Annotated in this window: 46 protein-coding genes (1 of these 46 running past the window's edge); 17 read left to right on the forward strand and 29 right to left on the reverse strand. The window is 61.0% G+C overall.

Features of this window, described 5'->3' with window-relative positions; genetic code table 11:
* Window positions 1–224: 224 nt before the first annotated feature.
* Both AC19YS_RS23455 and AC19YS_RS23460 read right to left on the reverse strand, forming a co-directional pair.
* A complete protein-coding gene (locus AC19YS_RS23455) occupies window positions 225–1,010 on the reverse strand; it encodes a sulfite exporter TauE/SafE family protein (protein WP_169366558.1) in 786 nt (261 codons plus the stop codon).
* Between the two features lie 81 nt (window positions 1,011–1,091).
* A complete protein-coding gene (locus tag AC19YS_RS23460) occupies window positions 1,092–1,871 on the reverse strand; it encodes a class I SAM-dependent methyltransferase (RefSeq protein ID WP_500602737.1) in 780 nt (259 codons plus the stop codon).
* 137 nt (window positions 1,872–2,008) lie between these two features.
* On the opposite strand from AC19YS_RS23460, the gene AC19YS_RS23465 reads away from it, so the two are divergent.
* From AC19YS_RS23465 to AC19YS_RS23475, 3 genes are all read left to right on the forward strand, one after another.
* The gene (locus AC19YS_RS23465) at window positions 2,009–2,530 is read left to right on the forward strand and encodes a DUF3455 domain-containing protein (RefSeq protein WP_472526199.1); all 522 of its coding nucleotides are present in this window, start codon (window positions 2,009–2,011) and stop codon (window positions 2,528–2,530) included.
* Between the two features lie 169 nt (window positions 2,531–2,699).
* Window positions 2,700–3,227: a sigma-70 family RNA polymerase sigma factor gene (locus tag AC19YS_RS23470; RefSeq protein WP_106578152.1), complete on the forward strand. Its 528-nt coding sequence runs from the start codon at window positions 2,700–2,702 to the stop codon at window positions 3,225–3,227.
* The gene (locus AC19YS_RS23475; protein ID WP_106577864.1) at window positions 3,224–3,910 is read left to right on the forward strand and encodes an anti-sigma factor; all 687 of its coding nucleotides are present in this window, start codon (window positions 3,224–3,226) and stop codon (window positions 3,908–3,910) included. Before AC19YS_RS23470 ends, AC19YS_RS23475 begins: the two co-directional genes overlap by 4 nt.
* On the opposite strand, the gene AC19YS_RS23480 is transcribed toward AC19YS_RS23475, so the two are convergent.
* Window positions 3,911–5,212, reverse strand: a complete 1,302-nt coding sequence (locus AC19YS_RS23480) for an ATP-binding protein (RefSeq protein WP_106577863.1) — start codon at window positions 5,210–5,212, stop codon at window positions 3,911–3,913.
* A 3-nt stretch (window positions 5,213–5,215) separates the two neighbouring features.
* On the reverse strand, window positions 5,216–5,917 hold the full coding sequence (locus tag AC19YS_RS23485) for a response regulator (protein WP_106577862.1): 702 nt from the start codon (window positions 5,915–5,917) through the stop codon (window positions 5,216–5,218).
* A 288-nt stretch (window positions 5,918–6,205) separates the two neighbouring features.
* Between AC19YS_RS23485 and AC19YS_RS23490 the strand changes: the two genes are divergently transcribed.
* The 3 genes from AC19YS_RS23490 to AC19YS_RS23500 are packed head-to-tail and all read left to right on the forward strand — an operon-like array spanning window position 6,206 to window position 11,165.
* Complete coding sequence (locus AC19YS_RS23490; protein WP_448199296.1) at window positions 6,206–7,363, forward strand: efflux RND transporter periplasmic adaptor subunit; 1,158 nt, start codon at window positions 6,206–6,208, stop codon at window positions 7,361–7,363.
* An 18-nt stretch (window positions 7,364–7,381) separates the two neighbouring features.
* The gene (locus AC19YS_RS23495) at window positions 7,382–10,471 is read left to right on the forward strand and encodes a multidrug efflux RND transporter permease subunit (RefSeq protein WP_119741864.1); all 3,090 of its coding nucleotides are present in this window, start codon (window positions 7,382–7,384) and stop codon (window positions 10,469–10,471) included.
* A 52-nt stretch (window positions 10,472–10,523) separates the two neighbouring features.
* Complete coding sequence (locus AC19YS_RS23500) at window positions 10,524–11,165, forward strand: DUF1345 domain-containing protein (RefSeq protein WP_200624826.1); 642 nt, start codon at window positions 10,524–10,526, stop codon at window positions 11,163–11,165.
* 70 nt (window positions 11,166–11,235) lie between these two features.
* On the opposite strand, the gene AC19YS_RS23505 is transcribed toward AC19YS_RS23500, so the two are convergent.
* From AC19YS_RS23505 to AC19YS_RS23515, 3 genes are all read right to left on the reverse strand, one after another.
* A complete protein-coding gene (locus tag AC19YS_RS23505; protein WP_200624858.1) occupies window positions 11,236–13,002 on the reverse strand; it encodes an autotransporter outer membrane beta-barrel domain-containing protein in 1,767 nt (588 codons plus the stop codon).
* A gap of 766 nt (window positions 13,003–13,768) precedes the next feature.
* Window positions 13,769–15,844: a hypothetical protein gene (locus AC19YS_RS23510; RefSeq protein ID WP_234452659.1), complete on the reverse strand. Its 2,076-nt coding sequence runs from the start codon at window positions 15,842–15,844 to the stop codon at window positions 13,769–13,771.
* A 133-nt stretch (window positions 15,845–15,977) separates the two neighbouring features.
* A complete protein-coding gene (locus tag AC19YS_RS23515) occupies window positions 15,978–17,819 on the reverse strand; it encodes a hypothetical protein (RefSeq protein ID WP_500602738.1) in 1,842 nt (613 codons plus the stop codon).
* 391 nt (window positions 17,820–18,210) lie between these two features.
* Between AC19YS_RS23515 and AC19YS_RS23520 the strand changes: the two genes are divergently transcribed.
* From AC19YS_RS23520 to AC19YS_RS23540, 5 genes are all read left to right on the forward strand, one after another.
* Window positions 18,211–19,269, forward strand: coding sequence for a LacI family DNA-binding transcriptional regulator (locus AC19YS_RS23520; RefSeq protein WP_500602739.1), 1,059 nt, complete (start codon window positions 18,211–18,213; stop codon window positions 19,267–19,269).
* An 87-nt stretch (window positions 19,270–19,356) separates the two neighbouring features.
* Window positions 19,357–20,139 (forward strand): sugar phosphate isomerase/epimerase family protein, encoded by a 783-nt coding sequence (locus AC19YS_RS23525; protein WP_500602740.1) that lies wholly within the window; start codon window positions 19,357–19,359, stop codon window positions 20,137–20,139.
* Window positions 20,132–21,073, forward strand: a complete 942-nt coding sequence (locus AC19YS_RS23530; RefSeq protein WP_200624824.1) for a sugar kinase — start codon at window positions 20,132–20,134, stop codon at window positions 21,071–21,073. Before AC19YS_RS23525 ends, AC19YS_RS23530 begins: the two co-directional genes overlap by 8 nt.
* A 45-nt stretch (window positions 21,074–21,118) precedes the next feature.
* On the forward strand, window positions 21,119–22,417 hold the full coding sequence (locus AC19YS_RS23535; protein WP_106577856.1) for an MFS transporter: 1,299 nt from the start codon (window positions 21,119–21,121) through the stop codon (window positions 22,415–22,417).
* Window positions 22,414–23,391, forward strand: a complete 978-nt coding sequence (locus AC19YS_RS23540) for an NAD(P)-dependent oxidoreductase (RefSeq protein ID WP_500602741.1) — start codon at window positions 22,414–22,416, stop codon at window positions 23,389–23,391. The genes AC19YS_RS23535 and AC19YS_RS23540 overlap by 4 nt, the downstream gene beginning before the upstream one ends.
* A 386-nt stretch (window positions 23,392–23,777) precedes the next feature.
* Here the strand turns inward: AC19YS_RS23540 and AC19YS_RS23545 are convergent, their stop codons facing one another.
* The 11 genes from AC19YS_RS23545 to AC19YS_RS23595 form a co-directional block, all read right to left on the reverse strand.
* Window positions 23,778–25,481, reverse strand: coding sequence for an AMP-binding protein (locus AC19YS_RS23545; protein ID WP_500602742.1), 1,704 nt, complete (start codon window positions 25,479–25,481; stop codon window positions 23,778–23,780).
* Between the two features lie 30 nt (window positions 25,482–25,511).
* A complete protein-coding gene (locus tag AC19YS_RS23550; RefSeq protein ID WP_200624822.1) occupies window positions 25,512–26,810 on the reverse strand; it encodes an acetyl-CoA C-acetyltransferase in 1,299 nt (432 codons plus the stop codon).
* Window positions 26,807–27,697, reverse strand: coding sequence for a MaoC family dehydratase (locus tag AC19YS_RS23555; protein WP_500602743.1), 891 nt, complete (start codon window positions 27,695–27,697; stop codon window positions 26,807–26,809). The genes AC19YS_RS23550 and AC19YS_RS23555 overlap by 4 nt, the downstream gene beginning before the upstream one ends.
* A gap of 3 nt (window positions 27,698–27,700) precedes the next feature.
* Window positions 27,701–29,044: a 3-oxoacyl-ACP reductase gene (locus AC19YS_RS23560; RefSeq protein WP_500602744.1), complete on the reverse strand. Its 1,344-nt coding sequence runs from the start codon at window positions 29,042–29,044 to the stop codon at window positions 27,701–27,703.
* Window positions 29,045–29,193: 149 nt separating this feature from the next.
* Window positions 29,194–31,719: an acyl-CoA dehydrogenase gene (locus AC19YS_RS23565; RefSeq protein ID WP_500602745.1), complete on the reverse strand. Its 2,526-nt coding sequence runs from the start codon at window positions 31,717–31,719 to the stop codon at window positions 29,194–29,196.
* A gap of 279 nt (window positions 31,720–31,998) precedes the next feature.
* Window positions 31,999–33,453, reverse strand: coding sequence for an outer membrane protein transport protein (locus tag AC19YS_RS23570; RefSeq protein WP_500602746.1), 1,455 nt, complete (start codon window positions 33,451–33,453; stop codon window positions 31,999–32,001).
* Between the two features lie 115 nt (window positions 33,454–33,568).
* The gene (locus AC19YS_RS23575; protein ID WP_491727949.1) at window positions 33,569–34,069 is read right to left on the reverse strand and encodes a PraA/PraB family alkane oxidation protein activator; all 501 of its coding nucleotides are present in this window, start codon (window positions 34,067–34,069) and stop codon (window positions 33,569–33,571) included.
* Window positions 34,070–34,186: 117 nt separating this feature from the next.
* A complete protein-coding gene (gene praB, locus AC19YS_RS23580; RefSeq protein ID WP_106577847.1) occupies window positions 34,187–34,672 on the reverse strand; it encodes an alkane oxidation protein activator PraB in 486 nt (161 codons plus the stop codon).
* Between the two features lie 134 nt (window positions 34,673–34,806).
* Window positions 34,807–35,301: an alkane oxidation protein activator PraA gene (praA, locus tag AC19YS_RS23585; RefSeq protein ID WP_106577846.1), complete on the reverse strand. Its 495-nt coding sequence runs from the start codon at window positions 35,299–35,301 to the stop codon at window positions 34,807–34,809.
* A 135-nt stretch (window positions 35,302–35,436) separates the two neighbouring features.
* On the reverse strand, window positions 35,437–36,717 hold the full coding sequence (locus AC19YS_RS23590) for an alkane 1-monooxygenase (protein WP_200624818.1): 1,281 nt from the start codon (window positions 36,715–36,717) through the stop codon (window positions 35,437–35,439).
* A 259-nt stretch (window positions 36,718–36,976) separates the two neighbouring features.
* On the reverse strand, window positions 36,977–37,975 hold the full coding sequence (locus AC19YS_RS23595; protein ID WP_200624817.1) for an alpha/beta fold hydrolase: 999 nt from the start codon (window positions 37,973–37,975) through the stop codon (window positions 36,977–36,979).
* Window positions 37,976–38,250: 275 nt separating this feature from the next.
* On the opposite strand from AC19YS_RS23595, the gene AC19YS_RS23600 reads away from it, so the two are divergent.
* The 3 genes from AC19YS_RS23600 to AC19YS_RS23610 are packed head-to-tail and all read left to right on the forward strand — an operon-like array spanning window position 38,251 to window position 41,537.
* A complete protein-coding gene (locus AC19YS_RS23600; protein ID WP_200624816.1) occupies window positions 38,251–39,786 on the forward strand; it encodes a flavin-containing monooxygenase in 1,536 nt (511 codons plus the stop codon).
* A complete protein-coding gene (locus AC19YS_RS23605; RefSeq protein WP_200624815.1) occupies window positions 39,783–40,673 on the forward strand; it encodes an SDR family NAD(P)-dependent oxidoreductase in 891 nt (296 codons plus the stop codon). Before AC19YS_RS23600 ends, AC19YS_RS23605 begins: the two co-directional genes overlap by 4 nt.
* 15 nt (window positions 40,674–40,688) lie before the next feature.
* The gene (locus tag AC19YS_RS23610) at window positions 40,689–41,537 is read left to right on the forward strand and encodes a metal-dependent hydrolase (RefSeq protein ID WP_200624854.1); all 849 of its coding nucleotides are present in this window, start codon (window positions 40,689–40,691) and stop codon (window positions 41,535–41,537) included.
* Here the strand turns inward: AC19YS_RS23610 and AC19YS_RS23615 are convergent.
* The gene (locus AC19YS_RS23615) at window positions 41,534–43,606 is read right to left on the reverse strand and encodes an EAL domain-containing protein (protein ID WP_200624814.1); all 2,073 of its coding nucleotides are present in this window, start codon (window positions 43,604–43,606) and stop codon (window positions 41,534–41,536) included. The genes AC19YS_RS23610 and AC19YS_RS23615 overlap by 4 nt on opposite strands.
* A 247-nt stretch (window positions 43,607–43,853) precedes the next feature.
* Between AC19YS_RS23615 and AC19YS_RS23620 the strand changes: the two genes are divergently transcribed.
* From AC19YS_RS23620 to AC19YS_RS23630, 3 genes are all read left to right on the forward strand, one after another.
* Window positions 43,854–45,170 (forward strand): serine hydrolase domain-containing protein, encoded by a 1,317-nt coding sequence (locus AC19YS_RS23620; RefSeq protein WP_200624813.1) that lies wholly within the window; start codon window positions 43,854–43,856, stop codon window positions 45,168–45,170.
* 121 nt (window positions 45,171–45,291) lie between these two features.
* A complete protein-coding gene (locus AC19YS_RS23625) occupies window positions 45,292–45,531 on the forward strand; it encodes a hypothetical protein (protein WP_106577840.1) in 240 nt (79 codons plus the stop codon).
* A 51-nt stretch (window positions 45,532–45,582) separates the two neighbouring features.
* The gene (locus AC19YS_RS23630; protein WP_106577839.1) at window positions 45,583–45,912 is read left to right on the forward strand and encodes a DUF6388 family protein; all 330 of its coding nucleotides are present in this window, start codon (window positions 45,583–45,585) and stop codon (window positions 45,910–45,912) included.
* An 8-nt stretch (window positions 45,913–45,920) separates the two neighbouring features.
* Here AC19YS_RS23630 and AC19YS_RS23635 read toward each other — a convergent pair whose 3' ends face one another.
* The 10 genes from AC19YS_RS23635 to AC19YS_RS23680 all read right to left on the reverse strand — a co-directional run.
* Complete coding sequence (locus tag AC19YS_RS23635) at window positions 45,921–46,763, reverse strand: serine/threonine-protein kinase (protein ID WP_200624812.1); 843 nt, start codon at window positions 46,761–46,763, stop codon at window positions 45,921–45,923.
* On the reverse strand, window positions 46,760–47,491 hold the full coding sequence (locus AC19YS_RS23640; RefSeq protein ID WP_200624811.1) for a PP2C family protein-serine/threonine phosphatase: 732 nt from the start codon (window positions 47,489–47,491) through the stop codon (window positions 46,760–46,762). The genes AC19YS_RS23635 and AC19YS_RS23640 overlap by 4 nt, the downstream gene beginning before the upstream one ends.
* Window positions 47,488–50,856: a type VI secretion system membrane subunit TssM gene (gene tssM, locus AC19YS_RS23645; protein WP_200624810.1), complete on the reverse strand. Its 3,369-nt coding sequence runs from the start codon at window positions 50,854–50,856 to the stop codon at window positions 47,488–47,490. Before tssM ends, AC19YS_RS23640 begins: the two co-directional genes overlap by 4 nt.
* A 16-nt stretch (window positions 50,857–50,872) precedes the next feature.
* Entirely contained in the window at window positions 50,873–51,733 is an 861-nt protein-coding gene (icmH, locus tag AC19YS_RS23650) for a type IVB secretion system protein IcmH/DotU (RefSeq protein ID WP_200624809.1), read from the reverse strand.
* A gap of 5 nt (window positions 51,734–51,738) precedes the next feature.
* Entirely contained in the window at window positions 51,739–53,067 is a 1,329-nt protein-coding gene (gene tssK / locus AC19YS_RS23655; RefSeq protein WP_500602748.1) for a type VI secretion system baseplate subunit TssK, read from the reverse strand.
* 1 nt (window position 53,068) lies between these two features.
* Window positions 53,069–53,554 carry a type VI secretion system lipoprotein TssJ gene (tssJ, locus tag AC19YS_RS23660; protein ID WP_106577833.1) on the reverse strand — a complete coding sequence of 162 codons (486 nt, stop codon included), beginning with the start codon at window positions 53,552–53,554 and terminating at the stop codon, window positions 53,069–53,071.
* Between the two features lie 5 nt (window positions 53,555–53,559).
* Window positions 53,560–54,750 carry a type VI secretion system-associated FHA domain protein TagH gene (gene tagH / locus AC19YS_RS23665; RefSeq protein ID WP_200624808.1) on the reverse strand — a complete coding sequence of 397 codons (1,191 nt, stop codon included), beginning with the start codon at window positions 54,748–54,750 and terminating at the stop codon, window positions 53,560–53,562.
* Between the two features lie 17 nt (window positions 54,751–54,767).
* A complete protein-coding gene (locus AC19YS_RS23670; protein ID WP_124417219.1) occupies window positions 54,768–54,899 on the reverse strand; it encodes a type VI secretion protein in 132 nt (43 codons plus the stop codon).
* An 83-nt stretch (window positions 54,900–54,982) separates the two neighbouring features.
* Window positions 54,983–56,515 (reverse strand): sigma-54 interaction domain-containing protein, encoded by a 1,533-nt coding sequence (locus tag AC19YS_RS23675; protein WP_200624807.1) that lies wholly within the window; start codon window positions 56,513–56,515, stop codon window positions 54,983–54,985.
* A protein-coding gene (locus AC19YS_RS23680; protein ID WP_200624806.1) for an AAA family ATPase crosses the window boundary here: on the reverse strand, window positions 56,512–57,671 show its 3' portion. 1,279 nt of this gene lie beyond the right edge of the window; only the last 1,160 of its 2,439 coding nucleotides appear in the window; its start codon lies beyond the right edge, outside the window — the gene reads right to left on this strand; the stop codon is at window positions 56,512–56,514. Before AC19YS_RS23680 ends, AC19YS_RS23675 begins: the two co-directional genes overlap by 4 nt.

Consider the following 57,671-nt stretch of genomic DNA (forward strand, 5'->3'; position numbering starts at 1 on the left):
CCGGGTTAGCCGCGTTGGGCCATGGATGGCCCGTCGCGGCGGCCCACGGATTCAAGCCGGAGTGAGGGCACACCGAGCCCAGGCGAGGTGCCGAGTGGTGGGGCAAAGACCTTTTGGTTACTTTTGGGGCGTTTGCCAAAAGTGACCCGCTGTAAGAGCGGAACCCTAAGTGGCCGTGACCGCAGCAACGGATATGTACTCACCCACCCACCCCCCCGAAAACATCAGAACGCCAACTTATAGCCAATAGTCATCAACATAACCGCCAGACAAGGCCGCAACACACCATCAGGAACCTTACCGGTCATGTGACTCCCCAGGTAAATCCCCGGCAACGACCCCATCAGCAAAAAGCCCAGCAAATGCCAATCCATATTACCCATGCTCGCGTGCCCCAGCCCGGCGACCAATGTCAGCGGCACGGCATGAGCAATCTCGGTACCCACCAACCGACGCGTCGCCAGAAACGGGTACAGAATAAACAGCGCCACGGTACCAAGCGCACCCGCCCCGATGGACGTCAGAGCAACCATGGTGCCAAGGATCGCACCGGTCACCACCGTCAACACGTTCAAATTGCGCGGGCTCATGTGATAGTCGTCACCCGCATGACGCTGCGCAAAAGCCAGCAGGCTTTTCTTGAACAGAATCGCCAGCGCCGTCAGCAGCAACACCCCACCAAGCGCCTGCTTGATCACCGCGTTCATGGCGCTGGGGTCGGTATGCAAACTGGCAAGGAACCACAGGGTCAGCAGCACCGCAGGCACACTGCCCAAGGTCAGCCAACCGGTGATGGTCCAGTCGATATTCCTGTTCTTGCTGTGCACCAGCACGCCACCTGACTTGGTGATGGCCGCGTACAACAAGTCAGTGCCCACGGCGGTCGCCGGGTTGATGCCGAACCACAACAGGATCGGGGTCATCAAAGACCCTCCGCCGACACCGGTCATGCCAACGATAAAACCAACCACCAGGCCAGCGATGACAAAACCAAAATTACCCACATCCATACAGCTACCCGCGGCCTTATAAATTTCTGGCCGCAGGATAGCGATTTTTCTTATAACGACTTATATCAATATGATCTGACTTTATGCCTTTTGTGTCAGCCGATGACAGACGTAAGCTTGCGTCTGATACGGAAAAGCCACGGTGTCACGCCCTCGCAAGGCAGGATGCGTGGCGATCAGCGCCTGCAACTGCGCAGTCACGCTGGCTTTTTCGGCGGCGGGCAGCGCCGCAATAAAGCTCACCGACAGGAAGCGATCCATGATCACCTCCCCAGGGCTGCCGACATGCTGATAGGCAAAGCAGGTCATGTGGGGCGCAGAAAAATATTCGCCGGTGAAGGCTTCGCGCCAGCGGCCTGAATGAAAGCGCGGCGTATCGCCTTCATAGGGGGTGATGATGTCGGTGATGGCGGCGACCCAATCCACCGATTCATCGCGCACATTCCACACCAACCCCAGGCGCCCATCGGGTTTGAGCACGCGGTGGATTTCTGCGAGCGCGGCTTCGGTAGAAAACCAATGGAACGCCTGCGCACAGACCACCGCATCGGCGACGGCGGTTTCCAGGGGAATGGATTCGGCCGTGCCATTGACCAGGCGCACATCGGGCAACAGTTTATTGAGCTGCGCGCCCATCGCTTCGACCGGTTCGACCGCCACCAGCGTGGGCGCCAGGGTGCTGAGCAAACGGGTGAACTTGCCGGTACCGGCGCCCAGGTCGATTACCGTCGATTGCGCATCGATGTGCAGCGCATCAGTGAGCCAGCCGGTGAGTTGTCGCGGATAGTCGGGCCGGCCTTGGGCGTAAGTGACGGCCTGGGTAGAGAAACCTTGTTGAGCAGACGTGTGAACACCAGTCATTGCCAATCTCTCCTCGGGTAAAGCGGGGGCACAGTGTGCGCCCTTGCGCATTTATTTTCTAATCACTGCATCCAATCGAGCGCGGCCTGGGTAGTGCTTACAGTGACCCCGCTGTTTTACTCAATGGAGAATCACCCATGAACGCTAAAGCACTGTTCTGCCTGACCGCCCTGCTGGCCGCTGCGCCAACGGTTTTCGCCCAGACCGTCTTGCCCGACAGCATCAAGGTGCCGGATGGGCACAAGGTGGCGCTGGAGACCACAGGCGTCGGCGAAATCACCTACGAATGCCGCGACAAAGCTAACGCCGCGGGCCAGACCGAGTGGACGTTTGTCGGCCCCAAGGCGGTGTTGAATGACCGCAGCGGCAAGCCAGTGGGCACCTATTTCGGCCCACCCGCTACATGGCAAGCCCAGGACGGTTCAAAAGTCACCGGCACGCAGTTGGCCGTGGCGCCCTCCGGTGCTGGCAACCTGCCGTATCAACTGGTCAAGGCCAACCCGGCCGAAGGCAAAGGCGCAATGAGCGGTGTGAGTTATATCCAGCGCGTGGCCCTCAAGGGTGGCGTGGCGCCGAGCACCGAGTGCAGCGCTGCCAACAAAGGCACGCAGGCAGTGGTGAAGTACCAGGCCGACTACATCTTCTGGGCGGCCAACTGAGAACAAACTCAGCTACGCTGCCCTTGTAAGGGCCGGCTTGCCGGCGAGGGTCGTCAACGATGACGCAGGGCACCTGGGTTATACGCTGCGCCCGTGCCCTTTTTCGCCGGCACGCCGGCGCCCTGCAGTGCGGTGGCGATTGTTATGACAGTGGTGGACACACGTGGCCTTGCCTGACGCCGATTTTGATTACGAAGCCTGTCTGCTGGCCTGCGCCCGTGGGGATCAACGCGCCTTGCGCCAGCTCTATGAGCAGGACAGCAGCCGTTTGCTCGGCGTGGCCTTTCGCATTGCCAGGGACAAGTCCCTGGCCGAAGACATCGTGCATGACGCGTTTATCAAGATCTGGCGTGGCGCCGGCAGTTTCGACCCCAACCGTGGCGCGGCGCGCGGCTGGGTGTTCAGCGTGACCCGGCACCTGGCGCTCAATGCCGTGCGCAATCACTACCGGGAATTACCCCTGGGCGACGCACACGAGCACATCGCCACACCCGACACCTTTGAATTCGCTTCGCGCTCGGGGCAGGTCCACGCCTGCCTGGAGCAGCTCGATCCGGCCCGTCGCGCGTGCATCCTGCATGCCTATGTCGACGGCTATTCCCACAGCCAAATCGCACAGAAACTGGACACCCCGCTGGGGACCGTCAAAGCCTGGATCAAACGCAGCCTCGCTGCGCTGCGGGAGTGCATGGCATGAGCAACCCTCTGGACGAACTGGCTGGCGAATACGTGCTGGGTACCCTGCCCGCGGCGCAACGCGCCGAGGTTGAGCAGCGTTTATCCGAGGATGCCGCGTTGCGCGCGGCGGTGGACGCATGGGAGCAGCGCCTTTTGCCGCTGACCGCATTGGCCGAACCGGTGCCCCCTTCTGCCCAGCTGTGGCGGCGCATCGAGCGCACCGTCACGCCTGCCGACACCCGCACCGACCGCCAAACACCGTGGTGGAACCTGCTGGCGCTCTGGCGTGGTTTGGCCGGCGCGGGGCTGGTGGCGACGTTGGTCCTGGCGACGCTGCTGCTGACCCGCCCGCCCACTGCTGAACCCACCTTTGTGGTGGTGTTGGTGGCGCCGCAAAGCCAGGCTCCGGGGTGGGTGATCCAGGCCAGCAATACTCAGCAGATCCAGTTGATTCCATTGGGTGTGATGCAAGTACCTGCCGACAAGGCGCTGCAATTCTGGACCAAGGCGGATGGCTGGCAAGGCCCGGTGTCGCTGGGGTTGGTCAAGCCAGGGCAAACACTGTCGGTGCCGCTGGACAAACTGCCGCCACTGGCGCCCAACCAATTGTTCGAGTTGACCCTGGAAGACCCGAATGGCTCGCCGACCGGCAAACCCACCGGGCCGATCCAGGCGATCGGCCGCGCCGTCAAGGTGCTCTGATCAGCTGACGCTGGGCAACCACAGGCGAAACCGTGCCCCGCCCAAGGGTGATGCCTGGGCCGTCAACGTGCCGCCCTGGGCCTCCATCGCACGCCGGCTGATGGCCAGGCCGAGGCCGAAGCCACCCGTGGCGCGGTCGCGGCTGCGGTCCAGGCGGTAGAAGGGTTCGAAGATCCGCTCGCGCTGGTCTACCGGTATGCCGATGCCATCGTCATCCACGCAGATTTCACAGCCTTTGGCACACACCTTGACGCCCACCTGGATGCGCCTGTCGCAATAGCGCGTGGCATTGCGCAACAAGTTTTGCAGCGCGCGGGCGGTGAGACGCGGGTCGAGGCGGAAGCGCTCCACCGCGCAATCGAGCGCCACGTCGATGACAATCTCGGGGTTTTCCAATTCGTCATCGACGCTGCCCAGCACGCTGTCGACAAACTCGTCGAGCACCACGTCCACTCGCTCCGGCAGTTGCGCCGGGTTTTGCAGGCGGCTGTACGACAGCAATTCCAGCACCAGCTCGTCCAGCTCACGAATGTGCGCCACCAGGCTTTGCAGGCGCTCGCGGCTGGCGTGGGGCAAGTCTTCGGACAACGCCAGCGCCAGGCCGAAATCCAGGCGGGTCAGCGGCGTGCGCAGTTCATGGGAGACCGCATTGAGCAGGTCGCGCTGCTGATTGAGCAGGCGCTCGATATCGTCGGCCATGGTGTCGAACACCGATGCCAGGCTGCCAATGTTGGAACTGGGCGGAATATGCGTGCGCTCGCCCAGGTTGCCCTTGCCCAGTTGTGCGGCGGTGCTTTTCAGGCGCTCCAGGTCACGCCAGTGCGGGCGCAGCCAAAACAGCAGGCAAGCCAGCAGCGCGGCGCCGATCAGCACGTTCATCGACCAGTACAGCAAGTTCATGTCCATCGGGTCGGGGGGAATTGTCAGCTTGACCGCAAACTGCTGGTTGACCGGCGAACTGATTTCTTCCATCCAGCCCCATTCGCCGAGGCGGATCACCGGCTTGCCCTGCTCCAGCAGCTTTTCTTCTGCAGGCGTGTAGCTGGCGTCCTGGCGCAACAGCAGTTTGACTTTCAGCGGCGCGAAGTCGCGGCCCAATTGCTCGGTCACCTGGGACCAGCGCTCGACCGGCGCGCGCAGGTATTGTTTGACGATGAGCGTCTGCAGGCCACGGGTCTGCTCGACGTTGTAGTCCATGTAGCGGTGTTCAAACAGCTGGATCACCAACCGCGGAATCAGGAAGATTGCCGCACTGAAGGTGATGATGGTGATCAGGTAGAGGCGCAGCAGGACACGAAACATGGATCAGCATTCCCACTCGGAACGGCTGAACAGGTAGCCCTTGCCCCACACAGTCTTGATCTTGCGCGCCTCGCCCGCGTGATCGTCGAACTTGCGGCGCAGCTTGGAGATGGCCACGTCCACCGAGCGGTCGGTGCCGTTGAACTCGATACCGCGCAGGCGCTGCAGGATCTGGTCGCGGCTGAGCACTTCACCGGCGTGCCGGGCCAGCACCACCAGCAGGTTGTATTCACCGCTGGACAGTTCCACGGCCTGCTCGCGCCAGGTCACGGTGCGCTCCGACAGGTCGATGCACAGGTTGCCCATGACGATCTGGTCGTTGGCCATCTGAGGTTCGGACAGGCTGCTGCGGCGCAGCAAAGTGCGCACACGGGCGAGCAGCACGCGTGGCTCGCACGGCTTGGTGACATAGTCGTCGGCGCCCATTTCCAGGCCCAGCACCTGGTCGTGACTGTCGTCGCGCGCAGTCAGCATCAGGATCGGCAAGCCCGCCGAGTCTGCGCGCAGCAAGCGGCACACCTGCAGGCCATCGAGGCCGGGCAACATCAGGTCGAGGATCACCAGGTCCGGCGGGTTGAGGCGCGCGCGTTCGCGTACGTGGTCGCCACGGCTGAGCACACTGACATGGTAGCCATTGCGCTCCAGGTAGCTGGCAATCAGCTCGGAGAGTGCGGCGTCGTCTTCCACCAGGAGGATGTTGGGCATGGTGTTTCCAAATAATGCAGTTCATCAGGTGTACAGAAACCCAATGTGGGAGCGGGTTTGCTCGCGAAAGCGGTGGTTCAGTGGCTAGATTGATTGGCTGATCCACCGCCATCGGGGGCAAGCCCCCTCCCACATTTGATCTTTGCTGTTTGCAGGATTGTGCAAGGATATACGCCCTCAGGCGACTATGGGTCGCGCCTTACATTTCTTCACAGACGAGCTACACAGCTTCACAGCACCACGGCGCAGGTGTCTTTAGGATGCGCCAGTCAATATTGGGATATGAGCATGTCGAAGAATCTGTTTGCGCCGTTTTGCCTGCTGGCCCTGGCGCTCGCCCTGAGCGCGTGTGGCCAGTCGGCGGACGAGGCGCCGCAAATGCCGCTGGCCAAAGTCCGCATCGAGACCCTGCAAGCCAAGCCTCTCTCGATCAGCAGTGAACTGAGCGGGCGGATTGCCGCGCCGCGTATTGCGGAAGTGCGCGCACGGGTGGCCGGTGTGGTCATGCAGCGCGTGTTCAAGGAAGGTCACGACGTGAAACAGGGCGACGTGCTGTTTCGCATCGACCCCGCCCCGTTCAAAGCCGACCTGGACAGCGCCCAGGCCAACCTGAGCAAGGCGCAGGCCAACGCTTTCCAGGCGCGTCTGCAGGAGCAGCGCTACAGCCAGTTGGTCGAAGGCAACGCCATCAGCGGCCAGGATTACGACAATGCCCGCGCCGCCGTGCGCCAGACCAATGCCGAAGTCGCCGCCAACAAAGCCGCCGTCGAGCGCGCCAAACTCAACCTGGGCTACGCCACCGTGACCGCGCCGATCTCCGGGCGCATCGGCCGCGCGCTGGTCACCGAGGGCGCGCTGGTCGGGCAAAACGAAGCCACGCCGCTGGCGATCATCCAGCAACTGGACCCGATCCACGCTGACCTGACCCAGTCCACCCGCGAGTTGAACGACCTGCGCCGGGCCTTCCGTGCCGGCAGCTTGAAGCAGGTCGGCCAGGACCAGGCCAAGGCCACGCTGATCGAGGACGACGGCAGCCTGTACCCGCTGCCGGGCAAATTGCTGTTTGCCGAAATCAGCGTCGACCCCGGCACCGGGCAGATCATCCTGCGCAGCGAGTTCCCCAACCCGGACCTCGACCTGTTGCCCGGCAGCTTTGTACGCGTGCGCCTGGAACAGGCAGTGGACAAACAGGGCATCAGCGTGCCGCAGCGCGCCATTACCCGTGACAGCGCCGGCATCCCGATGGTGCTCTTGCTGGACGCCGAACAGGTCGTCAGCCAGCAACCGGTGGAGCTGGGCGCGGTGATCGAGGATCGCTGGATCGTCAGCAATGGCCTCAAACCCGGTGACCGCATCATCGTCGAGGGCCTGCAACACGCACGCCCCGGTGAAAAAGTCGAAGTGGACGACAGCCCCGCGCCGAATGCCCAGGCCTCGGTCCGCTAAGCAAAGGAATACCTGACAATGCCGCAGTTCTTCATTGACCGCCCGATCTTCGCCTGGGTGGTCGCCCTGTTTATCCTGCTGGCCGGCGCGCTCGCCATTCCGCAGTTGCCGGTGGCCCAGTACCCCAACGTCGCGCCGCCGAAGGTGGAAATCTATGCGGTGTACCCGGGCGCCTCGGCCCAGACCCTGGACGAAAGCGTGGTCAGCCTGATCGAGCAGGAGCTCAACGGTGCCGATCACCTGCTGTATTTCGAATCCCAGAGCAGCCTAGGCTCGGCGACCATCACCGCAACGTTCCAGCCGGGCACCGACCCGGAAATGGCCCAGGTCGATGTGCAAAACCGTCTGAAGGCGGTAGAGCCGCGCCTGCCGCAAGCGGTGACCCAGCAAGGGTTGCAGGTGGAGAAAGTGTCTGCCGGTTTCCTGCTGCTGGTGACATTGACCTCCAGCGACGGCAAGCTCGATGACGTCGCGCTCAGCGATTACCTGGCGCGCAACGTGATGAACGAGCTCAAGCGCATCGAGGGCGTGGGCAAGGCGCAGCTGTATGGCGCCGAGCGCGCGATGCGTATCTGGATCGACCCGCAGAAGCTGATTGGCTTCAACCTTACGCCGGCCGACGTCAACGCCGCGATCAGCGCGCAGAACGCGCAGGTCTCGGCGGGCAGCATCGGTGATTTGCCGGGCACTCACACCCAGGAAATCACCGCCGCCATTCTGGTCAAAGGCCAGCTGTCGACGCCGGCGGAGTTTGCCGACATCGTGCTCAAGGCCAACCCGGACGGCTCCACCGTGCGCATCGGCGATGTGGCGCGGGTGGAAATCGGCAGCCAGGAATATCAGTTTTCCACACGCCTGAACGGCAAGCCGTCCACCGCTGTCAGTGTGCAGCTGTCGCCGGGCGCCAACGCGCTGAACACCGCGACGCTGGTACGGGCGAAGATGGATGAGCTGTCGCGCTACTTCCCGGCCAATGTGGAGTACAAGATTCCGTACGACACCTCGCCCTTCGTCAAAGTCTCGATCACTAAAGTGATTTACACCTTGCTGGAAGCCATGGCGCTGGTGTTTGCGGTGATGTTCCTGTTTCTGCAGAACGTGCGCTACACGCTGATCCCGACGCTGGTGGTGCCGATCGCGCTGATGGGCACTTTCGCGACCATGCTGTTGCTGGGGTTTTCGATCAACGTGCTGACCATGTTCGGTATGGTGTTGGCCATCGGCATTCTGGTGGACGATGCGATTGTGGTGGTCGAAAACGTCGAGCGCATCATGGCCACCGAGGGCCTGTCGCCCAAGGAGGCCACGCGTAAAGCCATGGGCCAGATCACCGGGGCCATCGTCGGCATCACTTTGGTGCTGGTCGCGGTGTTCCTGCCGATGGCCTTTATGCCGGGCTCGGTGGGCGTGATTTACCAGCAGTTTTCGCTGTCGATGGCCACCTCGATTCTGTTCTCGGCGTTCCTGGCTTTGACCCTGACCCCCGCCCTGTGCGCCACTTTGCTCAAGCCGATTGCCAAGGGCGAGCACCACGCCAAGGGCGGTTTCTTTGGTTGGTTCAACACGCGTTTTGAACGCCTCACCGACCGTTATGAAGGCTGGGTGGCCTACGCCCTCAAACGCAGTGGTCGTTACCTGCTGATCTATCTGGTGCTGCTGGTGGGCCTGGGCTGGATGTTCAGCCGCCTGCCCTCCTCGTTCCTGCCGGTGGAAGATCAGGGTTACACCATCACCGATATCCAGCTGCCACCGGGCGCTAGCAAGAACCGCACGGTGCAGGTAGCCGAGCAGATCGAGGCGCATAACGCCCAGGAGCCAGGGGTGGGCGATACCACCATGATCATGGGCTTCAGTTTCTCTGGCTCCGGGCAGAACGCGGCGCTGGCATTTACCACGCTCAAGGACTGGTCCAAACGCAGCAGCGACGATTCGGCGGCGGCAATTGCCGACCGCGCCAACGCCGCGTTCAGCGAGCTCAAGGATGCGATTGCCTATGCGATCCTGCCGCCGCCGGTAGACGGCCTGGGCACCTCGAGCGGTTTCGAGTTCCGGTTGCAGGACCGTGGCGGTGTCGGCCATGCCGCCTTGATGGCAGCGCGTACTGAGCTGCTGGCGGCCGCCGAGAAAAACCCGATCCTGGCCAATGTGCGTGAAAGCGCCCTGGCCGAGGCGCCACAAGTGCAGTTGGAAGTAGACCGCAAGCAGGCCAATGCACTGGGGGTTTCCTTCGCTGACGTCGGTAATGTGTTGTCTTCAGCCATCGGCTCGGCCTACATCAACGACTTCCCCAACCAGGGCCGTATGCAACGGGTGGTGGTGCAGGCCGAAGGCGATCAGCGCAGCCAGGTGGCGGATTTGTTGAAGATCAATGTGCGCAACAACGCCGGCAAGATGGTGCCGTTATCGGCATTTGTCGAAGCCAAATGGACCCAGGGCCCTGCGCAGCTGACCCGCTACAACGGCTACCCCGCCATCGCCATCAGCGGCGAAGCGGCGCCAGGGCACAGCACGGGTGAGGCCATGGAAGAAATCCAGCGCTTGGTCAGCCAATTGCCCGCAGGGCTGGGCCAGGAATGGACCGGTTTGTCGCTGCAGGAGCGTCTGTCCGGTTCCCAGGCGCCGTTGCTGTTGGGCCTGTCGCTGTTGATCGTGTTCCTGTGCCTGGCGGCGCTGTATGAAAGTTGGTCAATCCCGACCTCGGTGTTGCTGGTGGTGCCGCTGGGCGTGCTCGGCGCGGTATTGGCGGTGAGTTTGCGCGGCATGCCTAACGATGTGTTTTTCAAGGTCGGCTTGATCACCATCATCGGCTTGTCGGCAAAGAACGCGATCCTGATCATTGAATTTGCCAAGGATTTGTATGAGCAAGGCGAGGACCTGATCGACGCCACCTTGAAAGCCGCGCGCCTGCGCCTGCGGCCGATCATCATGACGTCGCTGGCGTTTATCCTCGGCGTGGTGCCGCTGGCGATTGCCACCGGCGCCAGCTCCGCCAGCCAGCAAGCCATTGGCACCGGGGTGATCGGCGGAATGATCACCGCAACACTGGCAGTGGTGTTTGTGCCGGTGTTCTTTGTGGTCGTCATGAAGTGGGTGCGCAAGCGTCCATAACCCGTCCGAAAATGCGCTATGGTGCTCACAACCTCTCTTGTTGTGAGCACCTATGGCCTTCCTCGCCCGCACCCACCCTCGCCTTTCATCCGCCGCCGTACTCGGTCTTGCCGTGGGCATTCTGGCGCCTGCCGATACGCTGATCAGCAAAATCCTCATCGGCTGGAACGCCGGCGTCTGGACCTACCTGCTGCTGATGCTGTGGCTGGCGACCCGTGCTCGCGCCGACGACGTAAAACGCATCGCCGAGATCGAAGACGAACACGCCAGGCTGGTCCTGTTCATGGTGTGCATCGCGGCGATTGCCAGCCTTGCGACCATCACGGTGAACCTGGTGGGCAGCAAAGACCTCGACAGCACGGCGCGCCTGCTGCATTACGGCTTTACCGGCATGACCGTGGTCGGCTCATGGTTGCTGATCGGGGTGATTTTCAGCGTGCACTACGCACGCCTTTTCTACACCTGGGAGGGCGAGGAGCCGGCGTTGCGTTTTGCCGAAGGGTTGCGCAACCCCAACTACTGGGACTTCCTGTACTTCTCGTTCACCATCGGCGTGGCGGTGCAAACAGCCGATGTGGGCGTGGCCACGCGCGGTCTGCGCAAAGTGGTGCTGGGCCAGTCGTTGATCGGTTTTCTGTTCAATACGGCGATTCTGGGTTTTTCGATCAACATTGCCGCAGGGTTGTTCAGTTAGGCCCAGCGTGCTGATCAGACGGGCAAAAAAAGGGGAAGCCGAGGCTTCCCCTATTTCGTGCACATGTACTTTAGAAGGCGTACTGCAAACCTGCGGTTGCGCCCCAAGGCATGTCGTATGCCTTGCCTTTGCTGTGACTGACTTCGGCATGCAGGCTAAGGTTTTTCGACAACGAAACAGCCATGCCGCCCGCTACCTCGACGCTCGCGCCCGAGAGGTTGTTATTAAACCTCTGATCGTTGATGTACACCCGGTTGTCCGGGCTGAAATCACGCGCCGCCGCCGTCCGCAGGTACGGCTGCAGAATGCTGCCGCTGTCCAGCTGGACATTTTTGCCCAGGGTGACACCCACCTTGCCGATGGCTGACGTGGCACGATCGCTCTTTGCCTTCAGGCCGTTGTCCATGGTGTAGTTGGCGCCACCAATGGCGGCGACGGACAACTGGGCAAACGGTTCAACATACAGGCCCTCATCGTCGAGCTTGATGTTTTTGCCCACCTCGGCAGATGCGCTCACCGCGTCTTGCGTGTATTTGCCTTTGGCACGTTGGCCGTCGCTCATGTTGACCTGGCTTTGGCCTTTGAGTTTGTTGACCTTGCCCACCAGATCCACGTACACGCCGCTTTCTTCATCCAGCCAGGTTGCATAGGTACCCAGGTAGTAGCTGTTGACCATACCGCTGCTGCCACGGCTCAGGCCCAGGGTTGAGTTGCTGTAACCGCCCATGACACCGAGCGTCCACTGGCCGTCACCCGCATCCAGCGCCGTGTCGGCACCGATGGTCAGGCCGGTCTGGTTCTGTGAGTAGCCCACGCCGTTGCTGTTGGCCGCCACGTCAATCTTGTTGCCGTAGCCGCGCATCCACAGGCCCTGGCTCTTGCCTTGGCCAAAGCGGACTTCGCCCATGCGGGTGCGCAATATGCTCGACTCACCCACCAGTACCGCAGGTGCAGCGTTGGCCAATGCCAGCACCGCCTTGGCGCTGGTACTGGTGCCCTTTTTCTCGGTATCCAGGTACCAATCGGTCCCTTCCTGCTTGAGCCCATATTCGAAAGCGCCGACATCGACGGTATCGCCCACCAGCCCGAACCTCGCGCCGCCGCTTTCGGTGTGTACCACTTTGATGGCCTCACCGGTGGCCAACTCCGAGCCACTGGCGCCAATCAACAGTTGGTGATTACCTTCGGCGTTGCCATTGACATTCAACAGGTCGGTCTCGCCGGTGTTGAAGTTGGTGTGCATTTTGAACGTGCCGTTACCGGTCAGGTTATGGGTGTTCAGTTGAAAGAATTGGCCCGGGGCGCCAAAGACTACGTTGCCGCCGCCCATTTTCAGGGTATTGACCTGGCTGTCACCCACCAGCACCCATTGGGCGTTGCTGTTGACGTCGAGTTGCTCGACATTGCGCAACTGGCCGGTCAGCGAGGCATTGTTGTTGAGTTGCACCATGCCCGCGCTACCCGCGCCAATGACCACGTCGCCGATCAACTGGCTGTTGTCGACGAACAGGTTGGCGCTGGAGTTATTGTCCACTTGAAGCAGCACGCCATTACCGCTGAGCAGGTTCGAACCATTAAGAACCTGGATATCAGCCTTGGTGCTGTTGGTGAGCGGCGGATTGACCAGGATGGCTGAACCGCTTTTGCCCTGGACCACGGAATTATCCAGGATCAAGGAGTTGGTCCGCGTCAGGTCCCCCTCCATGCGCATATTGACGCCGTTCACCCCGCCAGTAATACGGCTGTTATTGCGCGCTACAGCGTCGGCATTAAGCAGCACCAAACCGACACCTGTCGCAGCCGTAGCGTCTACGCGGGCATTGTCCAGGTTCACCATGCCGTAGCCGGCGGCCGAAATACCGCGGGTAGCACCGATAACACTGCTGTCTTTGACCGTTAGGGATGAACCATCCGTGCCGCCTGTCGTGCGCGTGACACTCACCCCCCAACCCGTGGCGTTGGTGACCGTACTGTTATTGGTGATTAAGGCACTGCTGTTACCCGCGACCGAAATGGCCTGGGTGATCGTGGGGCGCGCCGTCACCTGAGAGTTATCAACGACCACTTTCGATTGCAGTCGGGCTTCAATATCTAACGTTTTGCTGCCCGGCTCCAGCGTCAAACCTGCGTTAACCATTTGAATCTGCCGGGTCGTCGCACCGTGCGCAATCAGGCTTGATCCGCCAGACAGTACATAGTTATCAAGCGGCGTAGCGGCCGATATCGACGTATTGGGCAAAATGACTTGTGTTTGCGCTTGCGCAGTGGGAGTAACCAGGAACATTAACGTGACGGCCGGGGCTGACAACGCAAGGCTCAAGGGTGTTGGTTTGAAGTTAAATACTGCCGACATATAATGAACCTCTAGTTCCTGCACGAAACAATAGGGCGGGTTCTAAATCTCGTGGGACCCAGCCCATTAAGCGGCGCCATGATTGACGAGCACTCGCTTAAAATCTGTAGGATTTCTCCCAATCAATCCGATAAAAATCAACAACTGCTGTGGGGTGGTGGCGCCCTCTACGCCTTTAAAAAATTCAATATAAGCCAGGAATACCAAAGAGGGTTCTGCCCCTCTCTGGTAACTACCCCAATGTTTTAAACTAAGCGGGCACAACGCCGCCGGCGCAATAGTTGGAACTTCCCGTGCCCGGACGGAAACCCCGCACCCGATAATTGGCGGGAAGCGAAGGCACTGTTTGCCCAAGATATTGAGTATCAAAGGTTACCGTTGCCGAGCCTTGGGTCAACAATGACCGGTTGGCGTTGATCGGGTTAAACAAGACCGTGGAACTTACGTCGAATGTAAGGTCCCACCCAATGTTGGCAGCCGTGGCATCGGGCACTGTAAACGTTCTAGATTCCGTGACCACGGACGGGGGTGTCTGGGTATTATTCTGGAACCCGACGAACGTCACGTTTATAAGTTGACCCGCGCTCAAATAATCCGAGCCTGGAATATGGATGATGAGTCTGCCGCTGTTAATCGGCCTCAGCGTATCGCAGTTCAGCGTACCGGTATTATTAAGGACTCTCGGTGCTTCCATTCGCAAGATGACAGAGTCGACGATCACCGTTGTATTGACCGACACACTTGGGTTTGCACTGGCCGCCGACGTGATGGTGTAAGACGCCAACTGCGTAGGGCCGCCCAACGCTCTGATATCACTGAAGGGAATGGTGAAATCCACGAACCCACTGGCAGGCAGGGTCACGATATTCTGCGCTTGCAGACGGCCACCATAATTCAAGGTCACCGTGAACGGCAGTGATGCGGCCGGCAATGCAGGCGTCGTCCACAATGGAATTCGAGCCCTTGCCGCCAGATTTACGTCATCAACCTCCAAATGGTTGTCAGGCCCGAATGTGCCCCCGGCGCGCATCGCTTGGACCACCACGGGCAACAGGTTCGGATTCAAGTTGCCAGGCCCGACGATCACCGGCCCCACAGGCCCCACGATAGACAGGTCCAGATCGAACGGTGTTTCCAACGGCGGCGTCGGATGGGTGATGGCGCCGCGACGCACGACGTACGAAGCCGTCACCGGCACCCGGTTCTTGCCGGGTGTTTGAGGCCCGTACAGCGTATCCATATTGGCCGCAGTGAACAGAGCCGGCACCGGGAATGCAGTGGTGCCCAGCGGCACCGTGACCTGGATTGAGGCGAACGTTGAGCTCAGCGCGACGACGATTTCATCTGTGGGGCGCAGCGCATTCGTGTAGCTGGGAACCAGCACTCGTACGCCGCCTCCGGACAATACATCAGCCCGATCAATCAAGCCGTCACCGGGCACTGCCAGTACAACAGTTGGCGCAGAAAATTCGGTGGGCAATGGCGCCTGTGCCAGGTCCGCCAAATCCAGGCTGTACGAGAGCTCGGACGGGTTGCCGGCCACGTCGAACAGGCGATAGCGCAGACTGAAGTTGCCCCGGCGTTCAGCCGCGACAACACTTGCCGGCAACGGAAGAGTCAGGGGCACGGCCGGATCAACCCGGAACTTTGTTTCCGGGTTAGGCGGCGCAAATGCGTAAGGCTTATCCGAAGAGCCGAAAAACATTTCGATGTAATCGCCATCGGACAGGCCGTTTTGCGCGTCGTAGGGAATCGGTAACAGCGCCGTCTGGTTTGGCTGACTCTGAATATAGGCAAGGTCCAGAGGCCCGACCAGGCCCACCGGTAACGAGGGTTCCGGCGGGTTGATGCGGGGACGGTCATAGGGCGACGTCTCATCGACGACCAGCAGCTGCGGGACTGAAAAGTTATCGACGCCCGAGTCGGCAATGAGCACCCGATACCTGACCAAATACACACCCGGGGGACGATAGGCTTGCGGTATTGCCACCGGCACTGGATCGGGTTGACTGGTCAGTCGGCGTTGAAACCGGGTGCTGCTGGAGCCGAAATAGGCATCTTCGGCATCGACATCCAAACCACTCAGATCCAGGTACGGAGCAATCTCGACCGTTAATACATCCATCGCCGCGGGGTCGGTACTGGCGCCGTCCCACAGGGGAATATTCAAATTGGTGGACTGTCCTTTTGAAGCCGCACGCGTCAGCAACCCCGTGTATCCGATCACTTGGTCAGCAAACGCGCCCAGTTGAAATCTTTCGGGTGTGTAATCGGAGGGCGCCCTGGGTACAAAAGCATCTATGATTTGTCTATTCGTAAGTTCCATTATCTTGCTCCGGACAGTTAAACGGCTAAGACTAGCAATGCTCTTCGCCAATTGAATAAATCTTGTTTTTCAACCACGAAGCTTTACTGCAAACAACCAAATACCTTGTGCACACCTGACACACACCGATGATTCAACCCGACACAATTCCATTTGCAGAACAATAACGACCTGTACCGTAAGTCAAATCAACTCTGACTCGTCCCGGGAGTGAGTCGCCAACTTTCACACCGTCACGCCAGACTTCATAACTGCCGGTTGCCGATCCGTACTTGCGCACCGGCAATAGCGTCGCGTCAAACGAATTCAGAACAATGATTGCGCCGGCCACTGTATGTGCGGGCTCCCATAACAGTGACCGACTGACTACAACGCTTGGATTTAAAGTGCTCCAGTTATTCTCATTGAAGCCTTGCCACACGAACTTGAGCATGTCGCCCACCCGTAGCGCGGGGTTGGGTGTTATTAACCAACGCACGCCATCTTTCAACATTGACCACGGCACCCCGTTAACCGGGTTGGTTTGCGAACTGCAGGTCAAGTAACCATTGGTCAGCGTGTGTTGTATAAGCGGTGCAGGCAGTGGGACAAGCTGGGTATTCACATTGGTAACGGGGGCGCGTTGCTCGTTAAAGCCGTTGGTGGTGGTGTAATGCACCGCGTACACCGCGGCAGTGGCGCCGCTGATCACGGACCACGGCACATCGCTGAAAAACACCCAGCTACCGGCACTATCAGCGGCGCCCACAGCATAGGTGGCCACCGGGCCTGCACCGTTCCAGTAAAGGCTCAGCGAGTCGCCCACACGGGGCGTATCAAACAGCCGCACTCGCACGCGAACCGGGTAACCTCGGTCTGCATCAACCAGCGTGTTGGTGCCGGTGCGGCCCACAATTTCCACCGGCGCCAACGTCGGGTTCAGCAATGCCGGTGCATTGGGGTGATCCTGGCCGGCGATCGTCAGGTTCACATTGACGGAAAGAGACTTGGACGACGTCGGCACAGGGTTGAGGCCAAAGATTTCGTAGCGTACCGGTACGGTCTGCGCCGCCAGCACCGGACTCGGCCCCCGCAGAACTGTCCAGGGGATGTCCACGTCGAACGGCAGTTGCGACACCAACCGGCGCGTGGTGGGTCGGTCATCCCAATACACAATCACTTCATGCCGGGCAGCTGCGGACCATCCCGGGTAGCTGTCTATGCGCACAAACACGCCGCCGCCTTCATCGACGCGAGCGTCATTGCGCTTGATCAACTCGTCGTTGTAGATCGGCGGACGAATGCTCGGGGCTGGCAGCCCCAGGGACAGCACAAAGGGCAGCCCGCTGCTCAACGTGCTGAAATTACCGGCCTCGTCATAGATCCGATAGAACAGGTACCCGGGGCCATTGTTCAGGTCGCGAAACGCATCCGAGTTCAAGGTTGCCGTGGGTGGCGTGGTGCTGAAATTTACCAGCGAGCCGCCGTCCGCCAGCTTCAACGGAGGCGCGGGCGAATTGGATAAAAAGAATTCAATACGGTCATTGGGCGCCGCGACGTTGTAGACCGGAATGTAAAACGCCGTGGGCTGATGGTCTGTCAGATACTGCGCGTTGATCGCCGGCTCTGGCGGTACGACAAAGCGTGCCATGTCCGTCGGCGCGATCAATTTTGGCGGTTCCAGGTCGATTGTGATCGTCACTGGCAAACTGGTGCTCTGCCCGCCGACATTGCGAACGGTGTAGTAAAGGCGCGCGACTCGACTGCGGCTGCGCAGGTTGAGCATGCTGATTTCACGCTCGAAAAAAGCCGGAATGTCCGGCGGTGGCGGCCCGATCAGAAACCGGTCGAGAAGCCTGATGCCATCATCGCTCTCCCACCAAAGTTCACACGTATGCACCGGGTCAGCCGGGTCACCCGGGATGGCGGGCGTTGGCATCGGCTCCCACGCGGGAATACGCACCTTCAGCGGGCTGAGCAACAGTTGCAGTGGCACGACCCCTCTGCCATCGGCGGTCATAACACCTGGAACCGTAGCGGGATCCAAGCCGTCGCCTATGACGGCCTGCCTGGTTAAAAGCCGGGAACGCGTGTAGGGCTTTCGGATAGTCGACATGTTCCGGCCTCAGGAAAAGTTTCAGCATGGCGAGTCACGAGAGCAATGCCTTCGTGCCTGCCATGGAAAAATTAAACGCCTAAAGCCTGCACACGGATACTGTCAGAACTAACAGGTAGGCCCATCCACTCGTCGTTTTTTTCAGCGCTGTGCACGCGCCTATTTCTAAATATTCCTTGACGAAAGGCGCCACCTGGCATTTTATGAAACCGGTTTCAGAGCTTCTCTCAGGCACTGAAACGGCTAATTCCAATAAGAAAGGCCCGTTATCGTGACTCCATTTTCCGCCGCCCAGCGCAGCCGCGTGACCATGCTTGATGTTGCCGAGCGCGCCGGCGTGTCCAAAGCCAGTGTGTCGCGCTTTATCGGTGATGACCGCGCCCTGCTCTCCGACGCCATTGCGCTGCGTATCGAACAGGCCATCCGCGAACTTGGCTACCGCCCCAACCAGATGGCCCGTGGCTTGAAACGTGGGCGCACACGCTTGATCGGCATGCTGGTGGCCGATATCCGCAACCCCTATTCCATTGCCGTGATGCATGGCGTCGAAACCGCTTGCCGCAAGCACGGCTACAGCCTGGTGGTGTGCAACACCGACCGCGATGACGAGCAGGAGCGTCAGCACCTGGCCGCACTGCGCTCGTACAACATCGAAGGGCTGATCGTGAACACCCTCGGCCATCACCTTGACCAACTGCTGGAACTGCAGCAGGAAATGCCGCTGGTGCTGGTGGACCGCAAGGTCGAGCCATTGCACAGCGACCTGGTGGGGCTAAACAACGCCGCAGCGGTACGCATCGCCGTCGAACACTTGCAACAGCAGGGTTATCGCGACGTGTTGCTGGTCAGCGAAGCCGCCGATGGCACCAGCTCACGCCTGGAGCGCCAGGCCAGTTTCAAGGCCGAGATCGCCAGCCGCCCAGGGCTGACCGGCGCGGTGCTGGAGCTGGACGACGCGCTGCAAAGCCGCCTGCAGGCCTTCCTTGCCACGCCCGGCCCGAAAGCGCTGTTCTGCGCCAACGGCATCGCCGCGCTGGCCTGTACCCGCGCGCTCAAGGCTTCAGGCTGCCGGCTGTTTGAGGATGTCGGCTTGATCGCCCTGGATGATCTGGACTGGTACCCGCTGGTGGGCAATGGCATTACCGCCCTCGCCCAGCCTACTGAAGCGATTGGCGCCAGTGCCTTTGACTGCTTGCTCAAGCGCCTGCGCGGCGATGATGCGCCGACGCGCACCCTGGATTTTTTGCCGGAATTAATCATCCGTGGTTCCACACAATCCCTTGTGGGCGCTGGCTTGCCTGCGATGACGGTTTACCCGGCGAAGCCGTAGTCGCCTGACACACCGCCATCGCAGGCAAGCCTGCTCCCACATTTGTTTTGCGTATAAAAATGAAACCGGTTTCAGAGGTAAACAACAATGCACAAATACCCCGTCTCCATCAGCCTTTCCAGCTACGGCGCCGAGCGTGTTCGCCAACAGGGCCAACTGAGTTTTGTCGACGTACTGAGCGCTGCCGGCGCCCAACGCATCGAATGGCGTGAAGAACTACTGACCACCGAGCACCCGGCCACACTCGCCCAGGCTGCCGCCGCGCATGGCCTGGAATCGGTGTACTCCTCGCCGCTGGAACTGTGGGTCGCCGGCCGCGCCCAGCCCAACGCCGAGCTGAATGACACCCTGGACCGCGCCCAGGCATTCGGCGCGCGCTGGCTGAAAGTCTCCCTCGGCTACTTCACCGACACCAACGACCTGCAAAGCCTGCACGCCCTGCTCAACCGACACCCGGTCAAACTGCTGGTGGAAAACGACCAGACCCTGCACGGCGGACGGATCGAGCCGATGCAGCGGTTCTTCACCGAGGTCGAGCGCCTGGGCCTGCCCGTCAAGATGACGTTCGACATCGGCAACTGGCAATGGCAAGACCAGTCCGCCCTCACCGCGGCGCGCTTGCTCGGTCGTCACGTGGATTACCTGCACTGCAAGGCCGTGGCCCGGCGCCAGGACGGCAAGCTGGTGGCCCTGCCGCCCGGCGCCACCGACCTGCATCTGTGGGAACGACTGCTCAAGCATATGACTCAAGGTATTACCCGGGCCGTGGAATTCCCGTTGCAAGGCGATGACCTGACCGAGGTCACCGCGCAACAGGTCGCCGCCCTCGCCATCCTTGGCCAACCCCGTGCGGAGAATGCCCATGTCTAAGATCGATATCCTGTCGTTTGGTGAAACCATGGCGATGTTTGTCGCCGAGCAGACCGGCGATCTGGCCCAGGTAGCGCAGTTCCACAAACGCATTGCCGGCGCCGACAGCAATGTCGCCATTGGCCTGTCGCGCCTGGGGTTCAATGTGGCGTGGCTAAGCCGGGTGGGGAATGATTCCCTCGGGCGTTTTGTGGTCGACACCCTGAAAAAGGAAGGCCTGGATTGCCAGCATGTGGCGGTCGATCCCTTGCACCCCACCGGTTTTCAGTTCAAGTCCCGCGAAGAAGCCGGCGCAGACCCTCAAGTCGAGTACTTTCGCAAAGGCTCGGCGGCCAGCCACCTGTCCATCGCCGCCATCAGCCCCACGCTGCTGCAAGCGCGTCACCTGCACGCCACCGGTATTCCGCCGGCGTTGTCCGAGGCCACCCGTGAGCTGTCCCGCGAGCTGATGACGCAGATGCGCAAAGCCGGGCACAGCGTGTCGTTCGACCCGAACCTGCGCCCATCGTTATGGGCCAGCCAGGCGCAGATGATCGCCGAAATCAACGCCCTTGCCGCCATGGCCGATTGGGTCTTGCCGGGTTTGAGCGAAGGTCGCTTGCTCACAGGCTTCGAAGACCCGGCCGACATCGCCGCGTTCTACCTCGACCAGGGCGCCGAGGCCGTGGCCATCAAGCTTGGGCCGGACGGCGCCTATTACCGCACCCAGATGGACCAGGGCTTCGTTGCCGCCGTGCCGGTGGAAAAAGTCGTCGACACCGTCGGCGCCGGCGATGGTTTTGCCGTCGGCATGATCAGCGCACTGCTGGAAAACCTCAGCTTCCCCGAAGCGGTACAGCGCGGTAACTGGATCGGCAGCCGCGCCGTGCAGAGCCGCGGCGACATGGAAGGCTTGCCCACTCGTTCGGAGTTACCCACTCGATCCGTTGCATGACGTACACCCTGTTGCCACAACTACAACAAGCTCAGGAGCAACTCCATGGATACCTTGAAACTCGCCACCCGCCGCTGGTGGTACATCATGCCTATCGTGTTTATCACCTACAGCCTGGCGTACCTGGACCGCGCCAACTACGGCTTCGCCGCCGCCTCCGGGATGGCCGAAGACCTGATGATCACCCCCGGCATGTCCTCGCTGCTGGGCGCGCTGTTCTTCCTCGGCTACTTTTTCTTCCAGGTGCCGGGGGCGATCTACGCGCAAAAGCGCAGCGTTAAAAAGCTGATTTTTGTCAGCCTGATCCTCTGGGGCGGCCTTGCCACCCTGACCGGCGTGGTGTCCAACGCCTACATGCTGATCGCCATTCGCTTCATGCTCGGGGTGGTCGAAGCCGCCGTGATGCCCGCGATGCTGGTGTACCTGTGCCACTGGTTCACGCGTGCCGAACGCTCGCGCGCCAACACCTTCCTGATCCTCGGCAACCCGGTGACCATGCTGTGGATGTCAGTGGTGTCGGGCTACCTGGTGCAGCATTTCAGCTGGCGTTGGATGTTTATCATCGAAGGCATACCGGCGGTGATCTGGGCGTTTATCTGGTGGAAGCTGGCGGATGAAAAACCCGCCGACGCCAAGTGGCTGAGTGAGCAGCACAAAAAAGACCTCGAAAGTGCGCTGGCCGCCGAACAAGTCGGGATCAAGGCGGTGAAGAACTACGCCGAGGCCTTCCGCTCGCCCAAAGTGATCATCCTGGCGCTGCAGTTTTTCTGCTGGAGCATCGGCGTTTACGGCTTTGTGCTGTGGCTGCCGTCGATCCTCAAGGCCGGCCTGCAAATGGACATGGTCGAAGCCGGCTGGCTGTCGGCGTTGCCTTACCTGGCGGCGGTGATCGGCATGCTCGCGGTGTCCTGGGGCTCGGACAAACTGCAAAAACGTAAACGTTTTGTGTGGCCACCCCTGCTGATTGCCTCCATTGCGTTCTACGCCTCCTACGCACTGGGCGCCGAACACTTCTGGTGGTCCTACAGCCTGCTGGTCATCGCCGGCGCGTGCATGTATGCGCCTTACGGGCCGTTTTTTGCCATCGTGCCGGAGATCCTGCCGGCCAACGTCGCCGGCGGCGCCATGGCGCTGATCAACAGCATGGGCGCGCTGGGCTCGTTCGGCGGTTCGTACCTGGTGGGTTACCTCAACAGCACCACCGGTTCGCCCGGCGCTTCGTACCTGCTGATGAGCGGTGCGCTGATGCTGTCGGTGGTGCTGACGATTTTCCTCAAGCCCGGCGCCAGCGACCGTGAACGCGCGCCGATGCCGACCCTTGGATTGAAGGTGAAAACCCGATGAAAAAGTCTGTCGTTTTATACAAGAAACTCTCTGCGCCCTTGATGGCCCGCCTGCAGGAGCAGGCCGACGTCACGCTGATCGAAGCGCTCGACGAACCTGGCCTGGCCAAGCTGCGCGAGGCCTTGCCCCGCACCCAAGGCCTGCTGGGTGCGAGCCTGCGCCTGGACGCCAAGCTGCTCGACCTGGCGCCACACCTTGAAGCGGTGGCCAGCGTCTCGGTGGGGGTCGACAACTACGACATCGACTACCTGACCCAGCGCGGCGTCCTGCTCAGCAACACGCCGGACGTGCTCACCGAAACCACCGCCGATACCGGTTTTGCGCTGATCCTGGCCACCGCGCGCCGGGTGGTGGAGCTGGCCGACATGGTGCGTGCCGGCCAATGGAGCAAGAACATCGGCCCGTCCCATTTCGGCACTGACGTGCATGGCAAAACCCTCGGCATCATCGGCATGGGCCGCATCGGCGAAGCCCTGGCCCAACGCGGGCATTTTGGGTTTGGCATGCCGGTGATCTACCACAGCCACTCGCCCAAGCCGTTGGTGGAAGAACGCTTCGGCGCGCAGTACCGCAGCCTGGTGGATTTGCTCAAGGAAGCTGACTTTGTCTGCCTGACCTTGCCGCTGACCGCCGAAACCGAAAAGCTGATCGGCGCTCAAGAGTTCGCGCTGATGGGCCCGGAGACGATCTTTATCAACATCTCGCGCGGCAAAGTAGTGGACGAGGCGGCGCTGGTTCAGGCGCTGCAGCAACGCACCATTCGGGCAGCGGGCCTGGACGTGTTCGAGCGTGAGCCGTTGAACCACGATTCGCCCCTGTTGCGTTTGAACAACGTGGTGGCCACACCGCACATCGGCTCGGCGACCCATGAAACCCGCGAAGCGATGGCCAAGTGTGCGGTGGACAACCTACTGGCGGCGCTGTCGGGCGAACGCCCGAAAAACCTGGTCAATCCAGCGGCCTGGAAACACTGATCCCCTGTGGGAGCGGGCTTGCCCGCGATGGCGGTGTATCAGTCGACATCAATGCTGAGTGTCAGACTGCATTCGCGAGCAAGCCCGCTCCCACATTGGCCGTGTTTATCCAAGGTAGCTTGCTGTGTAAACCCAATCCCTGTGGGAGCGGGCTTGCTCGCGAAAGCGGTGGGTCAGTGCCAAAGGTGCAATCTGACAGACAGCATTCGCGGGCAAGCCCGCTCCCACATTGACCGTGTTCATCCAACGCGGCTTGCTGTGTAAACCCAATCTCTGTGGGAGCGGGCTTGCCCGCGATGGCGGTGGGTCAGTGCCAAAGGTGCAAACTGACACACTGCATTCGCGAGCAAGCCCGCTCCCACATTTGGACTGTCGTTACCTTCGAATCAGCGCAAGGCGCGGCGCAGCACTTTGCCCACGGTGGTCTTGGGCAACTCGCTGGTGCGGAACTCCACATACCGCGGCACTTTGTAACCCGTCAGGTATTCGCGGCAATGGGCGAGGATCTGCTCCCGCGTGAGGTTCGGGTCCTTGCGCACCACGATGATCTTCACCCTTTCCCCGGTGACGCCATCTTCCACGCCGACCGCCGCCACCTCACCCACGCCCGGGTGCATGGCCACCACGTCTTCGATTTCATTCGGGTACACATTGAAGCCCGAGACCAGAATCATGTCTTTCTTGCGGTCCACCAGGCGGATATAGCCGCGCTCGTCCATCACACCGATATCACCGGTCGACAGCCAGCCCTCGGCATCCAGCACCTCGGCGGTTTCCTTGGGCCGCTTCCAGTAACCCTGCATCACCTGCGGCCCGCGCACTTGCAGTTCGCCTTGCTCACCGGTGTCGGCCAGCTCACCGTCCTCGCGGATAAAACGCACCCAGGTTGAAGGCAGCGGCACGCCAATGCTGCCGGTGAATTCCATCTCGCGCATGCGGGCGATATTGATCGGGCTGATGCTCACCACCGGCGAGCACTCGGTGAGGCCATAACCCTCGATGATCGGCAGCCCGGTGACTTCCTTCCAGCGCTTGGCCACCGCCGTGTGCGTGGCCATGCCGCCGGCGATCACCATGCGCAGGGCGGAAAAGTCGCGCGCGCAGAACGCCTTGTTTTCGAGCAAGCCATTAAACAGCGTGTTGACCCCGGCAATGCCGTTGAAGCGCTCCTTGCGCAGGATCATCTGCACGCGTTTCACATCACGCGGGTTGGCGATCAGGATGTTGCGCCCGCCCAGGCACATGAACATCAGGCAGTTCACCGTCAGCGAAAAGATGTGGTACAGCGGCAGCAAGGTGACGTTGGTTTCCTGCTGGTCCTGGTCCAGTTGGTCGCCGACCCAGGCCTTGGCCTGCAACAGGTTGGCGATGATATTGCGGTGGCTGAGCATCACACCCTTGGCGTCCCCGGTGGTGCCGCCGGTGTATTGCAAAAAGGCCAGGTCGTCGAGGTTCATGGCCACCGGAAAGTGATTCAACACCCGCCCCTGTTTCAGCACCCGATTGAAGCGCACCGCGCCTGGCAGGTTAAAAGCGGGCACCTGCTTTTGCACACTGCGCAGAATGAAATTCATCGCCGCGCCCTTGAAGGCGCCCAGCAAGTCGCCAATGGCCGCCACCACCACGCGCTTGACGCTGCTGCCGGCCACGACCTTTTCCAGGGTGTGGGCGAAGTTTTCGAAGATCACCACGGTCTCGGCGCCGCTGTCCTTGAGCAGATGCTTGAGCTCATGGGAGGTGTACAGCGGGTTGACGTTGACCACCACTGCGCCGGCCAGGATGGTACCCAACAGGCAGATCGGGTACTGCAAGCAGTTGGGCATCATCAAGGCCACGCGGTCGCCCTTCTTCACGCCCTGGCCCTGCAGCCACGCGGCAAACGCGATGCCTTGCACCTGCCAGTCGGCATAGGTCATTTCGGTGCCGATGCTGACGTAGGCGACGCGCTCGCGAAATTTCTCCAGGTGCTCAAGGAATACCTCGCGCAGCGACGGGTAGTCCTCGATACCGGCCTCGATGTCCGCCGGCACGCCGGGCAGGTAAGCGTTCAACCAGATCCGTTCGGTACGTTCCAGGCTTACAGCGTTCATGGCAGTCTCCTTGTTGTTGTTTTTATAGCGCTACTTTTCGACGATGGCCGTAACACCCAGCCCGCCCGCCGCGCAGATCGAAATCAAGCCGCGCCCGCCACCGTTGTCATGGATGGTTTTGGCCAACGCCGCCAACTGCCGGCCACCGGTGGCGGCGAACGGGTGGCCGCAGCCAAGCGAACCACCGTTGACGTTGATTTTGCTGCGGTCGATGGCGCCCAGCGGTGCGTCCAGGCCCAGGCGCTCACGGCAGTAATCGGCGTCTTCCCAGGCCTTGAGCGTGCACAGCACCTGGGCGGCAAACGCTTCGTGGATCTCGAAGAAGTCAAAGTCGGCAAAGCTCAGGCCTTCACGCTTGAGCATGCGTGGAACGGCATAGGCCGGGGCCATCAACAGGCCTTCGGTGCCGTCGACAAAATTCACCGCCGCAGTTTCGCCGGTACGCAGGTAAGCCAGCACCGGCAAGCCGTGTTCGGCAGCCCAGGCCTCACTGGCCAACAGCACCACCGAAGCGCCATCGGTCAGCGGCGTGGAGTTGCCCGCCGTGAGCGTGCCGTTGTGGCGGTCGTAGGCTGGGGATAGCCCGGCGAGTTTCGCAAGGCTGGCGTCAGCCCGCAGGTTGTTATCGCGCGCAAGGCCGCGATAAGGGCTGATCAGATCGTCGAAAAAACCACGGGTGTAAGCGGCATCCAGGCGCTGGTGGCTGGTCAGGGTCAACTCATCCTGGGCCAGCCGCTTGATCTGCCAGCGCTTGGCCATTGCTTCACAGTGCTCACCCATCGACAGGCCAGTGCGTGGCTCGCCATTGCGCGGCAGCAACGGCTTGAACAACATCGAGGGGCGCACCTTCAGCAACGCCTTGAGCTTATCGCCCATGCCCTTGGCGCGGTTGGCGGCGAGCAAGGTGTGGCGCAGGGATTCGTTGATGCCGATGGGCGCGTCCGATGTGGTGTCGCAGCCGCCGGCAATGCCGACGTCGATCTGGCCCAGGGCGATTTTATTCGCCACCAGCAACGCCGCTTCAAGGCCCGTGCCGCAGGCTTGTTGCACATCATACGCGGGGGTCTGGGGCGACAATGTGGTCGACAGCAGCGACTCGCGCGCCAGGTTGAAATCGCGCGAATGCTTGATCACCGCTCCCGCGGCAAACTCGCCCAGACGCTGGCCGTGCAGGTTGTAGCGGTCAATCAGGCCTTGCAGGGCGGCAACCAGCAAGTCCTGATTGCTGTCGTGGGCGTACACGCTGTTGGAGCGGGCGAACGGGATACGGTTGCCGCCGATAATCGCCACGCGTCGTGTCGGGGCCGGGTTGAAGCTGTAGTCACTCATTGACGGTTCTCATTCCAGACAAAAAGCCCACGCATATGCGGTTTATCGCCAGCCGCATTGCGCACTTCGAACTCACGGCGCGGGCCGGTCACGGGGCGATTCCACAGGGTGACCTGGCCGGGCAGGAAGATCGGCAGTTTGAAGTCGCAATGCGCCTGGGCGTGTTCCAGGCCGCCCGGCGGTTGCTGAGCGGCGAGTGCGCGGCCCAGGGTCCACATGCCATGGGCGATGGCGCAGCGAAAGCCAAAGATTCTGGCGCCGATCACCGAGGTGTGAATCGGGTTGAAGTCCCCTGACACCTTGGCAAAACGTCGGCCCAGGTCGGCCGGCACTGCCCAGCGTTGGCTGCGCAACAGCCCGTCTTCCTGCAACGTCAGCGCGTCTTCCCACGGCTCGCCGACCGGGGCTTTCACGTCACGGCGCAGGTACAGGCTGTCGCTCTGCCACACCAGCGCGTCGGCGCTGTAGGCCCGCGTGGCGATACTCAGCGCCTGGCCTTTGGGGTGCGCCACCCACCGCTCGCACCACACTTGCAGGCGCAGCGCTTGGCCTTCGTGCAAGCGCTGGTGCTGATGAATGCGATTGGCCAGGTGCACCATGCCGCTGGCCGGATACGGAAAGCTCGGCCGTGTGAGCAGCATCAGGTGCAACGGGAACGCCAGCACGTGCGGATAGGACAGCGGCACGCCCTGCTCGCGCCGGAAACCACAGGCGTGGCCATACGCGGCGATGGCGCCGGCCGACAGCGCCACCGCCGAACGCACCAGGCATTCCCTGGGCAGCAACGGCGCACCCTCAAGCTTGGGTTTGCGCAGCGCGCGCACGCCATCGAGCAACAGCTGGGTGCGCGACGGTGGCGGGTCGATGATCTGCGTCACGTAGTCCATGGTTCAGGCTCCCAGCAGGCTTTGGCCGCACACGCGTACGACTTGGCCGTTGACCCCGCCGGACGCCGGGTGCGCCAGCCAGGCAATGGTCTCGGCCACATCAATCGGCTGCCCGCCTTGGGACATCGAGTTCATGCGCCGCCCCGCCTCGCGGATCATCAGTGGAATCCTGGCCGTCATCTGCGTCTCGATAAAACCGGGCGCCACGGCATTGACCGTGACCTGTTGCGCTGCCGCCAACGGCGCCAGGCCGTGCACCAAGCCAATCACACCCGCCTTGGAGGTGGCGTAATTGCTTTGCCCCAGGTTGCCGGCAATGCCGGAGATCGACGACACGCACACAATGCGCCCGCCCGGGTTCAACCCTTGGTGGTGCAGCAACGCACTGCTCAACTGCAACGGCGCTTCCAGGTTGACCGCCAGCACACTGCGCCAGGCCGTCTCGGTCATTTTGGCAATGGTCTTGTCGCGGGTGATGCCGGCGTTGTGCACCACCACATCGAAAGCGCCGTACTGTTCGACGTGCGCCTGCAACAGCGCGGCCGAGTCGGGGGCGGTGATGTCCAGCGGCAAGGCTGAGCCGTTGACACCGGCGGCGGCCTGCTGCAGCGCTGCATGGGCTTGGGGCACGTCCACGCACACCACGTGGGCGCCGTCGCGGGCCAGCACCTGGGCGATGGCCAAACCGATCCCACGCGAGGCGCCAGTGACCAATGCGCGGCGCCCGGCAAAGGGCTTATCCCAGTTGACGGTAACCTCGCCATCCACCGGTTTTTCGAGGCGCACGACCTGCCCGGACACATAGGCCGAACGGCGCGACAGAAGAAACCGCAGGCTGCTGTCCAGGGCGTCTTCGGCGCCCGGCGCCACGTAGACCAATTGCACGGTGATCGCCCGGCGCAGTTCTTTTGCCAGCGAGCGCACCAGGCCTTCGAGGGCGCGTTGGGCGATGGCCTGGGGCAAGTCCCGGCAATGTTCGGGCGCAGTGCCCAGCACCACCACGCGGCCATGCTGACTGAGGCGCTTGGCATTGGCGTGGAAGAATACATAGAGCTCGTCGAGCTGCTGCAAATCGAGCACCGCCGTGGCATCGAACACCGCGCCCTGCACCTTGACCGTGGACGGCGCCCGGAGCGTCGCTGGCGTGGCCGCGACGGTGTCGGTGGCGGCAAAAATCTGCTGCACCTTTGTGGATAACCGCCCTGCCCCGGCGACGATGACCGGGTTGACCAAGCCCTGCTGGCCGCTGCGATGGCGCTGCAACGGCAACGGCTGCGGCAGGCCGATGGCCCGGGCGAGGCGCCCGCCCCACGGGGAGTTGACGAAGGAAAGGTAGCTGTCACTCATAGTAAGCATTCACTCACAACACACACTGGCTTTATAAACCCGATGCCGGTGGGCGCTGGCGTGCCTGCGCTGCAGACGACTCGGTCGTTCACAGGCACCGAGGTGATGCCATCGCAGGCACGCCAGCTCCCACCTTGATCGTGTTTCTCCTAGTTGACCGAGGCGTTTTCGCTTTGGGGTGTGCGACGTTTGGCGCTCGGCTCCAACGCTTGTTTGCGCTGCTGTAACGCCTCAAGCAAACCAAAGTCCTGCGGGAAGTCATCGACCTGGATGCCGTGGTCGGCGTATTCCACATAGCGGCCGAGCAAGGTGTCTTCCTCGTCGCTGATCAGGTCCAGCGCCCGCGCCTTGACGCGCCAGGCGCTGAACGCGGTGGCGGAAATCGGCATCGGTTCGATCAGGCCTTGCTTGACCGCCGACTTGAGGCGAGCGTCGATCAGCTCCACCTGCGGCAACAGGCGCAAGGCCAATTCGCCGTAGGCCAGCTTGTCGATTTCCGGGCGCGGGATGTAGGAATTGGCCAACAGGCGGTCGCGGGTTTCGCCTGGCGTCTGCACCACCTCAGCCACTTGGGCCAGCAAGCGATCCGACGGTTTGCGCAGGGGAATACCGAACGGAAAACTCAAGCCCCGCACCACTGCCGCAGCGGCGTTCGAGGGGTAGTTATCGAGCACTTCGGCCAGCGCTTCATGCGCACGTAACAGCGCATCCTGGGCGGCCCAGTGCACCAGCGGCAGGTCTGCCTGGGGCCGACCGTCGTCCTCAAAGCGTTTGAGCACGCAGGACAGGATGTACAACTGCGACAGAATATCGCCCAGACGCCCGGTGATACTTTCCTTGCGTTTGAGCGCACCACCGAGCACGCCCATGGACACATCCGAGATCAACGCCAGCACCACCGACAGCCGATTGGCCTGGCGGTAGTAGGACGCCAGCGCCGGCTCGGTCTTGGCCGGTGCAGAAAGCAGCCGCCCGCCGGTCAGCGAATGCACCCCGGCGCGTACGGCATTGGCGACGACAAAGCTCACATGGCCGAATATCGCGCGGTCGAAGGCTTCCAGTGCCTGGCGCTGGTCCGGGTTACGCGCGGCTTCCATTTCGCGGAACACATACGGATGGCAGCGAATCAGCCCCTGACCAAAGATGATCAGGCAGCGGGTCATGATGTTCGCACCCTCCACGGTGATCGCAATCGGGCTTTGCTGGTAGGCACGGGCCAGGAAGTTGTTGGGGCCCATGCAGATGCCTTTGCCGGCGACGATGTCCATGCCGTCGTTGACGATGATCCGCGCGCGCTCGGTGACGTGGTACTTGGCAATGGCCGAGATCACCGAGGGTTTTTCGCCGGCATCCAGCGACGCCACCGAGACCTTGCGCACCGCGTCGCAGGCATACAAATGCCCGGCCATGCGCGCCAGCGGCGCCTGCACGCCTTCGAACTTGCCGATGGGCAGGCCGAACTGCTTGCGCATGGCCGCGTAGGCGCTGGTGCCGCGTACCGCGACTTTGCCCAGGCCGACGTTGGCCGACGGCAGGGAAATCGCCCGCCCGGCTGCCAGGCATTCCATCAGCATGCGCCAGCCGTTGCCGACCTGTGCGCGGCCGCCGATCACCCATTCCAGGGGAATGAAGACATCCTTGCCGGTAGTCGGACCGTTCTGGAATACCGCATTCAGAGGCCAGTGACGACGACCGCTGTTGACGCCTGGGTGAGACGTTGGGATCAACGCGCAGGTGATCCCCAGTGAGCCCGCCTTGCCCAGCAAACCCTCCGGGTCTTCGGCGCGAAACGCCAGGCCCAGCACCGTCGCGACGGGGCCAAGGGTGATGTATCGCTTGTCCCAGGTCACTTTGAAACCCAGCACTTGCTCGCCCTCGTGCAGGCCTTTGCAGACGATGCCCAGGTCTGGAATTGCGCCGGCATCAGAGCCCGCATACGGGCTGGTCAGGGCAAAGCACGGGATGTCTTCGCCTCGCGCCAGGCGCGGCAAGTAGTAATTGCGTTGGGCGTCGGTGCCGTAATGCAGCAGCAGTTCAGCCGGGCCCAGGGAATTGGGGACCATCACCGAAATCGCCGCCGCCGAGCAGCGTGTCGACAGCTTCATCACCACCTGGGAGTGCGCATAGTGGGAGAAACCTTTGCCGCCGTATTGCTTGGGAATGATCATGCCCAGAAAACCGGCGTCCTTGGTGTACTGCCAGCCTTCGGGGGACATGTCCTGCCAGATCTGGGTGGTTTCCCAGTCGTTGGCGATGTCGCAGAGGGTTTCGACTTCGTTGTCGAGGAAGGCTTGTTCTTCGGTGCTGAGGCTGGCCGGCGCAGCCTTGAGCAGGCGATCCCAGTTGGGTTTGCCGCTGAACAGCTCGGCGTCCCACCACACCGTGCCGGATTCGATGGCGGCGCGTTCGGTGTCGGACATGGCGGGCATGATCGTACGAAACAGGCCCAAGGCCTTGCTGGTCAACAGCGCGCGCCGCAAGGGCTTGAGCGTCAGCAGCAGCGCGGGCACCACCACCAGCAGCGCCGCAACGCTGGTGCCCAGACCGGCCACCACGTTGAACAGGTAACCAAGCGCCAGCCAGATCAGGCCAACGCCCAGCCACAGCGCGGCGGCGGCTTGTCGATACGCCAGGGCAATCGCTGCTGCGACACCCACTAATAACCAGATAACCATGGGGAGACCTCTACCTAATCAGGGCATGGGCGATGCGCAGGTCGCTCGAAATGAGTGACGGCGTAAAGCCACACTACAAACTTGAAAAGACAAATTCAAATTTTGTTTTGAAATTTTTATTTAATGCCAAGGCTAAAAAAAACCAGGCTGAGCCCGTCAGCCTGTTGAATCAAAAAATGCGCTGCTGCACACGTCGCGAGCGCGAACCCCGCTTCGAGCCTCTGAACAAGGGCGCCAAGATGCGCTTGCCGCCCCTGTCCTCAACGCTGCGTGACGGCCTTAAAAGGCATAGGTTGCCGAAACAGCCACTACGTCACCGGATGATTCTGCCTTACCGTCCAGGCTCGCGGCGCCCAAGCGGTCCACGTTCTTGGTCTTGAGATTGACCTCCTGCACGAACTGATGGGAATACGCCAGATCCAGCGTCAAGCCCGGAATCGCCTTGACGTCGTAACCCGCACCCAGCGACAGGAAGTACCGGTCACCGTCCGGAATCCGCGGGTCGCGTGTAGAGTTGCGGGTCGGCGTCTGGTCGGACGCCACACCGGCACGCAATGTCAGCTCATCGGTCGCTTTGAAATCGCCACCAATGGAGTACATCCAGGAGTCGCGGTAGTTGTAGGGGATGGAAACGATCGTGTTGCCGTCGGACTTGAGGGTCAGGTCCTTGAAGGATGACCATTGGGTCCACACCGCACTCACACCCATGGTCAGGCGATCATTGAACTGGTGCACCCAGTCCAGGCCCGCAGTTGCCGGGATGTCCAGTTGAGTGCTGGCATTGGCGCCGTCGGGCATCAATTTCAGCCCCGGATAGGCCACTTCCGGGATAGTCCCGGTACCGCCGAATGGGCTCGGGCCCGTCATCAGCTGATACGAGAAGGCGTCGGCGCGAATATTGTACTTGCCCTCCATCTTGTTCTTGATTTTGGCGTGGTAATTGAGGCCGAGGCTGTCTTGCTCGGTGGGTTTCCAGACCACCCCCGTGAACCAACCCACCGACGTATTATCGACTTTGACTCGAATCAGCGACGTGCCCAGGCCTGCCGGGAACGGAATACCGCCCAATTCAGACTTGGAGTTGGCAGCGGCGGCGAGCAAATCGATATTCTGGCTGACGAAGCCTTTACTGTGCTGAACGATCATCCCGGCACCGATGGATAGGTCATCGCGCACCTTGAATGACAAGGACCCGGTCAACCCTACCGTTTCAATCTTGGTGTCCACTGCAAAGTCACGAAACTTTGAGTCTTCGTTCCAGGTGGTGCGCATGCCCTGCGGTACGACTTGGGCCAGACCGAACGAAAACCGATCACCCAGCGGCATCACCATGAACCCGGTTGGGAGCCATGCAGTGAACCCACCCTGGCCGCCGTCGTTGTTGTTCACCGTGGTCAGCGCGGGGTCGAAAGTACCGTCGGGGTTAAACGGTGTATTGGATACCGGGTTGCCCTGGTAATCATTGGCCTGGCCTTTGTACTTGATCTTGATCCGCGCGTAATCGACGGTCATTTGTGCAACGTTATGGTCAACAAAAGCCATTGCCGCCGGGTTGTTGAACGCCGAACTCGGGTCGTTCTTGAACAACGAACCACCACCGAACGCCCGCCCCCAGCCCGGTGCGCCATACGTCGGCGTGGAAAAACCGCCGGCTTGCACAGGCACGGCTACCATCAGCCCGCCCATCAACGCCAACCCCAGTAACGCCTGTACCTGTTGTTTTTTATTATTCATGAGGCACTCCTTATTGTTATCACACTGAGCCGGCCCAGCCGTCTCGTCTTTCTGTTCGTTCATTCAGGGACGCGTTTCACGTTGTGCGCGCCCACGCGCTAACGCGTTGATGTCTTCAAGGGTTAATCGTGAGGGCAGGTGAAGGCTTGAAGTTGAAAGCCGTGACCCTGCAGGTGGCGTTCACCGTGTGTGGGCTGGCAATGCTGAACGTGCCATCGGCGGCACTCCATTGTGTGGTCAGCACACTTGGCGTCAGGCAGCTGTCATACGGAAATTTTTCGGTAAAGCCAGAAAGCGTTGCGGTGGTGGCATTTGTCGGCACCAGTGTCCACGGCAAGTTCAACGGGCCGGAAATACCACACAGCGCATTACCGGTGAACGTGGCACCGGTGATCGTTGCGCTTGAGCCGTCCGCCGCGACTTGGCCACTGAGTGTCATCGTGCATGGCACCGGGGTAAACACCAGCAGCTTTACCGCGGTGGCGATTGAGCCCGAGGCGGTAAATGCAGCGCCCGCCGGGGCAAAGGTGGCTGCGCCTGCAATGGACGAGACAGCGCCCAGGGTGAATAACATCGAACCCAGGAGGGCTGTTTTTTTAAGGCTTTGCATTGTCATGTTCCCCAGACAATAAGTACCGTACCCAACCGGCTCCGCCGGTGGTTTTCCCGCAGCCGGCGCCTCATGCGAGGCACCGGCCTTTCAACGGGTGATCAGCCCTTTGGAGTCACGCGCTTACGGGTTAACCGTCAGCGTTGGCGCCACAACACTTAGGGACACCACGGTGCAGTTGCCACTCAGCGATTGATTGCTGGCCGACAGGGTTTTGCTGGCCGCAGTCCACGCCACAGCGATAGGGGTAGGACCGCAGTTGGTGGAAGGCAGCGAGGTGATCTTGTAGCCGACGTTGGTCACGGTGCCGGTGGTGCTGGTTGCAGCGGTCAGCACCCAAGGCAGGTTGGTCAGCGTCGGCAAGGCGCAGAGACCGCCGCCGGTCAGCGAAGCACCGTTGATGGAGGCCACGCCACCGCTGACGTTGCCGCTAAAAGTGATGCCGCAGGTGACGGCTGCACCGAACGACGAGGGCGACTTCACAACGATGGTGCCGGGGTTGGTCGTGAACGGACCGTCCGGGGTGATAGACGCCGCACTGGCCATCGAGGCGGCGCCAAAGCACAGAGCAAAAGAAGTTGCACAAACGAGGGTCTTCAAGCTTTTCATTGTTTTTCCTCACATGTTATGGCGAGTCATTTCGCCAGGGGTAATGGCCATGATCGAGAGGTCACGGTGAAACTGCAGAACTTCCCTTTCCAGCCAAATCTCAATTCAATTACCGCTGCATCTTTTTAATCTGTTTATTCGACCACTTTGAAGGTCGGCGGCATCGTGATCGACACCGTTTTTATCGTGCAGTCTTCGCCGATCGGCACATTGGTGGCCTCCAACTTTCGGGTGGCGTTGTCCCACGTTCCATCGGCCGTAGAAGGCCCGCACTTGCCGCCCAGGCCGAAGGCGTGAACATCGACGCTGATCTTCGACATGGAGCCGCTTTTGGTGTCTTTGGCAACTAACACCCAGGGTAAGTTGGTGGCCTCGACGCGGCTGCATTTAAGGCCGCCGTCGAATTCAACTTTATCGACATTCACCGATGAACCATCGGCCGCGACCTTGCCGGCCACCTTGATGGTGCAATCGGCGCTGATCAGCGCACCCTTGGAAAAGCTGATCGGGCCCTGGGCCGTAAAGGCGCTGCCGGCCGGCTCGATGCGTGCGGCTTGGGCCTGGTGGTAAACGATCAGGCCCAGTGCGGCCAGTATGATATGCGCGGTGAACGTGGCAGGGCTGTGCATCATGAACGTCCTTCCCTTGAAGTTATTGTTGTAGGGTCAAACAACTTTCTTGGCATAAAACCGATAAACCCTGGGCGATAAAAACCGGCGCGATGCACAGATCCCGAGTTAACCCACGGCTGTTTTTAATTCACCTCAAAACGGCTTGGCGCTGTTGCTGTACTTCTCCAGGTACTTCAAACGTTGTGACGGTTGAAGATTGGTCAAGGTGATATCGCCGGCGTAATGATTCAACACGCGATGGTCCATGCGACGTCGCCACAAGTACGGCACATAGGCCCAGACAATCATGCTCGCGTAACCATAAGGAAGTTGCGGCGATTCATCAAAGTGGCGCAATGACTGATAACTGCGGGTGGGGTTGGCGTGGTGATCGGAATGCCGTTGCAGTTGAAACAGAAAGATATTGGTGACAATACGGTTACTGTTCCACGAGTGCCGCGGCGAGCAACGTTCATAACGACCGTTGGGCAACTTCTGGCGTTTAAGCCCGTAATGCTCGACGTAGTTAACTACTTCCAGCAACGAGAACCCGTAGATGCCCTGAATGATCAGGAAAGGAATCACAGCCGCGCCGAGCCAGGCAATCATCGCGCCCCACAACACCACGCTGTACATCCACGCGCCGAGTACGGCGTTTTTCCAGTGCAGTGCCGGCAGGCCGAGTTTGCGCAGGCGTTCGCGTTCCAGGTTCCAGGCCGACACCGCGCTGAACCACACCGAGCGCGGCAGGAACGCCCAGAAACTCTCACCCAGACGTGAGCTGGCCGGGTCTTCCGGTGTGGCCACGCGTACGTGATGGCCACGGTTGTGTTCGGTGTAGAAGTGCCCGTAGAAGGTCGGCGCCAGGGTGACCTTGGCCAGGAACACCTCCAGTGGCTTGGGCTTGTGCCCCAGCTCATGCGCGGTGTTGATTGCAATGCCGGTGGCGGCGCCGGTGGACAGCGCCATGCCCAGGTAGGTGAACCAGGTGATCTCACCGTGCAACTGGGTGCGCGCGGTAATAAACGCAGCGGTCTTCGCCAGCCAGCTCGACGGATCAAGGCTAGCCGTGGCGTTGAGCAGGCCGCCGCTGATGATCCAGTCGATGCCACCGGCGGCCAGCCAGCCGGTCACCACCACCGAGGTGAGCACGAACACCACGCCGGTGTAGACGATCCAGCGGTAGTAGCTTTGCGATTCAAGGTGGCTGACGGCGGATTCTGGCGGGTTGCTGACGTCTTCACCGAGCAGGCCGTCGATCAATGGGATCAAGCCGAAGATCACCAGCACGCCGACCCACCACAATTGCTGCACGCCCGTGGTAATGGCCAGGGCGCCGGAGAGCAATGGAGTCGCCAGAGGCATGATGCCCAGCCACCACAAATGACGTTTGCCGTCGGTCCAGACGGTAGAAGTGACCAGAGTCTGATTCATGGCAGCCTCCGGACGCGACGGCTTGGAGATGCGATAAAAGGCGTTTTTTTCATTATTTTATTCGCTCTTAGGCACTTCAAAAATTGTTTCAAATTACACATTGAAATAATTTTTTTAAATAAATAGCGCGGAATCGTTAGGTCGTCAACTAGTTTCTCGAAGGCTTTTTGACGTGACTGACCAGTCTGTTTTTCAGCCGTTTGGTCAGGTGTCTAAAGCAGGCATCGACGCCGTTGTACCGCGAGTCGGGTTAACACCATTATTTGCTCGCCAAGGCAAATGGCGGGTGCAGCACGGTGGCGCTTTGCGGTGGGCGAACGCGCTTGGCCACCTGCTCCACCAGCGCGGCCACGCGCTCTGTGGCGGTAATTGGCAGCATATGGCCGCGCCCCTCCACCACCTGCATCTTCAGCCCGGGCACTTTGCTGGCCAGGGCCTGTCCGTGCTTCTGGAAGTCCAGCACGTTGTCGCGCGCGCCATAGATCAGGCCGATTGGCAGGGTCAGTTGCGGGTAGCGCTTGACCATGTCCGGCAGGTGGTCGTTAACCGTATTGATCTCGGTGGAGGCCGCGTAGAAGTTGTCTGGACGCATCCCCAGCAGCCCGCCTCCTCGCGTGGCGAAGTCTGACGGCGCAGCGTCGGGGGCGAACACGCCCTTCACCACCGCGCCTCTGGTCAGCAGGCCGACGGGCACGGTCAGGGTGTGGGACATCCACCGTCGCAACCAGGCCGGGCGCACCGCCAGGGACAGGAACACCGGCGGCAACATACGTTGGGGATGCGTCAGCGGCGCCACCAGGATCAGCCCGGACACCGCGTGGGGATGGTCAAGCGCCAGCGCCAGCGAAATCGCCCCGCCGAGGGAATGCCCCAGCACCAGCGGTTTATCCAGGTCCAGCGTTTTGATGAAGGCCGCGATTTGCCGAGCCTGAGCCGGCAGGTCTGCAGCGGTACCGGTTTGCCGGGTCGAATAGCCCGAACCCGGGCGGTCCAGCGTGATCACGCGAAAACGCTCACGCAACTGGGCGGACAAGGCATAGGTCAGGTTGCGACTGCTGCCCATCAGCCCGTGAATCATCACCAGCGGCGGGCCTGCACCCTCCTCGACATAATGAAAGCGCTCGCCATCGACCTCGACGAAGCGCCCATTGATCGGAACAGCGGCTTCTATACGCCGCGTCATCCAGGCACTGAAGCCCCACAACAGCGCGCTCGCCACCCCTAACACACCCGCAGCGACAACCCATTCAACAGCCATAGCTCGGTCCTCTGCTTCCCTGCCGCTGGCGACCTGACCGGTATTGATCAAGGCCTCAGCCATCGTCCACACCCTGGACCTAAACTTCATGCATACCGTGCTCGTCCGTCGGACAAGTCGCACATGCGGAACAAGGTCCTAGCGTAGGCGAAATTTTCAGGTAGATTATTTAAAATCTTTTTTAAAATAATTAATTCATTTTTTCTTTGCAATGGTGTTCTATCTAAAAGACACAACAAAAACAGGAGCACATCGATGCCCACGAGGGACACGCCATGAATGCCCACAGCGATTCAATCGACATCGCCATCATCGGTTCCGGTTTTGCCGGCCTGTGCATGGCGATCAAACTCAAGGAAGCCGGGATCACCGACTTCTTTATCGCCGAGCAGGCCGAGACCCTCGGCGGCACCTGGCGGGACAACCATTACCCAGGCTGCGCCTGCGATGTGCAGTCCCATGTGTACTCGTTTTCGTTTGCGCCCAACCCAAACTGGACGCGGCAGTTCGCACCGCAGGCGGAGATCCGCGCCTACCTTGAACACTGCGCGCAGCGTTTCAAGCTGGCGCCCTACCTTCGCTTCGGCATGGGCCTTGAACGTGCGGTGTTCGATGAACAGCAGCAACGCTGGCAACTGAGCTTCAGCGACGGCCGCAAGGTCAGCGCGCGGGTGCTGGTGTCGGGCATGGGCGGGCTGTCACGCCCGGCGTTGCCGGATATTGCGGGGCTGGACAGCTTCAAGGGCAAGCGCTTCCACTCCCAGCAGTGGGACCACGCGTATTCATTGAAGGGCAAACGCGTGGCGGTGATCGGCACCGGCGCCAGTGCCATTCAGTTCGTCCCACAGATCGCGCCGCAGGTGGCGCATCTGGACCTGTTCCAGCGCACGCCGCCGTGGATCATGCCCAAGCCGGACCGCGAAATCTCCCGCGTCGAGCGCTGGGCCTTCAAGCACCTGCCCTTCACTCAACGCCTGGTGCGCGGCGCTTTCTACTGGGCGCTGGAAGGTCGTGTGGTGGGGTTTGCCCTGCACCCGAGGTTGATGAAAATGGTGCAGAAAATCGCCCTGCGCCACCTGCGCAAACAAGTGGCGCGCCCTTCCCTGCGCAAGACCCTCACCCCGGACTACACCATCGGCTGTAAGCGCGTGCTGATCTCCAATGACTATTACCCGGCGCTGTCGCGCAGCAATGTCGAGGTGGTCAGCGACAAGGTGCTGCGCATCGAAGCGGACGGCGTGGTCACGGCGGACGGCATCAAGCACCCGGCCGATTGCCTGATCTTCGGCACCGGTTTCCAGGCCACCGACCCGCTGCCCCGCGATTGCATCATCGGGCGCGACGGCATCGACCTGATGGATGCCTGGCGCGACGGCGCCCACGCGTACAAGGGCACCACCGTGCCGGGCTACCCCAACCTGTTTTTGATCGTCGGACCGAACACCGGCCTTGGGCATAACTCGATGATTCTGATGATCGAGGCCCAGGTCACTTACATCCTGGATGCCATTACGCAAATGCAGCGCCAGCGCATTGCCACGGTCGAGGTCAAACCCACGGTGGAGCTGGCCTATAACCAGCAGCTGCAAGCCCGGCTCAAGCGCACCATCTGGAACACCGGCGGCTGCCAGAGCTGGTACCTCGACCCGCGCACCGGCAAAAACACCACGTTGTGGCCCGGTTCAACCTGGCGTTTCAAACGTGATATCCGGCACTTCGCGCTCAAGGACTATGTCACCGAGCTGTTGCCCACCTCGACACCCCGCCCGGTTTCGGCGCCCCACTCCACCGCAGAAGGCAGCCTGTCATGAAGTCATTCAACGGCCGCGTGGCGGCAATCACTGGCGCGGCGTCCGGCATGGGTCGCGCATTGGCCCTGGCGCTGGCACGCGAAGGCTGCCACCTGGCGCTCGCGGACAAGAACAGCCAGGGTTTGGAACAGACCTTGGCGCTGATCAAGACCTCGACGCTGTCACCGGTGACGATCACCACCCACGTGCTGGATGTGTCCGATCGCCAGGCCATGCACGACTGGGCCGCACGCTGCGTGACCGACCACGGCCAGGTCAACCTGATTTTCAACAATGCCGGCGTGGCGCTGTCGAGCACCGTCGAAGGTGTGGACTACGCAGACCTGGAGTGGATCATTGGCATCAACTTCTGGGGCGTGGTGCACGGCACCAAGGCGTTTTTGCCGCACCTCAAAGCCAGCGGCGACGGACACGTGGTCAACACCTCCAGCGTGTTCGGCCTGTTTGCCCAGCCCGGCATGAGTGGCTACAACGCGAGCAAGTTTGCGGTGCGCGGCTTTACCGAATCGCTGCGCCAGGAACTCGATCTGCAACGCTGCGGGGTGTCCGCCACCTGTGTACACCCCGGCGGAATCCGTACGGATATCTGCCGCAGCAGCCGCATCGACGCGAACATGACCGGTTTTCTGATCCACAACGAGCAACAGGCCCGCGCCGACTTCGAAAAGCTCTTCATTACCGACGCCGACCAGGCCGCCAAGGTCATCCTGCAGGGCGTGCGCCACAACAAACGCCGCGTGCTGATCGGCCGCGACGCGTATTTCCTCGACCTGCTCGCCCGTTGCCTGCCCGCCGCTTATCAAGCCCTGGTGGTGTTTGCCAGCAAGCGCATGGCGCCCAAACAGCGCACGCCGGTGTTTGAAACCAACGACGAACCTCGTCTCTGAACAGGAGCACCCATGATGCTGCCCATCCGTCGCGATATCCGTTTTGCCTTGCCCGCCGAGCGCATCAAAAACTGGCATGAACAAGGCCCGTTCGTCACGCACTTCTTCAACGCACTGTCGCTGTTGTTTCCCCAGGGCGAACTGTTTTTCATGGACAGCGTGCGCCACTACCGCCAACGCATCGACGATCCGGAGTTGAAAAAGGAAATCCAGGGGTTCATCGGCCAGGAAGCCATGCACAGCCGCGAGCACGTGGCCTATAACGACCTGATGCAAGCTGCCGGCCTACCGGCGCACACACTGGACCGGCGCCTCAAATTCATGCTCGACCTGCAAAAGAAACACCTGCCACCATCGTTCAACCTGGCGGTGACCATCGCCCTCGAACACTACACGGCAATGCTCGCGGAAATTCTGCTCAGCGACCCCACGCGCTTTGGCGAGTCACTCAAGGGCTACCAACAAATGTGGTACTGGCACGCCCTCGAAGAAACCGAACACAAAGCCGTGGCGTTCGATGTGTGGAACACCGTGATCCAACCCGGGCCTGGGCGCTACCTGCTGCGCACCGGCACCATGCTGACCACCACGGTGTTCTTCTGGCTGGTAGTGCTGGATTTCCACCTGCGCCTGCTGATTGCCGACCGCAAGGCCGGAGGGCACGTGAAGGGCTTCTGGCGCATGCTCAAGTTTCTCTACGGGCCCAAGGGCGTGTTCCCGCGCATGCTGCGGCCATGGCTGCACTACTTCAAACCGGGCTTTCACCCCTGGGACCACGACAACCGCGCGCGGCTGGCGCAAATCGACAAGCTGGTCGAAGAAATCGAGCAGACGCAGCGTGAGTTCACCGCCACGCCAGCTTAAATCCGAGTGGCCGCACGCTCGCGCACAAAGCGCTCCAGCTGATCGGCGGGCAGCGCCTTGCTGAAATACCAGCCCTGAACAAACAGCTCGGTGCCGGTATTGAGGAAGGCCAGTTGCTCGGCGGTCTCCACGCCTTCGACCACCACCCCCAGGTTCAGCGCCTCGCAAAAACGCAGCATGCCGGTCAGCACACGGGCACCTTGGGGGTCGTGCTGGGCCACCACAAAGCTGCGGTCGATCTTGATGAAGTCCACCGGAAACTGGTGCAGATAGCTCAACGCGGAAAAGCCGGTGCCGAAGTCATCGATATAGACCTTGGCGCCCATCGCCTGCAATTTCTGGATCGTCTGGCGCGTGGCCGGAACATCGCGCACCAACGCATCTTCGGTGATCTCTACCGACACTTGCCCATGGGCCTGGGCAAGAATTTCCACCAGACGCTCGCCATAGGCAGCATTCGTCAGGGTGGCACTGGAAATATTGATGGTCATCGGCAGAGCAAAGCCGACTTTCTTCCAATGCTGGTACTGGCGCACGGCCTGGGAGGCTACCCAGACATCCACGTCAGGCATCAACCGCGCCTGCGCCAGCCACTGCAGAAACTCCCACGGCGAGTGCACCGTGCCCTGGCTGTCGCGGGCGCGCATCAGTGCTTCGCAGCCGGTGCATAACCCGGTGCGGGTGGAGACCTGAGGCTGGAATTCGAGGTAGAACTCATAATCGCTGATCTGCTGGATACGGCTCAGTTCGACGGCCTGGCGTGCCAGCGCCTTCTGGGACGCCAGCACCGGGTCCAGTTCCAGCAGCCGGCCCTTCTCCTCCAGGCCGCGAAAGGTCATGTCCAGCGACTTGAGGTACACCGTGCTGGCGTCGCTGGACTGACGATGAATTGCGCGCACATAAGGCGCATACACCAGCGTGCCGATGCCCAGCAGCGCCACCTGCAGCACCACGGCCGCCATGTCGCCGTGGGTACTGAGGTAGGCGTTGAGCAACACCGGTGCTGTAAACGGTACGCTGGCCACAGCCGGTGATACCCAGCCCAGGTGTACCGCCGTCAGCGCCAGCATGGCGTTGAATGCCGGCACCAGTAAAAACGGAACGAACAAGCGCGGATTGAGAATGATCGGCAAGCCGAACAGCAGCACTTCGCTGACATTAAATAGCGATAAAGGCAGACTGGCCATCGCCAGCAGGCGCATGGACTGGCTCCTGGAAAACAGCAGGATCGCCAGTAACAAGCTCAGTGCACCGCCCGACCCACCAATAAACGCGAAACACCCCAGCAGGCCACTGTTGAGCGCGTATTTGATCGGCTCACCTGCCCCCAGCGCAGCGCCATTGAGCAGCACAGCCTGGTCCAGCACATCGAACAGCGGCTGCAGGGCATACACGCCGTGGATGCCAAAAAACCACAGCAGGGAATTCATCAGGGTCACAAACAAGCCGCTGCCATACGGCGATTGCAGCGCATCGAGCACCTGCGGCCCTTGCAGCTGCGCCACGGAAGGTATCTGCAACAGCAACGACAACACCACCACCAACGACAGCGCAGTGATAGCCCCCGGCACCACCATGTTGATGGCGCCCCGCAGGTTATGGCCCACCAGGTCTTCGTTGACCAGACGCGTCCAGCGAAAGCGATGCAGCCAGGCCACTGCCGGTACATTCAGCAACGGCGAGGCGATGGCGATAAACAGTACAAACGTCGCCGACGCCCGCGGGTAATCGCGCAAGACGAACGTGGCGACCACCACATGCGCCAGGCACTGGAACGCCACCGGCAATTGCGGCAGGCGATACTGGATCGCCAGCATGTAACCAATGGAGGCGGCCACCAATAGCGGGATCACCGAGCTGATCTGGTTATGCAGCCCCGACAACAAGGCCACCACCTGCGGATCAAACCCCAGCACCCTGGCGCATTCAGAAAGAATCAGGAAACCGGCCGACACCAGCAAACACGGCAAAATCCACAACAGGCCTTCACGGATGGCGCGTAACGACTCCGTGCTGGCCAAGGCCGCAAGGCGCTGAGTGAGGAAAAGTTTGAACAGCGTTTTCGCCATGACCCGTCCCTCTGCCCATCGCCCTCTGCCGTGGTCGGCAGCCTCGATATCCCTTGCAACGCTACACGGCCAGAGACCGGGAGCGAAAGGCTTTTGCCGTGACACCAGCAATTATTCAGAATTAATTTAACCTCCCTGATCCTTGTCGGTCAGGGTGATTAAGCTCATCCTTTGCAGCTTAATTCTCGAACGGACTCGAGCCCAGGCCTTGCTCCGTCCGCTTTATACGACATCTAGGTGCCTGCCGATGCGACCCACCCTGCCGCTGACTTTTGTATTGCTGGTTTTTTCAAGCGTCGCCGTCTACGCCAGCGTTACAGATTTTCCTGACGCCCAGGCCAGTGATCCTGCTCGCCTCAAATGGATGGTCGGCGCCCCACCGCCACCGGACCGCACCGTGCGTTTTGACGATGGCAGCTATTTTCGCTTCCCGGCGATGCGCTGGAGCGTGGCGAACTTTCGCCAACTGATGCCCACGCTCAATGTTCCCCGTGGGCTCGGCGCGCCCTTGCCTCTGCCCCGGCAGCTCGACCCACGAATCGATGCGCTGCCCGTCGTGCCTACCGGCGCCAGCCAACCGCTGACGTGGCGCCAGGCACTGGATGCCACCTACACCGATGGCATCGTGGTATTGCACCGTGGGAACGTCGTGTACGAGCGCTACTTCGGCGTGTTGACGGACGATGGGCAACACGCGGCCATGTCCGTCACCAAATCGGTGATAGGCACACTGGGCGCGATGCTGGTGGCTGACGGCACCCTCGATGCGCGTAGGAAAATCGCCGACTATGTGCCCGAACTGGGCCAGTCCGCGTTTGGCAGCGCCACACTGCGCCAGGTCCTGGACATGACCACGGCCCTGGATTACAGCGAAGACTATGCCGACCCCAACGCGCACGTCTGGGCCCATGCACAGGCCGGCAATCCGCTGCCCAAACCCAAGGACTACACCGGGCCGCGGAGTTATTTCGAGTTTCTGCAGACGGTGCGGCAACGCGGTGAACACGGGCAGGCATTTGGCTACAAGACGGTGAATACCGACGTGCTTGGTTGGGTGATCGCACGCGTCACCGGGCGCAACGTCGCGCAACTGCTCAGCGAGCGCATCTGGAGCCGGCTGGGCAGTGAACAGGACGCCTATTTCACCGTGGACTCCATCGGCACACCGTTCGCCGGTGGCGGCTTGAACGCCGGGCTGCGGGACATGGCCCGTTTCGGTGAAATGCTGCGCAATGGCGGCCGCTTCAATGGCCAGCAGATCGTGCCTGAAAGCGTGGTCAAGGATATTCGCCAGGGCGGCGATAAAGAGGCTTTTGCCAAGGCAGGCTATAGTCAACTCAAAGGATGGAGTTATCGTGCCATGTGGTGGGTCAGTCATAACCCCGATGGCGCCTACATGGCCCGCGGCGTCCACGGCCAGAGTATCTACATCGACCCTGCGGCCGAGATGGTGATTGTGCGCTTTGCTTCCCATCCGGTTGCGGCCAATGCCGCGAACGACGGTGTCACCTTGCCGGCCTATGCGGCCCTGGCACGCTACCTGCTCGAAAACCCGGGCACCTGAGCAACATCCATCATCGGGCACCATGATCTGCGCCACGTCATGAGCCTCCCTCAAAATGTACTATCGGCGTGTTTTGGCTCCCGTAGGAAAAGGAGCCCGACATCAAGGAGAACTGTTCAAGATGCAATACAAGCTGTCCCACAACCTGCGTCCACTGATGTTCAACGCCCTGCTGTGGGTAGTGGGCGTCACCTTGCTGTTCATGGCCAGAAATGTGATCGAGCGCCTCACCGGGCCCGTCGAAGAAACCTGGCTGGACTTGGATCTGGCGGTGATGCTGGGTGCCTACGTGTTATTTTTCCTGCTTGAGCCGATACGAAATCGCCTAAGCCGCCGCTTACGCAAATACCTGCGCCGCTGAACCCCTCACCACAGGCCCGCTACCGGCGCCCGAGCCCCCAGGAGTTTTACCTTGTCCCAACCCGGCGATAACCACCAGCGCGCCCTAGACAGATTCTTGACCGAACATCCAGAGGTGGCCACGCAGCTGGACACCCTGAACCCGCTGGCTGCTCAGGCCAAGCGCGAAACCCTGGAGCAGTATCGCGCCGAACGCCTGCATGAAGCCTTCGAAGCCGAAGCTGAACGACAGAACCTGTTTGCCTGGGAGCTGACACTCAAGTTGACGGCCGATTCACCCGAGGCCTTCGAAGCCCAGCGCCTTGAAGTGCACAAGGAAGTTGCACAAATGGCCGGGTTGAGCTGGGCCGACTACTGCCAACTGCATGGCCTGGCCCATTGAGTATTGGGTTACAGCCACCCGCGTCGAGGCTGGTTGGCTATCGCTTCGCGTAACTCGGCGACGCTCAGCTGTCGGCGTTCAGGGTCAACCGCCAGGGCCGAGCGCAAGGCTGGCCAGCAGCGCTTGGGCAGTTGCCGAGGCCGAACCAAGGTGTGCATGGGCTGACGCCCATCCAGGCGTTGGCCATGGGCCAGCTCGTACACTACGCAGGCCACGCCATACAGGTCGGCGGCGGTGCTCAGCGCCCCGCCGGCGAGTAATTCCGGGGCAACGTACGCGGGTGTCCACGCGTTAAAACGGTCGCGATTCAAACTCGGCAACCCCGCCGCCCCCGGCACCTGCCCATGGCCCAGGCCGAAATCGAACAACCGCACACCTTCTTCGCTGACCATGACATTGGCAGGCTTGATATCGCCGTGCAGTACGTTTTGCTGATGGATGTAAACCAATGCATCCAAAAGCTGTAAGACCATCGGTTGCAGTTCTCGCCAGGGCAACCCAGTGGGGCACTCGGGCAGCAGCCGGTCCAGCGTGATGCCATGCATCAGTTCCATCGTGAAAAACGCGGCCTGGCTGGTTGTATCAACCTCGAACGAAAATGCCCGCACCACACCGTCGTGGCGCAGGCTGCGGGTCAGGGAAAACTCGCTGTACAGCAGCACATGCGCGTCCGGGCACTCAGACACAGTCTCGCCCAGCAGCTTGATTGCCACGCTGGAGCAGGACGCGCCAAATTGCTCGTGCAACAAGTCACGAGCGCGATAAACCACGCCCATCCCGCCCCTGCCCAACTCGCGTTCGAGGTGATAACGCCCGGCGAGTAGGCAGGGCGCCATTGATGTGTCATTCATGGCTGTACCACCACGGCGGTCAAATCATCCCGCGCGGGCCTGCGCAATACCGTCGCAAATAAACACTCCAGCACCTGCTGCGGCGTTCCCACGCTCAACGCAAGTCCCAGGTCTGCGTGACTGAGCGCCTGATACAACCCATCGCTGGCCAGCAGAAATACGTCCCCTGGCCGGGTGCTGAGTTCCAGCACCTCAAGCTGCAGCGGCGTTCGTGCACCGATGGCCCGGGTCAATGCCCTGGCCTCCGGGTGGGCTCGAGCTTGCGCCACACTCAATTGGCGCTCATCCATGAGGCGCTGCTGCAGTGAATGATCACGCGATAATTGGTAAAGCCTTTGTTCGCGCCACAGATAACATCGACTGTCCCCTGCCCACACACAGGCGGCGCGCCCCTGCTCGAGCAGCAATGCCACCACCGTACTGCCCATCGTGACATCGCCGCGCGCGTCAGACCGGTTACCCGCCTTCGCCAACTGTTGGCTGACCTGTTGCAAACGTTGCCGAGCCGCGTTGACGCGCTGATTAAGGTCACCTGTGGCAGACAATGAAGCGAGACTGCGGATCACCCATTGGCTAGCCACATCACCGCCCTGGTGACCGCCCATGCCATCCGCCACGGCCCAACAGCCATGTCGCGAACCGTCCAGGAACGCATCTTCGTTACGCGGCCGGGCCTGCCCCTGCTGTGTGCGCCCGGCACTGCGCCACTCAATAGGCTGGTTGCTCACAGTTGCTCAGGCAGGCGGAAAGTGCGCCACGCCTCCATGTCAAACGGGCTGGGCGTACGCTGACTGGTCAGCAAGTAATTGGCCCGCAGCCCGGCAAGGTCGGCCTTGAATATCAGCGCATGCCTGCCGGTCGCCGGCTCTCGCTGCATCAAGTCAAAAAACCTGAACAACGACCAGGCGCCGGTATCTTTCTCGATACCCAGGGGGCGTTGCTCCGTGCCCCGTTCCAATACCAGGCTGCTGCGACCGTTGTCGGCCTCCATCGGCCAGTCAAACACCATGGGCACGATGGGACCATGGCGGTATTCCAGCTGCTTATCGCCAAAGCGCAGGGTCGCCCGACTGACCGACTGATCCAGGCTGTAGGGCGCCACGGTAAATCGAACCGACACCTCACCCTGTGGCTCAGTGAAAAACACCTGGCGGATAACCTCGGCTTTCGTCAGTTGATCCAGCACCGAACGCGAAACCGGCAAGCCATTGCCATCCAGACCACGCAACCTGTAACGGTTGCCGTCAACGCTGACGAAAGGCCGCAGGTAGTTTTCATAAAAGCGCGCCATGACGCCCTGGGGTTTGAAGAACTCTTGAAAATCATTAAGGGCAACATCGCTGCTCGCATGAGCATCGAACGGGTAACGCTGGCGGATCGCCTTGGCATACAGTCCATACACTTCACTGTGATAGCGCTGATTGACGTGCGCATAGGCCCCGTCCAACAGGTGCCGCCAGCTGTTGTCAGCCATCCCTTCAAACCAGCCTGCGAGCGGCAGCGGTAACCGTGCAGCGGCGTCACGCAGAGTGCCGAGCACATCCTGCTGCCCTTCCATTCGCCGCTTTACCCGTTGAAAAGCTGCCTGCTCGGGCGAGCTCTCGCGGTTGAGCGCAGCCAGTTGCAGGTGCAGCTCGTCGAGCAGGCGCAATGCCTGCGTCAACTCGACGCCCGGGTTGTGCTGCTCGTCGAGCAACTGGTGCAGTGGCTCAAAGCGTCGTTGCAACGCTCGCCGGGCAGAGTCTGGAAGGACCGCTTTCGCCCCTTCAGCCACGGCCGTCTGAGCGATTACCCCCAACGCTCCCGTCTGAACGGGTACGTTGGCCAAAGCGTCATGACCGGGCAGCAAACGCGTGTTTTCTCGCAACAGCAGCAACAATTGCATCAGCGGCGACTGCGCAGACGTCAAGCCCGCGAGCTGTTCGGCATCCTGCCTCAAACTGTCACTGTGTTGCAGGCTGACGCGGCCAAGGGCGGCACTCCAGGTATCGGCATATTCGCTGAAATAGCGCTGCTGCAGCTCAATCATCAGCCGCCGCAAGTCCATGGCACTGAGGTCGGCGCCCTCCCCCAATACCCAGTTGTCCTGCGCGATGGCATTCACCAGCCGCGGCCCCTGTGCCTCGAAGTACTGCCAATACCTTTTGGTGTAAAACCCGGGAATAGGCGGATCAATACCCGCGAATACCCTGCCCTCGGCAAGCCGCAAAGGCTCGAGGTTGCGTGATTGCTCGCGCAACACCCGGTAAACCACATCTGCCAGGGACTCACCCCGCAACTCTTCGCGAGCCTTCGCCACGAGGGCTTCATCGAGCGACGCAGTGAACGGTTGCTCAAGCAGCCGCGCCAAGTGTTCATTCAGGCGTTTGTGCAGCGACGCATCACCTGGATAACGCGCAGACCAATGGTCTGCCATGTGCTGCGCCAACCACCCGGTATCCCGGCGCTCGCGCAGATTGAGCATCAGGTAGGCGCGCAGGTTTTCCAGCAGTCGCTCACGATTGCCAAGGCTGGTGCGTACTTGCTCCTCAAGCACTATCGTTAGCCGGTCCAGCAACAGCTGCTGCACGGCCAGCTGATACGCGTGGGTCAAGGGTGGACGGCTCAATTCACCCTGATAAAGGCCGGCGCGCTCAACAAACCGCGCGTCTTCTGTTGCAGGGAAAACCTGCGTTGCCGCCCAGCGGGCATCCAACAGCGCCAGCAGTGTGAGGGTGTCGTCAGCACTCTGCGCAGCGGGTGCGGGTTGCATCGCCAGTGCAGCCACTTGCGCCAGGCGCTGCTGATTGACGGTGTAGCTGTGCGTCCACAGCCAGCCTGCGCTCCCGAGAACCAGCACAACGGCCATGGCCAGTAATCCCTGGCGCAAATGGATGCGCCGTTGCTCCGGGGTCTGCAGACCGGCGAGGTCTGCCTCGGCAAAGATCACCCGACTGAACAGGCCCTGCACGAAATGACTGTGCCTGTCGCCGACGCAGGTCAGATAGAAACCCCGCAACCCGCTGATGCGCTGATAACGATGCGCGGAAAAAGCCGACTCCACGAACAGGCACAACCGCTCGCCGAGTTGGGCCGCCTGCTGGGGGAAGTCGAGCATAGGGCCACGGCGCTCGACATTGCGCTCCTGATGCAATCGTGTGATCAGTTCACCGCTTAAACGCTGTAGCAGCTCGTCGAACGCACGGCGCACCTGTGCGATGTCAACGCCGCCCTTGCCAACATCGAGTGGCTGGCCAAGCACGCTTTCTGCCTCTTCTCCCTGAGGCGCATCAAAGAACTCGGCAAACCCCGGCACGCGGTCAGACTGGGTCAACACCAGATAGATGGGAACGTCCACGTGCAACGTTTGCTGAACCTCCTGCAGGCGTGAGTGCACTTGGCGAGCCTGCAGGTCCAAATCATGCTCATTACGGCCCAACAATGTTTCAACCGACAAGGCCACCACCACGCCATTAAGCGGGCGCACTCGGCGCCGCTGCCTGAGCAGACGCAACAGCATTGACCAGCCGGCGGCGTCTAGCGTGCTGTCAGGTTGCGTCAGGTAACGACCGGGGGTATCGATAAGTACGCCTTCGCCAGCGAAATGCCATTCAGCATGAGCCGTGCCTGCCACCGCCATCGCGTCTACGCGATCAAATGGCAGCTGTAAGCCCGCCGCCGCCAACAGCCGCGTCTTGCCACTGCCCGGCTCGCCGATCAACAGGTACCAGGGCAAGTTATTACGCCATCGCTGATTGTGCCCTGCGTACCGCGGCGAGGTTTTCAAGCGGTGGACGGCCTCTTTGAAGCGACCGCGTACCTGTCGCTGTTCGTCCTCAATCCATCCCAGTTGCTCATGGCGTGCCAGGCGTTCAGATCTCTTGAGCTCAGCTGCCCGGCGTATGCCGGCAAGGACCATCGCCAGCCCCCACAGCAGAAACAACACGCTGATAGTGACCAGGCGAGCACTCGCGCCTTGCCAGAAGCGGTGATCATCCACGGCCAGCAGCGGACCGAAACACCACACCAACACCGCGCAGGAAAGTACCAGCAACAAGCTCCAGACCCAAATCGTGCCCAGCACGGTGCGCGCGCTCTTGAAGAATGCGTTCATTCATTGCTCCCAGCGTTTACAAGGGCGTCTGAGTCAGTTCCGACGCCGAAAATTGAAAGGGTGGCAGCGCCCGCGTGGCTTCTTCACCCAGCCGCCAGGCAAATCCTGTGTACATCGCCAACAAACAGGCCAGGGTAAAGACTGCGACCCAAGTCACCGGGATGACGGGTAATCGTTTACGTCGCGCACGCCCTGCTCGCGTGGGCTGCAAAGGCGCCGACAGTGGCTCGCCTCGCACGTGCCTGATCTGTCGGTACAAGGCATCGCGCACGGCTTCAAGTTGGCTGACACCTCGCTCCATGATTCGGTATTTGCCTTCGAACCCGATGGAGAGGCACAGGTACATCAGCTCCAGCATCGCCAGGTGCTTGACCGGGTCGCGGGACAGCCGCTCCAACAGTTGGAAGACCTTCTCCCCACCGAAGGTTTCGTTGTGAAAGCGGCTCAGCAGGCTCATCTTCGACCAGTCACTGCGGCTGCCCCACGCCGTGGTCACCACGGCTTCATCGACGACGCTGCACAACACATAACGTGCCGACATCACCTGGCTGCTCTCGACACCACTGTGCAAGGCGCGGGCTTCAAACTGAGTGATCGCCAATACCATCCTGTCGTTGACCGTGCCCAAGCTTTCGCGGCCAGAGGCGCTCTTGAGCTGAACCACTTGCGACAACAACGCCCATGCGGCCTCAACGAGAGGGTTGAACCCCATCTTGAAGCGCGGGGTTCCTCGCTCATGGGCGGCGTAGATCATTCGATCTTCCAACTGCTCAAAGCGCGGCGGCGCAGGGAAATCCGTTATCGGGCCGTTTCCCGGCCCACGGCCCTGATGGTCGAGCAAAACAGTCTTTTCATCCTGCAGGTATTCACTGTCCATTGTGTTCAGTTCCTGATGGCCCAGAAGTTGAGTTCGAGCGCTGTAAATTCACCGCCTACATGGAAGGCGAAACCACCCGACTGCTCCAGCTGCGTGATGTCGCGGGCACTCAGATCCAGCATGAAATAGGTTTTGCCGGCATGAAACGGAATCTGCCGTGGCGCCACAGGCAATGGCTTGACCTTGATTCCCGCCAAGTGCAAGTTGACCAGCTCGCGTATGCGCTCCACCGGCCCGACCTTCAAATGCGAAGGCAGGCGATGGCGCAATTCCTCCGAATCACACTGAGCAGTGGCCGCCAGAATAAACGTCGCAGTGCCGAGCAATTTCAGGTCGCTCACCGGGCATACCAACACCCCGTATTGGCGTTGCTGCAGCGTCAACTCGATGGCGTGTTGCTCAAGCACCATTGACAGCACGCCACGCACGCCCTCCATCAACCCGCGAAAACTTTCTCCCTGGTCGTCATGTCGATAACGCACATCCAGGTGCGCACGTTTGCTGTCGTTGGCGAACGTAGATAACTCACCGAACAGCGACAGTAATGCCAGGAACAAAGCTTGCGGGCGCACGTGGGTCTGGCTCAGCCAGTGACGCAATTCCAACTCGGTGCGATTGATCAATTGCAGCATCAGAAAGTCGCCGATTTCCGTGCCTGCGGCGGTGCCTTCACCCCGAATACGTGCTGCAATGGCATCCCCGCGACTGGAGAGCAGGCTGATCACTTCCTTGAGGCACGACGGCAAGTACCCGTGGCCCTGCAGAAAAATGAAGGAGGGAATGAAGTCGGTATCCAGGCTCACGCCGCCTTCATCGGTCGACTCCAGCACCTGGGCAATCTTGAGTTCGACGAAACTCTGCTCGCTCGGAGGGTCGCCCAGCAACAGACGCAGGTCAGGACGCGCGCAACTGATGTGACACCGGGAGTCGACACCGGCATTCGAATCCCCCACCTCGATGTCACACGCCAGATAGCGAGCCAGGACGTCGGTCTGCTGCTGGCGGCGAACCTCGGTCTGATTGCCGGTATCCAGCGGCAGCGCGAGATAAATCGCCTGTTTGCCGGCGTTGGCGGGCACCTGCAAGACCAGCGGTTCCATCGTCCCGCCCAACTCGAACAGACTACCGTCCGGCAATACGCCACTGGCCTGGTTGACCACCACCTTGCCGAAATTGAGGTATTGCAAATCGACTTCCAGCGTCAGAAACCCCCACGCATCAGCCCCCAGCAAGCGCGTCCGATTGAGCTGCTGGTGGTAATAGCGATCGTTGTGCTGCAGATGCTGCGGCCGTAACAGCATGCCTTCCTGCCAGATGACTTTATGAACCTGCATATCACTCGGACTCCTGGCCATGCATGGACGAAGAAACGCGGATACCCGTCTGGTCCAGCACAAGATCGGCACGCGTTAACTGCTGCGGAGTAATGGGCACGACCCACCGCCATTGAACATGGGGCAGATCTCGATACGCCGCCAGCACGCCCAAGAAGCGCGTGCCTGGTTCGAGCCCGAGCTTGAGCGCCAGCCGCTCACCCGGGCGCAGTTCAAGTTCCTCACTGCGCAGCCAGTCCTTGGGCAGCGATTGCTCGGCATTGCTGTACAGACTGAAGAAGTCGGCATTCTCAAATGCCACGGCGTGCCGCAACTCGATCAAGTGCACTACTACCGGAGATGGCCTGCCGTGAAGGTCGGGGTTGACTTGCTCACTGGCGGCCAGCGCCATGTCCAGCTTGGTCAAGGTAGAAAACGGCGACACGCTGCTGCAGCCGGCCAACAGGCCGAGCAAAAGCAGCGTGGTTGCAAGCGCGGCTCGAGACATAATGTTCATCCTGGATAATCGACGTGCAAGGTTGAGATCAAGCGAACCTGCTCTTCGTAAGCCTTGGCGAAGTCACTGCCTGGCAGACGATCGGTGAACTGCTCATCCTCGAGCAAACGCTGGTAGTGACGCTGATAAGCCCGCCAATACCCTCCGTCGGTGAAAAGTCGGCGCCGTTGCCCCTGGTATTCGAAGCATGTCAGCAGATGACCCGGGGCAAAGGCGCTGCGCGTAGTGCGCAGTGCATTGCGGCAGGCCGCCAGCAACGCAACCTGATGAACTTGCATATCCCGGTGGGCCTGGGTGATGGCGTGTTCGGCCGGCAACTGGCCAAGATCCTCCGTGCCTAGCAGCATCGCCATTACAGCGTCGGTTTCGACGCTGTCTCTAAGAGGGCTCCGGCGCCTTTGCAGCGTCTCGAAAAGCGGCAGACTCATCTCGTTTTTGAGCTCTTCACAAGTCCGCAGACTTTGTTGCAGCCCCTCTACCTCCATACGCAGCAGGCGCGCTGCTCTGATCGCCAACGCCTCGCGACCCGTCGCATCAAGGGTTTCCAGGCTAATACCCAGTGCTGTCGCAAACTGCTCCCAAAAAACGTCGCTGCCTGCTGCAGGCATCGCATCGGAGCGAATCGAGACGGCTTCCTGAGCGGGTACAGCTCGCCGGGGTAACGCCAGATGATCCCTGTTGGTTACCCGATCGTCGGCCCACGGACCCGAGGTGTCGCCCCCATCTGCCAATGCCTCCAGGTCCTGCGACGTGGTCTGACGCTGCTGCTCGACATCGAGCGCTTGAATAGGGTCCAACGCCAGGTATGCATCATCGGGAATCAGTCCTGTGTTGGCGTCCCATTGCTCACCGCAAGGCTGCATCGACGCCACAAGTTTCGCCTGAATCAACAAGGTTCCCAGTTGAAAAACGTCGCCGTCACTGATCAATCGCGCCTGCCCCTTGCGCAGACGTTCGGCGCTGCCGGCTACGCCGATACCGTTGCTGCTGATATCCGTCAACAGGTATTGGCCCTCACGATAGGCGACCAAACCATGGTGACTGGAGAGCAGACGGCTGGCGTCCGGAATCACCCAGTCACACCCGGCACCACGACCGATCACGCCGCCTGCAGCGGAAAAAAGCCTGCGCGCCGTGGGTGCACGGCTTCCGTCCTCGGTACCCAAAAGCTCAAGCATAAGTTGCATGATCAGCCTCTCCCCTTTCACTGGCCACGAGTGATCGCCCTGGGCTCACCCAGCGGGCGGTAATCAGCGTCGTCAAACACGTAATTGGCGCTGCAGCCACTCAGCAGACACAACACAAGCACAACGGCTTGCCACGGACGATCAGGCATCAGGTTTCTCCTACTGAGATAAGGTTGCCCAGCTCGATTCGGCACAGGCGTCGGTCAGGCAGGGCAATGCAGAAAAGCAACATTCAGCCCTCGCCTCTGGCATCGTCGAAAGGAATGTTCAGGCGCGCGAGACGATAGAGCAGCGTGCGCCGAGCAACTCCCAGTTCACGGGCAGTGCGGGTTCGATTGCCCCGGTTCTTGTGCAGGCAATCAATCAGAAATACGCGTTCCACCCGCTCCATGCGCTGGCGTAGCGTCACATCAACGGCGTCGGTTGCATCCGAGGCCAGTGGTAACGACAAATGCGCCGACAGAATCACACCGTCGTCACACAGCAGCACTGCGCGCTCCACCAGACACTTGAGCTCGCGGACATTGCCGGGAAAGCCGTGGCTCGACAGTTGATCGAGGGCCGTATTGGACCAGTCGACAGGCGCCCGACCCAGCGCGGCACACGCCTTGTCGGCAAAGTGCCGCGCCAGCTGCAACACATCGCCATCGCGTTCACGCAAGGCAGGCAATTGAATGGGGAACTGTGCAATCCGGTAATAGAGGTCTTCACGAAAACTGCCTTGCGCCACCATCGCAGCGAGGTCGCGGTGGGTCGCGGCGATGATGCGCACGTCAACCTTGTGCGCGACGCTGGCGCCCAACGGGCGGATCTCGCCCTCCTGCAATACCCGCAGCAACTTGGCCTGCAATGACAGCGGCATGTCGCCGATTTCATCCAGCAGCAAGGTACCGCCATGCGCGGCGTCGAACAGCCCCGCATAGTTGCGCTCGGCACCGGTGAATGCACCTTTGCGGTAGCCAAACAGTTCGCTTTCGAGCAAACCTTCTGGAAACGCAGCGCAATTTTGCACCACGAAAGGCTGCGCACTGCGTGGCCCGGCCGTGTGAATCGCCCGCGCCACGACCTCTTTACCGGTGCCGGTCTCGCCACGCAACAGCACCGTATAAGAGGTCTGCAGGACTTTGCCGATCAGGTGGCAAGTTTCTTCCATCGCGGTGCTGTTGCCGATCAAGCCATAGGCCCCCGCGGTCGACCCACCGCGCGATGAACGGCTAATGACTGACGCAGGTTGCATGCGACGCAACATAAGCAGTTGGTTCACGGCGAAACCGCCAAGTTGCCCCAGCGAGGGCGCGTAACCCATCAGTGGCGTCGCCCGCCAGCTCGCGCACAGGAGTACACCTGTGACCGCATTGGTGCGGTTGAACAGCGGAACACACAACAGCGCCCGCCAAGGTGCCTGCGTCGCTGGTAAAAAGCCGCTGTCATAGAGGCTGCTTCCCACGTCATCGAGGCCCAGGCAACAACGCTTTCTCAGGACGTAGTGCAACAGCTGCTGGTTTTGCACCACCGGACGTGAAGTCGGTTCGCCGCCCGGCAGCGCCTCAGACAAATGTTGAGCAATAAGCTCGAATTGGTCGGTCACTTCATCAACCAGATACAGCTGAGCGAGCTCACAGTGGCTCAGGTGCGCAGCGCTCACAGCACATAGGCCTGGCAACGTCGTCGGATCATTTTCCTGGCTCACGCGGATGAAGCCGTCCAGCAAGGCTGCGGCATACACCAGCGGTTCGGCCACTTGGGTGAACAGATCGTTCGTCATTGGCCGAACTCACAGCTTGGCAGGCCATTGGCATTCAACCCTGCATGCACCCACGACAATGCTTCATCCGTGGCCATGGCACTCAGAACGCGATCAACCATTTGCGGCAGCAAGTAGCGCTCGATCCATTGATCGATGTACCGCGCACCACTGTCACGGTTGGCGCAGCGCTCGGCCATGTGCGCGATCAACTCAGGTGAACACGTCAGGGCCAACTTGCGCCGATGCAATCGCTCACCGAGGCGCGCCAGTTTGAGCCTTACCACCTCATGCAGGACTGGACCGGCAATCGGGTAATACGGCACGACACGCATCCGGGCCAACAGCGCCGGTTTGAAGTGGCTACGTAACACGGGCTGTATAGCATCCTGCAACACCTGGGCCTCAGGCCGCCGACCGGTTTCACAGAGCGCGTTGATGCAGTCGCTGCCAAGGTTGGAAGTCATCAGGATCAGCGTGTTGCGAAAATCTATTTCTCTGCCTTCGCCATCGTTGGCGCGGCCCTTGTCAAAGACCTGGTAAAACAGGTTCAACACCTCGGGGTCGGCTTTCTCGACCTCGTCGAGCAGTACCACTGAATAAGGCCGTTGGCGCACAGCCTCGGTCAGAACTCCACCTTCGCCATAACCGACGTACCCCGGCGGCGCACCGATCAAACGGGACAGTGCGTGCTTCTCCTGGTATTCCGACATATTGATGGTGGTTACGAATCGCTCACCGCCATACAAAAGCTGCGCCAATGCCAATGCTGTTTCGGTTTTGCCGACGCCACTGGGGCCCACCAGCAGAAACACACCCACCGGCGCATCCGCGTTGTTCAGGCCCGCAGCAACCGCTCGCAAGGCACGATCAAGCACCTGCACGGCATGCTCCTGCCCCAGGATGCGCGTGCGCAGGGCAGCGGCAAGACTCAATACCTTTGCGTTGGGCTCAAGCGCCAACTGCTCAACCGGAATTCCGGTCCAGGCACTGACGACCTCGGCGATCAAACGCGGGCACACCTCAAGTTTGTCCGATGACTGGCCAGCCTGTTGAATCCGCTGCTGCTCCAATACCTGACATTCCTGCTCGATGGCGTCCAAGCGTCGGCTCAGCGCTTGCAGTGCTTGAGCGTCCACCGGCAGCCCCGCCTCGGCGTCCCGGCTTAACGCCTCAT

It is taken from the genome of Pseudomonas sp. MF08831, assembly GCF_059862645.1.

What these genes read in the sequence shown, in the direction of transcription:
- AC19YS_RS23625 (WP_106577840.1), top strand. Translation starts at nt 45,292, where the DNA reads ATGCAATACAAGCTGTCCCACAACCTGCGTCCACTGATGTTCAACGCC.
- AC19YS_RS23675 (WP_200624807.1), bottom strand. Translation starts at nt 56,515, where the DNA reads ATGACGAACGATCTGTTCACCCAAGTGGCCGAACCGCTGGTGTATGCC.
- AC19YS_RS23570 (WP_500602746.1), bottom strand. Translation starts at nt 33,453, where the DNA reads ATGAATAATAAAAAACAACAGGTACAGGCGTTACTGGGGTTGGCGTTG.
- AC19YS_RS23620 (WP_200624813.1), top strand. Translation starts at nt 43,854, where the DNA reads ATGCGACCCACCCTGCCGCTGACTTTTGTATTGCTGGTTTTTTCAAGC.
- AC19YS_RS23610 (WP_200624854.1), top strand. Translation starts at nt 40,689, where the DNA reads ATGCTGCCCATCCGTCGCGATATCCGTTTTGCCTTGCCCGCCGAGCGC.
- AC19YS_RS23605 (WP_200624815.1), top strand. Translation starts at nt 39,783, where the DNA reads ATGAAGTCATTCAACGGCCGCGTGGCGGCAATCACTGGCGCGGCGTCC.
- AC19YS_RS23560 (WP_500602744.1), bottom strand. Translation starts at nt 29,044, where the DNA reads ATGAGTGACAGCTACCTTTCCTTCGTCAACTCCCCGTGGGGCGGGCGC.
- AC19YS_RS23615 (WP_200624814.1), bottom strand. Translation starts at nt 43,606, where the DNA reads ATGGCGAAAACGCTGTTCAAACTTTTCCTCACTCAGCGCCTTGCGGCC.
- AC19YS_RS23635 (WP_200624812.1), bottom strand. Translation starts at nt 46,763, where the DNA reads ATGAATGACACATCAATGGCGCCCTGCCTACTCGCCGGGCGTTATCAC.
- AC19YS_RS23480 (WP_106577863.1), bottom strand. Translation starts at nt 5,212, where the DNA reads ATGTTTCGTGTCCTGCTGCGCCTCTACCTGATCACCATCATCACCTTC.
- AC19YS_RS23465 (WP_472526199.1), top strand. Translation starts at nt 2,009, where the DNA reads ATGAACGCTAAAGCACTGTTCTGCCTGACCGCCCTGCTGGCCGCTGCG.
- AC19YS_RS23525 (WP_500602740.1), top strand. Translation starts at nt 19,357, where the DNA reads ATGCACAAATACCCCGTCTCCATCAGCCTTTCCAGCTACGGCGCCGAG.
- AC19YS_RS23475 (WP_106577864.1), top strand. Translation starts at nt 3,224, where the DNA reads ATGAGCAACCCTCTGGACGAACTGGCTGGCGAATACGTGCTGGGTACC.
- tssM (WP_200624810.1), bottom strand. Translation starts at nt 50,856, where the DNA reads ATGAACGCATTCTTCAAGAGCGCGCGCACCGTGCTGGGCACGATTTGG.
- AC19YS_RS23565 (WP_500602745.1), bottom strand. Translation starts at nt 31,719, where the DNA reads ATGGTTATCTGGTTATTAGTGGGTGTCGCAGCAGCGATTGCCCTGGCG.
- AC19YS_RS23455 (WP_169366558.1), bottom strand. Translation starts at nt 1,010, where the DNA reads ATGGATGTGGGTAATTTTGGTTTTGTCATCGCTGGCCTGGTGGTTGGT.
- AC19YS_RS23600 (WP_200624816.1), top strand. Translation starts at nt 38,251, where the DNA reads ATGAATGCCCACAGCGATTCAATCGACATCGCCATCATCGGTTCCGGT.
- AC19YS_RS23545 (WP_500602742.1), bottom strand. Translation starts at nt 25,481, where the DNA reads ATGAACGCTGTAAGCCTGGAACGTACCGAACGGATCTGGTTGAACGCT.
- AC19YS_RS23510 (WP_234452659.1), bottom strand. Translation starts at nt 15,844, where the DNA reads ATGGAACTTACGAATAGACAAATCATAGATGCTTTTGTACCCAGGGCG.
- tssJ (WP_106577833.1), bottom strand. Translation starts at nt 53,554, where the DNA reads ATGTCTCGAGCCGCGCTTGCAACCACGCTGCTTTTGCTCGGCCTGTTG.
- AC19YS_RS23575 (WP_491727949.1), bottom strand. Translation starts at nt 34,069, where the DNA reads ATGACAATGCAAAGCCTTAAAAAAACAGCCCTCCTGGGTTCGATGTTA.
- tssK (WP_500602748.1), bottom strand. Translation starts at nt 53,067, where the DNA reads ATGCAGGTTCATAAAGTCATCTGGCAGGAAGGCATGCTGTTACGGCCG.
- AC19YS_RS23540 (WP_500602741.1), top strand. Translation starts at nt 22,414, where the DNA reads ATGAAAAAGTCTGTCGTTTTATACAAGAAACTCTCTGCGCCCTTGATG.
- AC19YS_RS23495 (WP_119741864.1), top strand. Translation starts at nt 7,382, where the DNA reads ATGCCGCAGTTCTTCATTGACCGCCCGATCTTCGCCTGGGTGGTCGCC.
- AC19YS_RS23595 (WP_200624817.1), bottom strand. Translation starts at nt 37,975, where the DNA reads ATGGCTGTTGAATGGGTTGTCGCTGCGGGTGTGTTAGGGGTGGCGAGC.
- AC19YS_RS23535 (WP_106577856.1), top strand. Translation starts at nt 21,119, where the DNA reads ATGGATACCTTGAAACTCGCCACCCGCCGCTGGTGGTACATCATGCCT.
- AC19YS_RS23550 (WP_200624822.1), bottom strand. Translation starts at nt 26,810, where the DNA reads ATGAGTGACTACAGCTTCAACCCGGCCCCGACACGACGCGTGGCGATT.
- AC19YS_RS23670 (WP_124417219.1), bottom strand. Translation starts at nt 54,899, where the DNA reads ATGCCTGATCGTCCGTGGCAAGCCGTTGTGCTTGTGTTGTGTCTGCTG.
- AC19YS_RS23485 (WP_106577862.1), bottom strand. Translation starts at nt 5,917, where the DNA reads ATGCCCAACATCCTCCTGGTGGAAGACGACGCCGCACTCTCCGAGCTG.
- AC19YS_RS23460 (WP_500602737.1), bottom strand. Translation starts at nt 1,871, where the DNA reads ATGACTGGTGTTCACACGTCTGCTCAACAAGGTTTCTCTACCCAGGCC.
- icmH (WP_200624809.1), bottom strand. Translation starts at nt 51,733, where the DNA reads ATGGACAGTGAATACCTGCAGGATGAAAAGACTGTTTTGCTCGACCAT.
- AC19YS_RS23555 (WP_500602743.1), bottom strand. Translation starts at nt 27,697, where the DNA reads ATGGACTACGTGACGCAGATCATCGACCCGCCACCGTCGCGCACCCAG.
- AC19YS_RS23530 (WP_200624824.1), top strand. Translation starts at nt 20,132, where the DNA reads ATGTCTAAGATCGATATCCTGTCGTTTGGTGAAACCATGGCGATGTTT.
- AC19YS_RS23590 (WP_200624818.1), bottom strand. Translation starts at nt 36,717, where the DNA reads ATGAATCAGACTCTGGTCACTTCTACCGTCTGGACCGACGGCAAACGT.
- praA (WP_106577846.1), bottom strand. Translation starts at nt 35,301, where the DNA reads ATGCACAGCCCTGCCACGTTCACCGCGCATATCATACTGGCCGCACTG.
- AC19YS_RS23505 (WP_200624858.1), bottom strand. Translation starts at nt 13,002, where the DNA reads ATGGTGAACCTGGACAATGCCCGCGTAGACGCTACGGCTGCGACAGGT.
- praB (WP_106577847.1), bottom strand. Translation starts at nt 34,672, where the DNA reads ATGAAAAGCTTGAAGACCCTCGTTTGTGCAACTTCTTTTGCTCTGTGC.
- tagH (WP_200624808.1), bottom strand. Translation starts at nt 54,750, where the DNA reads ATGCAACTTATGCTTGAGCTTTTGGGTACCGAGGACGGAAGCCGTGCA.
- AC19YS_RS23490 (WP_448199296.1), top strand. Translation starts at nt 6,206, where the DNA reads ATGTCGAAGAATCTGTTTGCGCCGTTTTGCCTGCTGGCCCTGGCGCTC.
- AC19YS_RS23500 (WP_200624826.1), top strand. Translation starts at nt 10,524, where the DNA reads ATGGCCTTCCTCGCCCGCACCCACCCTCGCCTTTCATCCGCCGCCGTA.